The organism is Embleya sp. NPDC050493 (assembly GCF_044458105.1).
Classification (GTDB): Bacteria; Actinomycetota; Actinomycetes; order Streptomycetales; family Streptomycetaceae; genus Embleya.
On sequence record NZ_JBITHP010000008.1, the window covers coordinates 57,672 to 115,012 of the forward strand.

Consider the following 57,341-nt stretch of genomic DNA (forward strand, 5'->3'; position numbering starts at 1 on the left):
AGCCGACGGGCTCCGTCCAGAATCACCAGGACGTCCGGTTCGCGTTGCAGGGTCGGGCCCAGCGCCGACTGCGCGGCGTCGAGGCGGGTCTGGACATCGGCGATCAACTCGTTGACCCGGTGCGCGGTGCTCTCCGGATCCGTGCCCAGGGCCACCACCGCCGAGCCCGCCCGACCCGGCCGCAGGTGCGGCAACCAGCGGACCCACTGCCACGCGTCCGCGTGCTCGTCCTCGGTGAGCACGACGATACGAACATCACGCGGGCTGTGCAGCACGGCGGTCTGGATCACCGCCCAACTCGCGATCCGGCGCGGCGTGGCACCGGGCGCGCTGATGCCCACCACGCCGAAGTCGGCCAGTTCGACGCCGAACGGTACGTCGGCGAGCCGCCAGTTGACCTGCCGATAGTGCGTTTCCCGGGCCTGGTCGTCGATCTGCTTGAGCGACGCGCGGGTGAGCGTGCCCAGCCGGATGGTGAGATGGTCACCGTCCCGCCGGCGGCGCTGCCACAACCCCAGGCCCGGGCCGGTCGCGGTGAGCAGGATCGCGGCCGGGTCGGGGAACGTGGTGTTGCGCAGGCCGCGTTCGTCCACGGTCGCGCGCCGCATCTCCAGTTCCAACGCCGAGCGGCGGATGCGGTAGACCCGCTTGGCCTCTTCGTACTGCTTGCGGCCGGTGCGCCGGCTCGAAACCCAGTTGCCGACCGCCATGATCGGCGTGAAGACCAGGAAGACGACGAAGAAGAGGCTCCGGAACAGGAACATCATGGCGAGGCCCATCACCAGCGGGGCCATCATCATCAGGAAGGGGAACGGGCGCCTGGTGTTGTCGGCCGGCGGACCCGCCATGCGGATCGTCTCGGCGTCCAGGTGCGGCGCGATGCGCGGCGGCCGGTTGTACTCGACTCCCAAGCCGTCCGCCGATGCGCGCACCGCCGCCTCGGGCTCGTCCGGCGGGCCCAGGCGCAGGAGATGCTCGCCGAGCGACAGGTCGGCGTACGTCGGCCAGGGCTGCGATCCGTCGTCGGGCGGCGGAAGCCGGCCGACCGGCGGCAGCGGCGGCCGAACGGGCATCCCGTCCGGCCCCGGCGGCGCGGGTTCGGTGGAATGCCCCCCGGGGCCGCCCTCCTGCGTCCCGGCCGGCTCCTCGGCGGTGAGCGGCGTGCCCGTGACCGGATCCACGGGCGGCGGCGGCGTGAGGCTGCGCAGGCCGCACCGCTCCTCGTCCACGTCGTCCGGCAGGCCGACCGTGACGGATCCGTCCGTGCCGACGGTGATCCATGTTCCCTGCGGGGGTGCCTGGCCACCGTCCAGCCGCAGCGCACACGCGCGATCCGTGCCGACCTCGTGCCGACCCGGGCCGAGTCGCCATACCCGGCCCGCTCCGGGGCCGGACACATGCCGCACGGTCACGAGCACCGGATCGGATCCGGGGGGTTGCCATGCGCGCGTCGCCGTCTCGATCGACACGGGGCCGCCGAGCCCGATCAACGCCCCCGTGCGGATGCCGCTCGCGCCCACCCGCACATCGGGGTTGAGCCGTCGAGTCCCCAGGAACAGGTCGGCGGCGCCGAGCACCGAGCCGAGATCGGCGACGGTCGCCGAATCCGGGACGTCCAGCAGGTGATCCGCGCGGCGGCCCTGCGGATCGGTGGTGGTGACGGCGAGATTCACGGGCATCCAACTCTCTCGCGGGGAGGGGAGGCAGCGAGACGACGGGGGCGAGGGCGGGGGAACGGGGTCGAAGGTTCGAGGGGGCGGTCTGGACACGCGGGCCGAGGGCCGGGGGTTGCGAGCTACGACGGCGAACCGGGAGGCGACTGCTCGGGGTCGCGGGTCGGGCGGGGCCCGGGGCCGGGCTCGTGCGGGGGTTCGGCGTCGCGGGTGGGGTGGGGTTCCTGGGTGGGTTGCGCGTCGGGGGCCGGGTGAGGGTCGCGTGTGGGTTCGGCGTCGCGGGCGGGGTGGGCGTCGTGCGCGGGTTCCGGGTCGCGCGCCGAATCGGGTGCGGTGGTCGGATCGGCGACGGGAGCCGGTCCCGATCCGCCGACCGGCTCCCGGCCCGGAGTCGGCTCCCGGCGTGCCGACACGGCGGGTACGAAACTCCCTTCGTGCTCCGAGGGCACCGCCGCACTCGACGTCCGTGGGGGGAGCCCGAGCCCGGGTTCGCCGACGGGGGGAACGGGTTCGCGGTTCGTGTCGACGGGAGGGTCCGGCTCCCGGTTCGCATCCACGGGGGGAACGGGTTCGCGGGGCGTGTCCACGGAAGGGACCGGCTCCCGGTGCGCGTCCAGGGAAGGGACCGGCTCGCGCGTCGCCTCGACGGCAGGCGCCCCGGTCGGGGTCGTCCGTGCCGACGGTCGGGACGTGTTCGCAGCGGCCGACCCGCTCGACGAGCGCGCGGGAGGTTCGGCGACCGCGGTACGAGCCGAGACCGCCGGCGCCGTCGTCCCGGCCGGCTCCGCGTTCGCCACCGGCTCCGCGGCCTCCGTACCGGTGCGCGCCGCTCGCGGCTCCGAAGCAGTGGCCGCGCGCTCCTCCTCCGCGAACCACTCGGCACGACCCGTGCCCGGTCGGGAAACCGGCGCGGGAGCGGGCGGGAGCACCGGCGGAATCGTCGGCAGCACCCGGGCGAGCGCCGCACCGAGTGCGTTGCTCGCGACCACCAAGGGAGTGCCCGGCACCGCGACTCGACCGTGCACATCGGTCAGCAACGCCCGTACGTGACCCCGTCCCGGTCCGCCGAGCAGCACCCGCAACGAGGGCGCGGCACCCTGCGGCTCGGCGAGTTCGGGCGGGAGCGGGTCGGGCAGTTCCGGGGTCACCAGGAACGTGGGCAGGCCCAGCCGAGCCGGTTCGGCGCCGGCGGTCCGGTAGGCGTCCCGTACCGGCGGTCCGGGCACGTCGCGGTGCACGCCGTCGGCGACCACGACCCGACCGCCCGGCAACCGGGCGTCCAACTGCGCGGCGACGGCCTGGAACAGGGCCGGTCCCGAACGCGGATCGCCCTGCACGCACACCATCGGCGGACCGACCACGAGGTCGAGGAACACGCAGTCCAGGTCGCGCTCACCGAGGGCGACCACAACCGGTCTGGTTCCCTCGGCGTCCGGCGTGACCGAGGGCAACTCCGCCCTGGCGGCCGTCCAGGCCCACGGATCGTCCGGGACCGCCTGCCAAAGGCCCCTGGGCGGCGGCATGTCGGCGGCGGCGAACAACACCGTCACCGTGGTGTCGCCGACGACGGCGGCGTACGGCCGGCCGGGCGCGGCGGCGAACTTCGCCGCCACCAGCGCACGTTCCGCGTCCCGCCAGGTCGCGCTCGCGCCCAATCGCTCCGCGAGCACCCGCAACGAACGCCGGTACCGCAGCCAGGCCCGCGCCGGGGCGGTGAACGCGTATGCCGTCAGGGCGACTTCCCGCCACAAACGACGCCCGGCCGCTTTCCAGCCGCCGAATCGCATCGCAATGAAGCGGATGATCAGGAAGATCACCAGGGCGGCGGCCGCGATGCCGCCCCAGCGCAGGATCGCCTCGCGATGATCTCGGATGAAGTCGAGCGGATCGGTGTTCCTCATGTGCCCGGCAACCCTCTCCGTCGAACGCCCACCAAGGCCACCCGGTCGCAGTGCCGCGCTCGCGACGCGACCGACCGGAAACGAGATTTCGGGTGCTTATCCTGCACTGCGCTCCTCCAGGGCCTGGCGCAGGGCGCGGATCGCGTAGTGGGTACGGGACTTCGCCGTTCCGACCGGTATGCCCAGGAGTTCGGCGGCCTGCTTGAGGTCGCGATCGCGCAGCACCGTCTCGGCGAGGATTTCGCGATGTGCCGCGGTCAGCGAGGGCAGTGCGTCGGCCACTGCCATCTTCCAGAGCAGGGGCTCCCATGGATCGTCGGCCGGCAGGTACTCCAGCGGTTCGGGGCTGCACTCCTGCGGCCGGGCGCGACGCGCACGACGGTCGTCCATGACGATCCGGCGCGCCACCGTCGCCAGCCACGGCATCAGATCGGACGTGTTGTCCGCGATCGTGCCCGCATGACGCCACGCCCGCAGCATCGTCTCCTGCACGACGTCCTCGGCCCAGGGCCGGTCCCCGTCGGTGAGCTTGAGACAGAAGGACAGCAATGGCATGGAATAGCGCCGGTAAACCAGTTCGGCGAGTTCCGCGAGTTTGGCCTCATATGTCGAACGTGCCTGATTACCGGTGTCGTGATCATGGGTACAGAAGGACGTCACGGCCTTGGCCCCTCACTTCCCCCGATGTGTCGGCTCGGATCGCGAACACTAACTACGCCGAGCTACAAGTCCGTTGGATCTGTGCTGAATTTGAGGATCCGAGGTCCGCCGCATGCCGGAGACGCGAGTGATCACCCGGGAAAGGGCGTCCGTTTCCGGATTCCTGTCCCGGATATCAACGAATTGACGGGCCGTCGGCGAACCGGGACGAGATCATTTACATCTTCTCGGCGGAAATTTCGGCAAAGGGCGGGAAATTGGATGAAGGGCTCGAACCTCGACGGAACCCCGGACCCGATCGAAACGGCCGGCGTACCCGCGGTGCCGCGCGAGCACGCGCTCGCCCGGGCGACGCGAGGCCGTCGCCGCGTGCGGGGGACGACCGTCGCCGCGCGCGATCATGGACCCATGAACGAGCGTGAACCCTCCCGCCGTCCCGCCGCGGCGACGCTTTCCCGGGTTTTGGACCTGATCGACCCCGGGATCCTCGACGTCGTGGTCGCGCCGCGCGGGACCGAGGTGCCGGTGCGCGGGGTCACCCTGTACGACCTCGGCGACGAGGACGCGGACGGCACGACGCTCGCCGGGATGATCCTCCTCGCGGTCGGAGTGGACCCGCGCGGGCACGGCGCGGTCGAGGCCGTACGGGCGGCCCGCCGCGCGGGGGCGAGCGCGCTGGTGATCCGGCGCGGCGCGGACCCCGTGGACGCGGCCGTGGTCGAGGCGGCCGAGCACGGTGACACCGCCGTTCTCACCCGCCATCCCGGACGCGGGTGGACCGACGTGCTGGGCCTGCTGCGCAACGCCTGCGCCCAGAGCAGCCCCTCCGAACTCGCCACGGTCGACAGCCTGCGTCCGGGCGACCTGTCGGGCCTGGCCAACACGGTCGCCGACCTGGTGGGCGGCGCGATCACGATCGAGGATCCGCAGTCACGGGTGCTGGCCTACTCCCGGATGGACCACGAGCCGGACCCCATGCGCCGGGTGACCATCCTGAACCAGCAGGTGCCGCGCTGGCGCGTCGCCGAACTGCGCGAAAGCGGCTTCTTTCGCACCCTGTGGAGCACCGACGACGTGGTCCGGCTGCCCGCCGACGACCGCTACGCGGAACGGCTGGCGATCGCGGTGCGCGACGGCGGCGAGGTGCTCGGGTCGATCTGGGCCGCGGCCGACGGCCACCCACTCGCGCCGGACGCGACGGCGGCCCTGCGCACCGCCGCCCGGGCGGCCGTGCCGCACCTGGTCCACCACGAGACCCGCGGTCGGGAGGCGGCACGCCGTCGCGAGGCGGCGGTGCACACCTTGCTGACCGGCGGCGCGGGCGCGGAGCAGGCGGCCCGGACGGTGGGGGTGCGCCCGGATCGGCCGCACACCGTGACCGTGGTCGAGGCGTACGAGCACCCGGCCACGGAGTTCGCCTCCGATGCGCCCACCCCCGCGGAGCAGCGCGTGCTCGACGTGCTCGCGTTGCAGGCGGCGGCGCTTCGGCCGGGGTGTGTGACGGCACGGGCCGGTCGACGCCTGTACGTGCTGATGCCGGCGGGCGAGACGCACACCGACCCCGCGCGCGACCTGGTCGCCACCGCGCGCTCGGTTCCCGGCACGGTGGTCTTCGCCGGCGTCGGTCCCATCGCGCAGCGGCCGGCCGAGCTGCCCGGTGCGCGCGAGGACGCCGAGATCGTGGTGCGCGTGCTGCGCGAGCGGGCGGTGGCCACGGGCGTGCCCGCGTCGGCGTCGGCGCTGTCCTCCGACGTGGTCTCGGAGGCGGCCCTGGTGCGCCTGCTGGACCGCGTCGAGCCGCTGTGGCCGATGGCCGGGCCGGTGCACGCGATGATCGAGCACGACCGTGCGCACGGATCGGAGTACTCCGCCTCGGTCGGCGCCTACCTGAGCGCCTTCGGCGACACCGTGGCCGCCGCGCACGGGCTGAGCGTGCACCCGAACACCCTGCGCTACCGGCTGCGCCGGGCCAGGGAACTCTTCGGCGTGGACCTGGACGACCCGACGGGCCGGCTGCTCGCCGACATCGGGCTGCGCCTGGCGCATCGGGCGCAGGGGTGAGTCCCCGGAGAGCGGCCGTCATGACCCCCGGCGCGCCCTGGTGAGCCCTCGGATCCCCGGCGCGCCCGGGTGGGTTTCGAGGCCGGAGCCCGGGCCCGTGCACGGATGAGTCCGGGCCCGACGGCCGGATTCCAAGATCATTTTCCTGTCGAGGCAGACAATCAAAGCCTGCCCCTTTGGTCGCGCTCCACGCTGACTCCCGCTCACGCCCGGATCCAAGCTGTGCATGCGACTCGAACGAGCCGCGAATACCGGAGAGATTCGAGGTGTGGTGCGCGTGACTTCCGCAGCGGCCCTACGGCGTCGATCGGCCCGAGACGCGGCCCTGGCCCACGTCGTGGAGCAGGGGCTGCTCGGCCCCGAGCAGCCCCTGCTGGGCCTGCTGGACGTGGACGGCATCCGGGCCTCGGTCGACGCGCTGACCGCGGCCTTCGGCGAGACACCCGTACTGCACACGTTCGCCGCCAAGGCATGCGGCCTGGTCCCGGTCCTGCACCTGCTCGCCGACGCGGGAATGGGCTGCGAGGTCGCCTCGCCCGGTGAACTCGAACAGGCCCTGGCAGCCGGATTCAGCCCCGACCGGCTCGTCCTGGACAGCCCGGCCAAGACCGTCGAGGAACTTCGCCACGCCCTCGCCCACGGCATCGCCGTCAACGTCGACAACTTCCAGGAACTCGCCCGCATCGACGCGATCGTCGCCGAGCGCCCGGCCACGGGACCGATCGGTATCCGGGTCAACCCGCAGGTCGGCGCCGGCGCGATCGGCGCGATGAGCACCGCGACCAGCACGTCCAAGTTCGGCATCGCGCTGCGCGACCCGGGAGCCGTCGAGGCCGTGGTCGAGGCCTTCGCCCGCCGGCCGTGGCTCGACCGCCTGCACGCGCACGTCGGCTCCCAGGGCTGCCCGCTGCGGCTGATCGCCGCCGGCCTGCGCGCCACGTACGAACTCGCCGAGCACATCAACACCGTCCTGGGCCGCCGACAGATCACCGACCTGGACATCGGCGGCGGCCTGCCGGTGAACTTCGCCGGCGACGAGGACGACCCGACCTTCGCCGACTACGTCGCCGAACTGCGCGGCACCGTGCCCGAACTGCTGGACGGCCGCTACCGGCTGGTCACCGAGTTCGGCCGCTCGCTGCTCGCCAAGAACGGCACGATCGCCTCGCGCGTGGAGTACACCAAGACCTCCGGCGGCCGACGGATCGCGATCACCCACGCGGGTGCGCAGGTCGCCACCCGCACGGTGTTCATGCCCCAGGCGTGGCCGCTGCGCGTGGGTGCGTTCGACGCGCACGGCCGGCCCAAGAACGCAGCGGAGGAGATCCAGGACGTGGCCGGCCCATGCTGCTTCGCCGGCGACCTGACCGCCGTCGGGCGCGCCCTGCCCCTGCTCGAACCGGGCGACGTCGTCGCGCTGTACGACACCGGTGCCTACTACTTCTCGTCCCACTTCGCCTACAACTCGCTGCCACGCCCGGCCGTCTACGGCTACCGCGTCGTGCACGACACGGTGCACCTGGCCATCGTCCGTGAGGCGCAGACCATCCGCGAAGTGGTCCGGGAAAGCGGCGCGGCCCACGTGCACGCCCTGGTGGACCCGACGCCCGCGGACGCCTGGGGGAACCGGTCCCACGACGACCGTCCCGATCCCGAGGAGGTGGCGGTGTGACCCGCGTCCTGATCTCCGCCGACATGGAGGGCGCCACCGGTACCGTGCTGCCGGCCGACGTGACCGCGGGCAACCCGCGCTACGAACGCTTTCGACGCCTGCTCACCGGCGACGTGAACGCGGCCGTGGCCGGATTCCTGGACGCCGGCGCCGACGAGGTGATCGTCAACGACGCCCACTGCGGCATGGACAACGTGCTGTTGGAGGAACTCGACCCGCGGGCGCTGCTCATCGTCGGCCGCAACAAGCCCCTCGGCATGCTCCAGGGGCTCGAACTCGACGTGGACGCGCTGGCGTTCGTCGGCTACCACACCGGCGCGGGCGAGGCCGGCGTACTCGCCCACACCTACCTCTCGCACAGCATCCTCGCCGTGCGCATCGACGGACGCCCCGTCGACGAGGGAGGCTTCAACGCGCTCGTCGCCGCCGAGGCCGGCGTCCCGGTGGTCCTGGTCACCGGCGACGACGCGACCTGCGCCCAGGCGGGCCGGTACGCGCCGGGCTGCCGCACGGTCACGGTCAAGACGGCGATCTCGCGCCACGCGGCGATCTGCCGTACACCCGCCGCGACCTCGGCCGACATCCGCCGCGAGGCCGCCGCCGCGCTGGCGGGCCCGCCGGAGCGGCCCACCGTGACGCCCGCCCCGCACGTGGTCGAGGTCGACGTGGACAGCCCGTACCTCGCCGAACGCGCGAGCGCGACGGCCGGTGTCGACGTCGTCGGCGCACGCACCGTCCGCCTGGAGGCCCCCGACGCGCGCGAGGCGCTGCGCCGGTTCCGGGCCCTGACCTGGGTGATCGGCGCGGGCCGCGAGGGCGACTGGACCTGAGACGGTCCCCTCCCCGCCGCGACCTCCCGAACCGACCCGCCGGCCGGCGCCGTCCCCTCCGGCCACCCGCTGCTTCCCCCGTTCCCGCCTTGCAGGAGTCCCCATGCCGCAGCACACATCTCCGACCGAGCAACCCCGACTCAGTCGTTCGCTCCGCAACCGGCACATGGCCATGATCGCGATCGGCGGGGCGATCGGGGCCGGTCTCTTCGTCGGCAGCGGCAGCGTCATCAAGACGGCCGGCCCGGCGGCGATCGTGTCCTACTGTCTCGCCGGCGCGCTGGTGTTGTGCACGATGCGCATGCTCGGCGAAATGGTCGTCGCGAGACCGTCCTCGGGATCGTTCTCCGACTACGCGCGCAGCGCGATCGGGCCCTGGGCGGGCTTCACGATCGGCTGGCTGTACTGGTACTACTACGTGATCATCGTGGCCGTCGAGGCGGTCGCGGGCGCCGCGATCCTGCACGCCTGGCTGGATCTGCCCCTGTGGGTGTTGGCGATGGCCCTGATGGCGGTGATGACCGCGACGAACCTGCTGTCGGTGAAGTCCTTCGGCGAGTTCGAGTTCTGGTTCTCCTCCGTCAAGGTCGCCGCGATCATCGCCTTCCTGGTGGTCGGCTCTCTGCACGTGTTCGGCGCGTGGCCCGGCAGTTCGTTCGACTTCTCCAACCTCACCTCGCACGGCGGCTTCGCGCCGAACGGCTTCACCTCGATCTTTTCCGCGATCGTCGTGGTCATCTTCGCCTTCGGCGGCGCCGAGATCGTCACGATCGCCGCCGCGGAGAGCAGGGAACCCGAGCGCTCGGTGGCGCGCGCCACCACCGGCATCATCTGGCGGATCATCCTGTTCTACGTCGGCTCGATCTTCCTCGTGGTCACGATCGTCCCGTGGGACGGCGCCGAGGTGCTGGCGAGCCCGTACGTCGCCGCGTGGGACATCATCGGCCTGCCGGGTGCCGGCACCGTGATGGACGTGGTGATCCTCACCGCGGTGCTCAGCGTGCTCAACTCCTCGGTATACGTGTCCTCGCGCATGCTCTTCGCCTTGGCCGCGCACGGCGACGCGCCCAAGTGGTCGGTCAAGACCAGCAAGCGCAACGTCCCGGTCCGGGCGATCCTGGCCGGCACGGTCGTCGGCTGGGTCTCGGTCCTGCTCGCCTACCTGTCGCCGGACACCGTGTTCACCTACCTGGTCAACTCCTCCGGTGCGATCGCCATCTTCATGTACGTCATGATCGGCGCCTCGCAACTGCGCATGCGTCGCCGACTGGAGCGCGAGGCGCCGGAGCGACTGACCCTGAAGATGTGGCTGTTCCCCTACCTGACCTGGATCGTCATGGCGGGCTTCGGTGCCGTGCTCGTGGCCATGGCGGTCATCGACGACCAGCGCACCCAGCTGTTCACCAGCCTGGGCAGCCTCGCGGTCGTGCTCGTCGCGTACGGGGTACGCCGGACGTACGGCCCACGCCTCACCGGGTCGGGTGCGCATCGAGGCCCGAAGGTCGTCGCGGAACCCGTGGCCGCCTCGGGGGAGGCGCATCGGGCGTCGTCACTCGGCCAACCGCAGGACATCGACGGCGGGACGGAAACCCGGACGGAGGCCCGGGCGGATCGGGTTGCCTCGACCGAGTGACCGACGGGGGAGCGGCGCCCGGCGCCCGTGCCCGCCTGCGCGATCGCGCAGGCGGGCACGGGCGTGCGGTGGTGAAACCGGGGTTCGCCGCAGGCCGTCTCCGCGAGCCGGCTCGCGTGTTCGCCCCGCGGTGGTGGGCTCAGGAGTCCGTGAGCACCCACAACTGCCAAACGCCCGCGGGCCGGCACTCGTACCGATTGGCGCCGTTGTCCAGGTACCACTGACCACGCGCATGGCAGCCGCCCAGGTCGTCGGGCGCGAAGTCCTGCACGTGGTGCCAACCCGGGCCGACCACGGGCCGGGTGGTGGAGCCGGTCGTGGGCCCGGCCGCGACCGACGCCTGGGCAACGGCCGCCGCGGGCGCAGCCAGGAGCGCAACGGCGGTGGCCAGTACGGCGAACCTCTTCGTGACGTTCACGATGTTCCCTCCGGAACGATCGACGGGACATGTCGACCTCCCGTTTCCGCGAAGCACTGCCTTCATGCACGGGGTCACGGGTCGGCACACCGAGGGCCCCCGGACACGAGTCACGGCACCGAACGTGCGCACCGCCGATGCCGTGGGCCGACCGAGTCCGGCTCACGGCCGGGCCCGATGCCCGGGCTCAGGCGTGCTGCTTGAACTGGATGATCTGGAGGTAGTTCCCGTCAGGGTCCGCGAACGTCCCGAAGCGGCCGGAGGAGCGATCCTCGACGGGAACGAGCCAGTCCGCGCCGGCCGCTCGCAACTGGGCCTCGACGGCGTCGAAGTCGTCGACATGGAAGTTGAGGATCATTCGCCCCGGTTCACCGTTCCTCGGTTGGACGTCCTCGCGCTGCTCGATGACCAGTAGGAAGCCGCCGAGGTCGATGGGCCCTTCTCCCTGGTATCCGGGGGCGAGTGCCCTGCGGTACCAGTCGCGCAGCTCCGCGGGACGCGTGGTGCCGAGAAGGATGCTGCCGGGCTTCGGAGTTGTCATTCCGGATCTCCTGTGTCGTCGTATGGGAAGGGCTGTGGCGCCCGGCCGAGAAGTCGCTTCACCGCTTCTCGATGGAGGCGGCCCGCGCGACCGACACCGCGCGGCGGCAGGGGCAGGCAGCCCGGGGCGTGGCGTGGATGCCGAGGAGGTCGACGGCGGGATGGTGGTCGAGCCGTTCGAGCACAGCACGGTCGTCTCGGGCGCTATCCGGCTTCGGCGTCGGCCGGCTCTGCGGCCTGGGGTGAGCGCTCGGCGCGCAGCCCGATGGCGGCGTCCTGGTGGCTCGGCGCGTTCCCGCCCTCTTGCGGATTCGGTTGCCCTTCGCCCGTGATGATCAGGTTCCGCAGGCTGCCGCCGATGTAGCCGCCCCACGCGTTGGAGCACACGTCGTAGCACTCTTGGTGCGGGGCCAGGCCCACGTGGGTGAATCGAACCTCGGCGCCGCCGTCCCGCTCGTTGATCTCGAAGACGACCTCGGTGTCCTTCCATTCGGCCTGGTCTTCGATGAAGTCGAAGTAATTGTCCAGGACGCGCCAGGCGACCTTCCGGCCGGGCACGAGTTCCGTGACGCGGATCGTGCAGCGGTGAACGTCCTTGTAGCGGTAGTGGAACTCGCCGCCGACCCGGTCGGTGACGCCCTCGACCTCTTGCGACCACCAACCGCGGACGTTGGTGATGGCCTCGAACGCCGCCCAGGGAGTCCGATTCACCGAAAATGTGGTGACAAAGTCCCGTTCGGGATCAACTTGCATCATGCAAGTCACCCTAGTCCCAGGAACTTTCATGATGCAAGTGCCTTCGGTAGACTGGGGCGCATGCTGGGGAAGACGTATGACTCGCAGGTATGTTCGATTGCGCGTGCCCTGGAGGTGATCGGCGAACGCTGGAGCCCGCTCATCGTCCGTGACGCCCTGTTCGCGGGGGCGACCCGCTACAGCGACTTCCAGCGCAGTCTGGGCATTGCGACCAACATCCTCAAGGCTCGCCTCGACGGCTTCGTCGAGGCCGGGATCATGCGCCGCCACAGGTACTCCGAGCAGCCCGAACTGTACGAGTACCTGCTGACCGACAAGGGACGCGCGCTCGCGCCCGCACTGATCGCCCTCTCCGAGTGGGGCGATCGGTGGGTGGCCGAGGGGGAGCCGCCGATCCTGTACACCCACTCGGCGTGCGGCGGCGGGATCAGCGTGCAGACGGTGTGCGCGCACTGCGGTCGTGTGGACGATCCGGCCGAGATCCGAGCGACGATCGGGCCCGGTATGCCCCCCGAACGCATTCCGCGGAAGGCATGAGCTTCGGCCCGGCGGTGGACGCTACCCGGACAGCGGGGCGAAGGGGCGCATCTCGTCGCCTCCGGGTTGCACGACGCCGTAGCTGCTCTCGGGGACCTCGTTCCAGGCGCCGGGAAGGTCACCGAGGGGCTCCGAGACGATGAGGCGGGTCTCGTCGGAGACGTCGCGCAGGAATGTCACATCGGGGTGGAGCGCTCGCAGCGTGTCCACCCGGGTGCTGTAGAAGAGCGAGCGGGAGTCCTTCCGGCTGGAGTAGCGGAATGCCCACAACCGCGCTCCGTCGGTCAACGCGATCGTCATCTGCAGCGGGAACTCCACACCGTGCCGCCGACCGGTCTCCTCCACCAGGCCGGCCATCCGTGCGACGGCCCCCGGGGGGTCCTGCTCCAGGCCGAGGGTCAGCGCCAGGAAGAACATGAGTTCGGAGTCCGTCGCTCCCTCGATGTCGGGGAAGAGTCCCGGGTCGACGGCCAGGGTCAGATCTCGCTTGATGCGGTGGAAGTCGGCGATGGCGCCGTTGTGCATCCACATCCAATTCCCGTGACGGAACGGGTGACAGTTGCTCTGTTGCACCGCGGTGCCCGTCGAAGCCCGGATGTGCGCGAAGATCAGGCCGGAACGGACGTGGTCGGCGATCTCCCGGAGGTTGCGATTGCTCCAGGCCGGACCGATGTCCCGAACGAGTGCCGGGGCGTCGACGCCGGGCGTGTACCAGCCGACACCGAACCCGTCGCCGTTGGTCGTCTCGACGCCCAACCGCGAGTGCAGGCTCTGATCGATCAGGGAGTGCGCCGGTTTGTAGAGGATGGTGTCGAGCAGGACGGGTGTTCCCACGTAAGCAAGCCAACGGCACATCGGCTACCGCCTCCCGGTCTTCGGGTCCGCGCCGCGCGATATTCGGGTCTGCGCTCGGGTCCGCACCGCGCCGCGCCGCCCGAACGGGCCACGAGCACAGCGTGCGGTTCCCCGGCCTCGCGGGTCGTCCCTGCCGCGGCGATCGAGAACGCCCGGATCCTCGGGGATGCACGGACGGGGCGCTCCGCTCTCACCTCGGCCACGTACGCGCATCGGCGCCGTGTCCGTCCGTGCCGCTCACGGGCTCCACGTCCCTCCTATCGACCATAGGCATCCCTGCCGGTGGCCGCACCCGGGCGGAGGCCGATACGGAAGGGGGAGGGGCCTGGGGTCGGCGATCGTCGGCGCTGCGATCGGCGGGGCGAACGAGCCCGGCCTCGGCGCCCGTGTCCGCAGTGAGAGCTGCCGACGGGGTGTTCGACGTTCGGTGCAACCCTTCGTTTCCCCTCTCCGTATGTCTTTGAGATCACCGGGGTTGTCGAGATCGCCGGTGCACGGGAGACATGGAGGCATGCATGAGGATTCGGGACTTCCGGCGAGCATCGATCGGGAGTGGTTGGGCCCGAACGTGCCTGGCCGCAGCGGGCGTTGCCGCGCTGCTCGTGGTACCGGCGCCCGCCGATGCGGCGGAGGCGTCGGGTGGGGTGCCGGCCGGCTCGCACCGGGTCGCGTCGGTGCAGTACAACCTCGGCGACCGGGCGTTCGTACCGCCGCCGGTCGAGGCCGGCCAGTACGAGGGGGCGAACGAGCTGGCCGGGGTGGTGCATTACCCGACCGACCTGGCGCGCGGGCGCTTCCCGCTGGTGATGATCCAGCACGGCCTGTGGGACACCTGCGCCGATCGCCCGGCCTCCGTCGACCTCGTGGCGGCGCTCAAGGCCCGGGACGCCGCCATTGCCGCCGGCGACACCGTAGAGGCCGAACGGCAACAGAAGCTGGCCGACATCGCCGGCGGCAGGCTGCGCGGCTGGCCGTGTGCGCCCGGGGTCGAGCAGATCTCCAGCAAGAACGGATACGACTACCTCGCACGGGACTTGGCCGCGCAAGGCTTCGTGGTGGTGTCGATCGGTGCCAACGGCATCAACGCGACGTCGTTCGGACAGGCCCCGACGGTGTACCACGCCCGGGCCGCCCTGCTCAATCGGCATCTGGCCATGTGGCAGCAGCTGTCCGCGACCGGTGGTGGCGAACTCGCGCACCGCTTCACCGATCCGCGCGACGGTCGGCCCAGCCGGGTCGACTTCCGCGGCCGGGTGGACCTGACCAACGTCGGTACGGTGGGCCACTCGATGGGCGGCGGCGGAGCCATGCAGCAGGCCGCCGACCTCCGCCGGGGCGACTGGCCGGCGGGTGTGACCGTGAAGGGCGTGTTCGCCCTGGCGCCGACCGCCAACTGGGACGAGGAGCCGGTCACCCGCACCCCGTTCGCGGTGATGTGGGGCACGTGCGACGCGGTGAGGGGCGGCGGGTACTTCGAATGGAACAGCGGGCGCAACACCGTCCCGATCCACAAGTTCACCGTGAGCGGCGCCAACCACGCCTTCTTCAACACCCAGTGGTCGCCGAGCAGCGGCCAGGTCAGCGCGGAGGACGACGCGACACCCGGCAGCAAGCCCGGTACCTGCCTGTCCCAGGACGGCCGTAATGTCGACCAGGTCCGGCTGACCGAGCCCACCCAACGCAACCTCACGTCCGCGTACGCCTCGGCGTTCTTCCGTCGCTACCTCCGCGGTGAGACCACGTTCGACCCGATCCTGGCCGGCACGCGACGCCCGCCGGGAGTGCCGGCCGACGTGGTCGATGCCCAGGTGCGTCGGCCGGTCGCGGCCGGCTGAGCACACGGGACGGCGGCCCGACCGGGAACGGCTCGGCCGGCCCCGGCCGCTCCCGGTCCCGGCTGCGGGATGTCGGTGGTGGTCGGGGCAGTCGGGGCGGTCGGGCACCAGATAAGCGATTCCGCCGTGCGCCCGGCCCGGTCTACAGTCGATGGCGGTTGGCCACGGGATCCCGGGCGGCGCGCCGTCGGCCGTTCGGGCCGGCGGAACCGTGGTTGCCCCGGCGCGTCCGCGGGGAAACCCTGACCGGCCGCCGTGGACCCGAGAACGAAGGAAGGAGGGCGTCGCCGTGAAATGGCGAATCCGGCCGCCCGCCCGGAAGGTCCGGGAGCCCGGGCGGCGGTTCCGAAAGGAACGAGATGTCCCGCACGGACAGGACCAAGCCGCTGTGGGTGCGCCACGCGGAACACCACCCCCGGCCGGTCCACGACCACCGCTACGGCGCCTGTGACCTGCCGCCCCACCCCACGGGGGAGAACTCGGACACCCGCTGCCGATGGGAAGACCCCGGCATGCTGCTGTCCGGCCGCACGTGCTGTTCGGGGTGCACCGTACGCGCCTGCGTCAAGGAACGGCAGCAGATGGCCAGGGCGGCCAACCGCAAGGAACGCTACGCGGGCCGGCGCGAGGCCCGCCGAGGCGGGACCGACGCGGCCTTGAACCGGTAACCGCCGACGCCCGATGTCGTGGTCCGGCTTCGACCCCTCGTCCGGGGGATTCGTATGGGGTTCACTCCCCCCGGGCGGGGAACGGAAGTTGGCTCCGGCGTGGGACGACGCTCGGTGCGCGGACTCCTAGCGTTGCGGAGACGACGCGGGACGTCCGCGTCCGGACTTCGGGGGAAACGCCATGGCACGGATCTCACGTGTGCGTCGACGTCGGTTCGCGTTCCTGGCCGGGGCTTCGGCCGCGGCGCTGGTGCTGGCGGGCTGTTCGGGTGGCAAGGACGACGACGGGCCGCCCGCGGCATCCGCGAGTGCGAGCAGGCCGGCCGGAACGGCCGCGGCGGGGGCGGCCGCAACGCCGACGGGGCCGGCCACCGTCACGGCCGGCGCGCCGATGTCCGCGCGGGCGGCCGCCGTCGCCGCGTACCTGGACCAACACTGGCCGTCCGGCGCGGGAGGGGCGATCGCCACCGCGCGAGACGGCGAACTCGTCGGCTGCCGGGGCCGCGGCCGGGCGAACCGGGAATCGGGCGTCGACGCCGGCTGTGACACCGTCTTCGACATCGGTTCGATCACCAAGTCCTTCACCGCCGCGGCGATCCTGAAGTTGGAGACGACCGGTGTGCTGCGGGTGACGGATCCGATCGGCACCCACCTGGGACCGGTGCCCGACGACAAGCGCGGCATCACCGTGCACCACCTGCTCACCCACACCTCGGGCCTGCCCGAAGGACTCGGCGACGACTACGAACCGCTGAGCCGCGACGACATGCTCGCCCGGGCGCTCGCGGCGCCGTTGGAGTCGGCGCCGGGCGGCACCTTCGCGTACTCCAACGTCGGCTACTCGCTGTTGGCCGCCATCGTCGAGAAGGCATCCGGGACGACCTACTCCGAGTTCCTCACCCGGAACCTGTTCGCCCCGGCCGGGATGACCCGCACCGGCTACCGCTTGGCCGACCCGCGCCGCGACGACGTGGCCGTCGAGTACGACTCCGACGGTCGTGGGCACGGTACCCCGCCGGACCACCCCTGGGCACCGGACGGCCCGTACTGGAACCTGCGCGGCAACGGCGGCCTGCTCTCCACCGCGCGCGACATGTACCGCTGGTACCGCGCGCTGGACGGCGAATCGATCCTGCCCGCCGCCGCCAAGGCGAAGATGTTCACTCCGCATGTGCCCGAAAGCCCCGGCGGGGAACAGTTCTACGGCTACGGCTGGAGCATTCTGCCCGGCACGCCCGGCACGCCCGGCACGCCCGGCACGATCGTCACGCACGACGGCGGGAACGACTGGTCCTACGCCCGTTTCCTGATCCGCCCGGCCGACCGCGTCATGGTCTTCTGGGTCACCAACAGCGTTGCGCGGGAAGGCGATTGGAATCTCGAAGAACAAGACCGGGAACTCACCCTCGCGCTCGTCGCGGCGACCGCGACCTGACGGGGGTCGCGGGCGCCCGGGCGTCGCGGTCGTCAGCCCCGCGCCGGCGCGGCAGGCCGGCAGCGGCGCACGTAGTAGCCGCGAATCTGCACGAACATCAGCGGACCCCACAACACGAACAGGCCGCTGACCACCGTCGCGAGCCCCTCCCACCACCCGTTGGTGAAGTGGACGTTCGACGCGCCCGCGATACCGAACGTGGTGACCACCCAGTCGACCAGCAGCGCGGTGAAGACGAGCGCGCCGAGCGAAGCGGGCACGATCACCGCGAACGGCGGGATGCGCCTACCGCCCAGCACCGGAACCCGGTCGGGCACCACCTCGCCCCATCCGCGGACCAGAGCGAAGTACAGCAGCGCGACCCCCTCGGTGAGCACGCTGAGCCCGAAGACGTAGGGGATGGTGAGCCACAGCGACCACTGCGAGCCCGGCTCGTCCATCCCCATCCGGTAGCCGAAGGCGATCGGCAGACGCCACAGGCACACGGGCAGCGCAAGCAGCGGGATCAGGTGCGCGAGGTTCTCCGCCCAGCGCGGCACGGGTCGCGCGGTGCCCGGGGAAGTCGCCTGCAGGCCAGGGTTGTTGATCGTGTGGTTCATGCGGCCCAGACTCGCGGATCCGGACGGGTCGAGTCGTCGGTCCGTGGACGGTGACGACTACGCCGACAAGCCGACCCGTGATCAACCCGAAGGAGGACCCGGCGCCGCGCCCGCGAGCGCCGCGCCGGCCTCCCCACCGGAAGTGCCGCCGTTCAGGTGGCCGAGACGATCAGCTCGCGCGGTTGAGCGGGTGGAGCAGCGGCAGGATCGACCGGTGGAACTGCGCCGACGCCCGGTCGAGTTCCCGGAATCCCCGGGCGGTCGACGGTTCGTCGGCGAGTGGATCCGCTTCGCAGACGTGGCGGCGCAGATCGCGGGCGGGCCACACCCCGGCCACTTCGGACGCGATCCGGCCCGCGTGCGACTCGGCCGTGCCGTGTGGCCGATCGCTACCGTCGGCCGCGGGAACGACCCCGGGTTCGGTCTTCGGTCCGCGCTCGGCCGGCGGTGCCGGTGGTTCCGGTGCGGCCGCCGTCGGGTCGGCCGGCGAGGCGGTCGGCGTGCGCGGCGGCCTTCCGGGCGTGGCGGCGGGCGTCGGCCAGGCCGCGTTCGGCTTCCTCGGCCCGGTCGCGGGCGCGCTGTTCGTCCTCGGCGGCGGCGTGTTCGGCCTGTTCCGCCTTCGCGACCTCGCGGCGCAGCTCCGCGAGGTGTTCGTGAGCCTGCTGCTTGCGTGTCCGGGCGTCGTGGGAGTGGGCGCGGGTCTGTTCGAGATCCGCTTCCGCAGTGGCGACGGCCGCTGCGGCTTCGTCGGCGTCCCGACGGGCCGCAGCGGCCCGGTCACGGGCTTCACGACGAGCCCGCGCCTGCTCCGAGTCGGTCGATTCGGCTGGTTCGGTCGGTTGGGCCGGCGTCGGTTTCGGAGCCGATCCGGCCCGCCGTGTGCCGGAGCCGGATTCGGCGGCGGGGGCCGCCGCGCCGGTCGCGGCGGAAGGGAACGCGGGCGGGCTGAGGGGGTGGGCGAGCCGACCGGACGCCCATGTGGCCGCGGCCTCGGGGTCGGCGAGGGCGGCCTGGAGAGTGCTGCGGACCTCCTGCACGGCCTGGTCGCTCAGCGGCTGCCCGGTCTTCCCCGCCAGCGCGGCGGCCTGCCGGGCAAGGTCCGTCGTCAGCGTGCGATGCCGAGCGGACAGCGCCCGCAATCGTGTCCCGTCGAGGTCCCGGTGCGCCCGGCGCAGTTCCTCGCCGAGCCCGAGCAGGTCGCGTACGTCGTCCGGCCGAGCGCGTACCAGCGCGTTGCTCGCCCAGGCGGCGAGGGTGGGGCGGCGCAGGGCCTTGATCCGGGTGGCGAGGCTGCGGTTCCCGTCTCGGCGGGCCCGGGCGGCACGGGTGTCGCGTGCGGCGGTGAACTCGGACGGCGGCAGCGTATACAGCGCGTCGGCGATCTCGTCGAAGCCCTCCGCGTCGGCGCGGTCATCGGAGCCGGACCCGGCGCGGCGTGCCATCGTCGCCACCTCCTCCCCGCCGACCGGGCACCAGCCGGCCGCGCGCAGGACACCGCTGCCCGAAATCGTCCACCATCACGCGTCGACGCCGCGTCCCCGAGTCGATCGACCGGTACCTCACCGGGCGGCTCCACCCGGGTCCCGCGACGGAGTCGGACGAACTCACCGACAGCGAAGGCGAGCACGTCGCCCCGGCCGCACAGGGCCGGTCCGACGATCGCATCGCGGGCCGCACGACGATCGACCCGCCGACCGCAAGCGCCGACATCGACCACCCGACGATCCGGCCCCGCTTCCCGACCCCCGGAGGCAACGGACACAGTGTCGCTCCCTCGACCGATGTCCTGACTCATTGTCGGTTGTGGGAGGTCTCGATTCGGCGGGAAGCTGACGGCCCGTCGGATCCCTCCCCACCCCAGGCCCCGGGCACCGCGTACTCCTTCCGGCTCTGCGTACTTCCCGGGGCTTCGTCGTGTGCATATCCCCTTCCCCCTCTCCTCCCGGCACGGAATCGACCGCTTTCCAAGGAGCGCCACAATGAGCCGTACCCCTGCCATGGCCGCGCTGCAGCGCACGGCCGCCGACCACCGAGCCGCCGCGGTCCTGCGTATGCCGGTCGGGGAGTACCGGGGCATCCGTGACGAGGCCACCGCCGACCCCACCGGGCCGAGCCGGCGTACGTTGATCAAGCGCGCCGGAGTCGTGGGCATCGGCCTGGGCCTGGCCGGCGCCGGGTTGTCCCGGCCGGCGTTCGCCGCCGAGACCGCGCCGAGACCTCCGGTGAACCCGGGCCGGGTGGTCATCGTCGGCGCGGGCATCGCCGGGCTGACGGCGGCGCTGACCCTGGCCGACGCCGGGGTGAAGTCCACCGTGTACGAGGCGAATCCCACCCGGGTGGGCGGCCGGATGTACTCGCAGAAGACCTACTGGGGCGGCGGCCAGACCTCGGAGATCGGTGGTGAGCTGATCGACACCGGGCACAAGAAGATGCTCGAACTGTGCCGCCGATTCGGGCTGGCCACCGTGGACTTCGCCGGCTCCGGGCCGAACGGCGCCACCGAGACCCTGTGGTTCGACAACGCCTACTATCCGCGCGCGCAGGCCGACGAGGATTTCAAGGCGATGTACCAGGCGGTCCGCCGGGACTACCAGGAATGCGGCGACGTCACGTGGAATCGCACCACCGCCACCGGCACCGCGATCTCGAACATGAACCTGCGGGACTGGATCGATTCCCGGACCCCGGGCGGCTCCTCGTCCACGCTCGGCCAATTCCTCGACGTGGCCTACAACGTCGAGTACGGCGCGGAGACCGTCGAGCAGTCCGCCTACGCCGCCGTCTGCATGCTCGGCTGGCAGTCCAACCCGGGGCACTTCAACATCTGGGGCGGCTCCAACGAGCGCTACCACGTGGTCGGCGGCAACGACCAGGTCCCGCTCGCCATCGCGGCGGCGCTGCCGTCCGGCACGGTGCGGATGGGACACAGGCTGGTCGCCGTGCGGGCGAACAGCGACGGCACCCAGACCCTCACCTTCGACACCAATGGCACGACGACGACGGTGACGGCCGACCATACGATCCTGGCCGTGCCGCTGCCGATCCTGAAGGGCCTGGACCTGACCCGGGCCGGCTTCGACCCGATGATGACGAACCTGCTCCGCGACTCCCGCATGGGCCACGTCTCCAAACTCAACATGCAGTTCGCCAAGCGCACCTGGCTGGGGGTCGGCGGCAACGGCCTCGGACCCTGGCCGGGCGTGGCGGCCGGGGACTCCTTCACCGACCTGCCGTTCCAGCAGACCTGGGACACCACCAAGGGCCAGCCGGGCACCAAGGGCGTGCTGATCCAGTACGGCGGCGGTACCAAGGCCTCCGGTCTCACCCCGGCCGGCCCGTTCAATACCGCCGAGCAGGACGCCTATGTCGCGAACCTGGCGCGCACCTACCTGGGGCAGATCGACAACCTCTTCCCCGGCACGAAGGCCCAGTGGACCGGTAGGGCCCAGCTGTCGTCGTGGACCAACAACCCGTACTCGTGGGGCGCCTACTCGTACTGGCCGGTCGGCTACCTGCACCGCTACGCCGGCTACGAGGGGACCCGGCAGGGGAACGTGCACATCTCCGGCGAGCACACGTCCTACGACTTCCAGGGCTTCATGGAAGGCGGCGCGACCGAGGGCGAGCGCGCCGCGCGGGAGGTTCTGGGCTCGGCCTGACCCTGACGGCCGAAGCCGGGCGCGGCCGATCGGCCGCGCCCGGCTTCGAGCGAACACGTGTGCGACCGCCACGACCGCCGCGCCCCGTCTGGCAGGCCCGCGACCGTCAGGAGTGGGACGCCGCGATCCGGGCGGCGCTCGCGCCCGGGCGCCCGGTGTCGACGTCGGCCGGCGGCGCCGACGCCGCCTTCGCGCCGGCGGATCCGGATCTCGCCGTCCGCGTCTTGACCGGGGCCGGCTTCACCGCGGTGGATGTCGTCGACGTACACGAGCCCGTCTACTACGGCCCGGACGCCGACCACGCACACGCGTCGGTACTTCGGTTGCAGATGGCTCGGGAACTGCTCGCCGACCTGGACGCCGCGTCCGCGGCGCGCGCACGCGACCGGTTGCGCGCGACCCTCGACGCGCACGACACCGGCGACGGCGTCCGGTTCGCCTCCCGCGCCTGGCTGATCGCCGCGTGCCGGCCTTGACGTGATCAGGTGTTCGGGTCGACTTCGATAGGGTCGTCGGCGAAGGTCGACATCGCGGGGGCGCGGGTGGGCCGTCCGTCTCGACGAACGGTCGTCGTGCGGTCGTCCGATGGGGTGGGTTTTGAGCACGTCGTTTGCGGAGGTCGGTTCGATCGGCCTGCTGGTGACGGTGCTGGTCTGCGCGGTCGTCCGTCCGCGCGGATGGCCGGAGGCGGTCGTCGCGCTCCCGGCGGCCGGCCTGGTCCTCGTCGCGGGGGCGATCTCGCCGGATCACGCCCACGAGGAAGCGCTGCGGCTGGGCCCGGTGATCGGCTTCCTGGCGGGAGTACTGGTCCTGGCCCGACTGTGCGACGACGAGGGCCTGTTCCTCGCCTGCGGGGCATGGATGGCCCGGACCGCCGCGGGGCGGCCGCGACGGCTGCTGGTGCGCACCTTCGCCCTGGCGTCCGTGACCACCGCGGTGCTGAGCCTGGACGCCACCGTCGTGCTTCTCACTCCGGTCGTCTTCGCCACCACCACCCGCCTGGGTATACGGCCGAAACCACACGTGTACGCCTGCGCACACCTGTCGAACACGGCCTCGCTGCTCCTGCCCGTGTCCAATCTGACCAATCTCCTGGCGTTCACGGCCTGCGGCCTGAGTTTCACCCGCTTCGCCGCGGTGATGACCCTGCCCTGGCTCGTGGCCATCGGTATCGAGTACGCCGTCTTCCGCCGATTCTTCGCCGCCGACCTGGACGCCCGCGCCCAAGCCCGGCCCGTCCGCGCGCCCTCGAAGACGCCGGTGTTCGCCGTGGCCACCGTCGCCTCGACTCTGATCGGGTTCGTCGTCGCCTCCGCGGTCGGGATCGACCCCGCCTGGGCGGCCATGACCGGGGCACTCGTGCTCGCCGCCCACGCACTCGCCCGACGCCGCACCACCGTCCGCGCCATCGTCCGCGCCGCCTCGCTGCCCTTCCTCGCCTTCGTCCTGGCGCTGGCGATCGTGGTCCGCGCCGTGGTCGACAACGGCCTCGCCGCCGGTCTGCGCCACCTCGTACCCCACGGCACGAGCCTGCCCGCCCTGCTCGGCGTGGCCGCACTGGCGGCGGTTCTGGCGAACCTCATCAACAATTTGCCCGCCATCCTCGTTCTGCTGCCGCTCACCGCGCCCACGGGGCCGGGCGCCGTGCTCGCCGTCCTCCTCGGCGTGAACATCGGCCCCAACCTCACCTATGTCGGATCGCTGGCCACGCTGCTGTGGCGACGCGTGCTCCACACGCACGACACCGACGTGGACATCGGCGAATTCACCCGACTCGGCCTGCTCACCACGCCCGCCGCCCTGCTCCTGGCGGTGTCGGCGCTGTGGATCTCGCTACAGGCCGTCGGCGGCTGACCACACCCACGCCCATCGCCGATCGGCCCGGGCCGCACAACCCGTGTCGCAACGCGGCAACGGCTTGCCGACACCCGGGCGGACCGATGATCTCCGGCGGGCGTCGCACCCGCGGTCGCACCCAAGTTCCGCCGGACACGGCCTGGTCGGCTGTCTCGTGAACCTGCCTCGCCGTCAGGCTCGGCGGGCGTAGGACGCGAGGCGATCGGCGAGCGCGATGACGAGGTCGCGCAGTTCATCGGGGCGCTCGATGACGAACGGCCGGTCGAGTGCGGCGAGTGCCGGGGGCAACCAGTCGAGCCGCTCCGCCCGTAGTTCGACGCGCAGCCAGCGCTCGGTCGCCCGGTCCTCGCCCGCCGTGGGCGCGTGCTCCTCCAGGCTCGCGACGCCCGCGGGAAGGTGGGCGCGGATCTGCTCAACGGTCCCGTGGATCCGCAAGGTCACCTCATGCCGGTACTCGGCCGTGGCGAACCCTGACAACACGCGCTGTGCCGGATCGGGACCCACGGGCACCTCGAATGAGCCGGGCAGGGTCCGCGCGTCCGCGATGCGATCGAGCCGGAAGGTTCGGGCCTCGCCGATCTCGGGGTCCGTGCCCGTGGCGTACCACCGGCCCGAATGGGCGACGATCCCGTACGCGTGCAGCGTGCGTTCGCTGCGCCGGCCGTCGCGGTCGGTGTAAACGATCGAGACCGGTCGGCGGTGGCGTACCGCATCGGCGATGGTGAGCAGGACTCCGGCGTCCGGGGTGGCGAACTCACCGGGTTGATCCGTGAAGGCGAGAGATTCCAGGAGTGTGTCGAGTCGGCGGGCGAGGTGCTTGGGCAGCACCCGCCGGATCTTGGCCGATACCGTCTCGCTCGCCGTGCGCTCCGCCGTCATCAATCCTGCCCGGCGACCGGCGACCAAGCCGAGCAGCACGGCCAGCGCCTCGTCATCGCTGAGCATGAGCGGAGGCAAACGGTAGCCGGGGGCGAGCCGGTACCCGCCGTAGCGGCCGCGCACCGACTGCACCGGCACGTCGAGGTCGATCAGATGATCCACATACCGCCGCACGGTGCGCCCATCGACGCCGAGCCGGTCGGCGAGTTCGGCCGCCGTCCGGGTGCCGCCCGACTGCAGCAACTCCAGGAGTGTCAGCACGCGGCCGGTGGGTCGAGGCATGTGCACAGCCTACTGCGAATACAGGACCGATTCTGTCCACTATTTCTCCTAGCCTGTGACGTGCAGCGACCCCATCAGCCAAGGAGATCACCCATGGACTTCGTCTCGATCCGCATCATCACCGGCGACGTCGCGCGCCTCGTCGCGTTCTACGAGCGAGTCACAGGAGTGCGGGCGGTGTGGGCCACCGAGGACTTCGCCGAACTCGAGACCCCCAACGCCACCCTCGCGATCGCCGGCACCCGCACCGTCCCGCTGTTCGCCCCCGGCTCTGCCCGCCCGGCGGACAACCACAGCGTGATCACCGAGTTCCGCGTCGACGACGTGGACCGCGTGCACCGGAACCTGACCGGCTTCGTCACCGACTTCGTCAACGAGCCCACCACGATGCCCTGGGGCAACCGGTCGCTGCTGTTCCGCGACCCGGACGGCAACCTCGTCAACTTCTTCACCCCCGTCACCCCGGCGGCCATCGCGAAGTTCACCCGTTGACGCCGGGCACAGTCCGACGCCGTCCCCTTCTCGTCCTTGCCAACTCCGTTGGCGGTACGCCCAATGCGGCCGGTGCGACAGGAGTTGCAGCGCATGCCGCAGGAGCGTCTCCTGGATGTATAGCCAGACGCTCCGGATCGAGCGACCCACGGTCACGAGAAGCCGCGGGATTTCGGCTCTGCGGGAATTCGGCCCGGAGCCGTGGGACTGTGCGTTGTCGGCTCTGCCGGGAGATCCCGATGCGGGGCGGTTGTTGCGGTTGATGTCCCCAGGTTCCGCCGGGCCGGCGAGCCATGAGGTTGCTCCGCCGGAGGCAACTCCGCGCTTTGGGAGAGAATCTCATGGACGACCAGGACATGGCCGCGGCCGCCGAGCCGGCCGCTCTCGCACGATATATCGCGGATCTGCCAATGCCCGAGCTGATGCACGGCTCCATGGACAGCGTTCGCGAGGAGGAATTCGACGGTCACCGGATAGTCGTGAAGACCACGTACGAGATCACCGTGGACGATCGGTCGGTTGCCGCCCATCTGATGGTGTCGAACAACGGGGAGGTGCACTGTCATGCCCTGCCCGCGTATCAGTTCCTCTCCGCCGTGGACACCGTGAAGGCACTCATCCAGTACTTCCCGGACGAATTCCCGCCCGCCGGCGGAGGTCATGGCGGCCCGGTCACCGGACCCGGCGGGCACGCGGGACACGGGGGCCACGACGGCCATGCGCACGGGTCGAATCACCCGGGAGGTGGCTGAAATGGCGATCGTACGCAAAAACGTCATCACCAGCCTCGCCGACCGGGACGCGTACATCCGCGGCATCAACCTCCTCAAGCAGGAGCCGACGACACTGGGGACGAGCGCCTTCGGGATTCCCGGCCCCGACACACCGATCCACACGTACGACCTGTTCGTGATCTGGCATCACCGGGCCATGACCACTCCGGTACCGCCGACCGGGAACTGGATGGTCCGCAACGGGGCCCACCGCGGACCGGTGTTCCTGCCGTGGCACCGCGTCATGTTGGCCTATCTGGAGGCCAACATCCAGCGGGTCGTCAACGACTCCGGCTTCGCCCTCCCGTACTGGGACTGGTCCCTGGACGGGTCGCTGCCCGATCCGGCGGGCCGGCTGATCTGGACGAAGGAATGGATGGGCGGCGGGGGCGATCCGATCTCCACGGGGCCGTTCGTCTTCGATCCCGCCGACCCGAACAGTTTCCGGGTCCGCATCGAAACCGACAGCTCGCTACAACTCGTTCAGGCCAACCGGGGCCTGCGCCGGGGCCTGGGGGCGCTTCCTCCGCTGGGATCGGCGTCGTCGTCCACGCTTCCGAACGTCGGTGACGTGGGTGCCGCCTTCAACACGGTGCCGCTCTTCGGCGGCGATCCCAGCCTGGCCACATACGACTTCGCCCCCTGGGACGCGTCGTCGAACGGATTCCGCAACCGGCTGGAAGGCTTCATCGGGACCGGGCTGCACAACCAGGTGCACCGCTGGGTGGGCGGCGACATGGGCCCGGCGTCGTCCCCGAACGATCCGATCTTCTACCTCCACCACTGCAACGTGGACCGGATCTGGGAAGGTTGGATGCAGCACAACGGCCGGAACTACCTTCCGCCCATGACGGCCTCGGCCGACCTGCTGGGCCACCGGATCGACGACCCGATCGTGACCCCGCTCGGCCCGGGCGCACCGGGCGGAACACCGAGGCTGAGCCTCGACTTCACCTCCAAGTACGTCTACGACCTCATTCCGTGAGCACGGCTACGACCTCATCCCGTGCGGCGGTGAGTGTCGTCGCTCGGGGGTGCGGCGGTCAGGGGCATCGAGGGAGCCGGGCCGGGCCGTCCGCCGGCCGGAAACATTCGGTCGATGTGGTGGGTTCGGCACGATCGGGCTGCGCGAAAAAGCCGAAGTAGGGCATATGGACTCGAAATTGGGCCGGAGCGCGCATCGCGGCGTCGGGCGGGAGCGAAAAAATACCGCGTTGTAGGAAATCGTTATATGCCGGCAAGGCGGATGAATGGGATATGTACTGTGATTCGGACAATTTTGTCTTGACGCGGAACTCTCCGTGATGGGAATCTCGGCTGCCCTCATCCAGGGTCTTTTCGGTCCCGGGGGGACGAAGCGGTCTTTCGGGCGGGCGCGTCGAGGGGTCTCGGCTGTGATTCTCGTGCCGGGCGATACGAAGGATCCCTGGGCTGCAACTCACTTCTGCCCAAGAGGTATCACCATGTCTTCGCCTTCCAAGGCCGTACGGTGGGCCGCCGCGCTCGCCGTGCCGCTCGTTCTGGCCGCCGGCGCGGCGCCGGCCTTCGCCACCGGCGATACGTACACCGTAAACGTGCACCAGAAACTTCCCCTGACCGCCACCGGCAACGGGGTGGAGCGGGGCGAGTGCCCGACGATCCCCGCCGACAAGGACGGCTGGCACTTCGTTCTCCCCACGAACGGAACGGTCTTCGTCAAGCTGACCGTGACGTTCGAGCCGGGTGGTCAGCAGGTGATCACCAACTTCGGTCCCCCCACCGACAAGCACGCGTACGTGGCATCGCCGGTCGGAGCCACGTTGACTTCCGCGGTCGCCGAGGTCAAGGGCGGCAAGGTGAACTGGTTCAACCTGTCGCACGCCTGCCCGGCCAAGCCGCCGACCACTCAGCCGCCGACGACCCAGCCCCCGACCACCAAGCCCCCGACGACCACCGCGCCGCCGACCACCGCGGCTCCCTCGACCAGCAAGCCGCCGACCGACGGCACGAAGACCCCCGCGCCCGCCACCTCGTCGGCCGGTACCGGGACGCCTTCGTCGTCCGCGTCGCCGAGCGCCTCGGACACGGTCGTCCCGACCCCCTCGAAGCCCGCGTCGACCGGCGGCGGCAAGTCGCTCGCGCAGACCGGCTCGGTCGCGGTGGGCGGGCTCCTCGCCGTCGCCGCGGTCCTGGTCGGCGGCGGCATCCTGCTGCGCCGGCGTCGGGGCAACCACGCCGCCTGACGGTCCGAATCGGGCCCTACCGGGTACGGCGGGTCCTGCTGATCGACGGGCGTTGATGATGGATTGGTCCCGCCGAGCCGACATCGGCCGGCGGGACCACGACCGGGTCACCGCCCGGACGCGTGCTCTCCCGCGGCGGCCGACTCCCCGGTGGCGTCCGGGGCATCCGCGGCGTCGAGGATCCGGTGTCGAAGGTGGTCGTGGGCCCATGCGGTGAGGGTGGTCGGCGTGGTGGTGTGGATGGTGCGGCGTTGTTCGGGGACGAAGTCCTCCCGCAGACCGGTGGACATTCCGAGTACGGCCTCGACCAATCCGTCCGTCATCCCGGCCTGTCGGAGGCGGGCGCGCATGGCGTCGTCGTCGATGCGTCGCACGTCGATCCGCCGACCGGTGGCTGCGGTCAGGATTTCGGCGACCTGTCGCCAGGTGAGGTCGGCGGGTCCGTGCACCGCTTGCACGCGGCGTCCGGACCAGGCGGGTGAGAGCAGGCGGGTCGCGGCCACCTCGGCGATGTCGCGAGGTGCGACCCAGGCCATGGGCTGGTCGAGCGGAAGGATCACCTCCAGGACACCGGCTCGCAGGGCGTCGAGCTGGAGTTCCAGGTTGGTGAAGAAGTAGCCGCAGCGAAGGTGCACGACGTCGACGCCGGTGTCGTCCAACGCGGTTTCGGTGTGCGCCAGTCCGTCGATCTCGCCGGCGCCGTGCCGCTTCTCGGCGCCGACGCTGCTCTGGAAGACGACCCGGCCGATCCCGTTCTCGGTGACGGCGCGGACCACGCTCTCGGTGGCGCGGGCATAGTCGGCGAGCGGATCCTCGCCGCCGGTGGTCGGATCCACCCAGAACAGCGCATCGATACCGGCCGTGGCGGCCACCACCGCGTCGGCGTCGTATTGGTCGACCCGCACCGCGTCCACCTCCTCCCGGACGTCGCAAGCCAGCCGGTCGGGCTCGCGCAGCAGAAGGCGCGGCCGGATCCCGGCACGGATCAGCGTGGCGACGACATGGCGGCCGACGTTGCCGGTCGGGGTGGTGACGGCGATCCGCATGGTTTCCGCACCTTGCGACACGAGGCCTCCGGTCGAGACGGTCCGACCCCCGGCCGTGGTCGGCAAGGCCGGGATCGGGATGGGACTGCCCGACGTTCGGGTGGCGAAACACCCGGTCGCGGTCCGGCTCCCGAGCCGCCGGCGGAGTGCGGCGACCCGCTCGGGCGGTGCGAGGCCGCCCGAGCGACCGTACCCGAGCGCCGGGCCGCACGGTCCTGTCGCCGATCGAGGCACTCTGTCCTCAGGGCGTCGTCAGCCCCGCCTCGTCGATCGGACCGGCGACGCACAGCGCGTAACCCTGGGCAGGGAAGGGCGTGTTCTGCGCGAACACCCTGATCGTGTACGTGCCGGGCGGCGGGTTACCGATGCGGACGGACTCGACCGTGTTGGCGCGGTCGAGCGGGAGGCCGGTGAGTCGCAGCACCGCGCTGCGGTCGAAGCCGGGGACCTTGTTGTAGGTGTGCTCCTGATTGCCCACGAGCATGGTGCCGTCGGGTGTGGTCACCGCGAGGTCGAGGTTGTTCTGCACGGCGCTGCCCGGCTGGTCGGTCCAGGCCAGGACCACGCGCAGGTCGTCGGGGTGCGGGCCGGCCGGCACGGTGAGGCGGTAGGCGCGACTGCCGCGCCGGGTGCCCTCCGGGTCGGCGAACGCTTCGAGCGCGTCGGGATCGGCGTCGGACAGGTCGGCCCACACGAGCCGGCGATCCGCCGGCGCGTCGGGGGTGGGCAGGACGATGCCCAGGTCCAACCGCCCGAAGCCCTGGTCGAAGTCCGGGTAGCCGAGATCCTGCGCGCTGTTCGGTGTGCGCAGCGAAGGCAGGCGGCGGGTCGCGGCGATCAGGACGGCTTTCATGAGCGCGGCGGAGGGCGATGCGAGCAGGTGCACCTCGCGCAGGTACTGCCGGACCACGGCGGCGGCGCCGGCGACGACGGGAGCGGCCATGCTGGTGCCGCCGATGTACACGTAGCGCCCGTCGTGGTCGGGGTTTTCGCGCCAGGGCAGCCGCGGGTCCATCCGTGCGCTGCTGCTGCGGGCCGAGAGCACGAAGGTGCCCGGGGCCAGCAGATGCGGCACCACGCTGCCGTAGTCGCTGGGGCCTCGACTGCTGATCGCGGCAGGCAGGTCGGGGTCGCCGCACACGTGTTCGCCACCGGCCGGTGGCAACGGGAACTGGGGCTGACGGAAACGATCCCAGGTCAGCTCCGCGAGGCCGTCGTTGTCGCGGTCGGTGTCGCACGCGCCGACGGTGAGCACGTTCTTGGCGGTGGCGGGGGTGCCGCAGGTGTTGAACTCGTGGGTTCCCCTGGGGGCGACGCCGCTGTTGCCGGCCGCGACGATCACGAGCACGTCGGGATGCTCGGCGACGAACTTGTCCACGGCGAGCGAGTATTGGTCGTAGCTGCCGGACAGCGGGTTGCCCCAGCTGAGGTTGATGATGTGCGCTCCCGCGTCGACGGCACGGGCGAGCAGCGGGCCCAGGCTGGGGCCCACGTGGAGGCGGTTGTCCTCGTCGAAGACGCGGAAGACGGCCAGCCGGGCACCGGGGGCGACACCGGTGATTCGGCCACCGCTCGCCGCGCCGGAGCCGGCGATGATGCCGGCCACGTGGGTGCCGTGGCCGCAGAGGTCGAACGTGTCGCCGCCGACCAGGGATTCGCCCGCGGCGATGCGGTCGACCAGGTCGGGGTGGGTGCCGTCGACGCCGCTGTCGAACACGCCGACGATCTCGCCCGCCCCGGTCCAGGGCACCGGGGCCGTCGGCGCGTCGCCGTCGGCTCGGGGTCCGATGCGGTCCACGCCGACGAGCCGGCGGGCATGGTCGGCATAGAGCAGAGGCGGCCGATAGGGGGCGACCCGGCGGGTTTCCTCCCGGGCGGCAACGACGGCGAGCAGGTCGCGCCGTCGGTCCCCGGTCAGGTCGGTGCGAAAGCGCAGCATGACATCGACGGCGGCGAGCACCTCGACGCCGGGCGTGGCGTCGAGGGCGGGGCGGAGCGTGGCGAGGTCGAGGGGGTCGTGCACGAGCACGTCGAAGGTGTCGAGGTACGGGTCCGGTACGGCGGCGCCCTCGTCGCCGGCCAGTTGTGGACCGGCGGCCCGCCGGGCGTCCAGGGCGAGCGCGTCGCCGAGCGCGTACGTGACCGTGTCGGCGAGGTCCCAGGGGCGCACCGCGATCACCCACGACAGGTCGGCGACCCGGTCGCGTTGCTCGCGGGTGAGACGGAGCCGGTAGGTGCCGGCCGGTTGGAACTCGACGATGCGGGCCCCGATCTCGGCGAAGGCGGCACGGCGGTCCCGGTCCAGCGGTCCGGGTATGCGCACCAGGTAGGTGTTGTACCGCGGCTCGCCCGACGGCGCGGGAAGAGGCGCCGCGGTCTCCGGGTCGGCGGCGTGCTGTTCGCCCGCGCCCACCGCACGTTCGGTGAGGTCGGCCACGAACTCCGGGTCGGGCGCGACTCGGTCGGTGGTGCCGGCCGCGCCGGCGCCGCGCGGGGGCAACATGCTCTGCGGGCCGGCGCTGCCGGGTAGCGCGTCGGTTGCGGTGCCTTCGCTCCGGGCCGCGTGTTCGGCGGTGAGATCGGCGCGGACGTCGACGATGCAGCCGGCCGCGCGAAGTCGGCCGATCCGCTCCGCGGAGGTCTCGGCGAGGACGACCCCCCGATAGCGGTGCGTGCGCTCCTCGAGGATCGCCTCGATGCGCTCGGCCTCACGGTCGCCGTCGAAGTAGACGGCGATGCGGTACCGCGGGTCGACTGCCCCCTCGGGGTCGGTTGTCCCGGCCATCGTGGTCTCGCTTTCGGAGGGTGCCGGCGCCGGTGGCACTGCTACGGCGTCAGTCCTCCCGGTCGTCGGTGTGGGCCCAGACCTCGGCGACGGGCGCGGCCCGTTCGGTGATGCCGTCGAGCAGGCGCAGTTGGGTGCGTTTCTCCGCCGCCACCGGCGCCGATCCGTCGGCGAGCAGAGCGGGGCCGCCCCCGGGGAGCGGCGTGAGTACGTCGGTGTAGGGGCACGGGCCGATGCCCAGCAGCGGGCAGAAGGAGCACGAGCCGCGGGGACGCGTCAGATGCCCGATGCGTTCGTCGTGACCCAGCCGGCCGGAGCGGGCCTCGTGCAGGAGTTGTTCGACGAGCAGCGGCCGGGCCCGCGCGTAGTCGTCGGGATGCCCGGTGGGATGCGGGGCGAACAACACCCGGGCGTCGAGTTCCTCGCCGTCGTCGAGAGTGCCGTAGGCGAGCCGGATCTCGCTCGCCATCAGCTGCGCCATGGGGGTCTCCGGGGCGGGTAGCGGTTGCAGGCGGTCGCCGAGTTCGCCGGTGAAGGCGTTGGCGGTGCTCTGCCCGAGCACGAGGATCACGGCCGGCAGCGACTGGAACATCTGCCGCAGCAGATGGCGGCGGGTACGGAAACACTCGCCGACGATCCCGACCCGCTGCTCGTCGGTCATCGGCGGCAGGGCGGGGTTCCGCGGGTCGGGTCGGGTGGTCCACTTGGCCGACGCGCAGGCGACCATGTTGCCGTACGACAGGTCCTCGCCGACGGCGAGCGTGCCCCGGTCCAGGCCCAGTTCCGCGCCGAGGGCGTCCAGCAGCTCCTGGTAGACGAGATACATGCGCTGCGGCTGCTCGCGGACCGCGATCTCCCGGCGGCCCCGGGCGTTCTCGGGAACGGTGAGCGGGATCCCGGCCAGGGGATCGTCGTGCGGTCCGCCGCCGAAGGCGCGATACGCGTCGTCGGGCAACTCGGGCTTGAACACCCCTCGGTGGCGGAAGTAGTGCGCGTATTGGCGCACGGAGTCGAAGTCGGGAGTGAGCGAGCCGTGGCTGTCCGGCCACCAGCCCGGGAGGTTGGGATTGATGCCGACGGCGAGGATCGGGGCCTTGCGGCAACCGGACAACGGCTCCGGCAGCGGGGTCATGCGGCCGGTGTAGTGCGAGGGCCGCACGATCGAGGCGTCCGGCGGCGGCTCGTCGGCATCGTAGTCGTAGGCGTGGTAGGTACCCCACGAGCGGAAGTAGGCGCACGGATGGGCTCCGGGGCCGGCGAACTGCGAGGTGCGCAACGCATTGCACGGCATCAGCTCGAACAGCAGCTCGACCTCGATCGGGAGCCGGGTGACGGCCGGCGGGTCAGGCATCGTCGATGCCCGCCTCGGAGAGCCCCGCGAGCAGGCCCCATGTGGTGAGCGCACCGCAGACGCTGGTCCAGTAGCCGTACGCCTCGTAGTAGGACACCGCCCACATGGTCTGCGGGTTGAGGCGGAATTCGCGCGTGGGGAGTTCGCCGTTGATCTGCGGATCGGACATGTTGCGGACGACCACCCAGTCGGGCACGTGATCCGAGCCCGCGTCGGTGAGACCTGCGCAGGCCAGGCCGAGCGCGGCGTCGCCCATCTCGACCGCCGCACCCTCGTTTTCCAGGCCGTTGGTGGACGTGCCGTACTCGAAGTAGTCGGTGGTCAGGATCGGGTGGAACTCGGGCATGTCCCGCGCGTCCTGCTCGATGCGGACCGTCGGGGTGTTGTCGGGGGGCCGCACCAGCGGCCCGGCGAAGGGGAAACGGGTGGACGGCGGGCCCAGTGGCGGTTCGGTGAGCCGGGCGGCGAAGCCGCGCATGAGCCGTTGCGCGTCCTCGATCCGGCCGAGCGGGAAGGTGCGGTCGCACCGGAACGTGCGGCCGTTGAACGCCTCGTTGCGAAACTCCTTTTGACAGCGGAACTTCGCCGCGCGCGTGACCACCACGTCGCCCAGGGGGAAGTCGCCGAAGACGCTGCCCGAGGTGCCGATGGTGGCGATCACGCGCGGCCGGACCTCCTCGATGATCTGCTCGAAGAAGTCCCGGACGGGCAGGGTGGCGGTGCCTTCGCCGGTCTTGCGACCGTCCTGGTTGAGGTGGAGTTCGGACTTCACGCACAGCACGTTCAGATTGCCGAGCCTGACCGGGAAGTACGAGCCCAGGCGTGGCGGGCGGGCGGCGAGCGAGGGGGCTCCGCCCCTGATCAGCGGCCGGTAGTGCTCCTCGAAGCGGCGGGTGTACCGGTACCAGCGCAGCCGACCGAAGCCCTGGGTGAACACGTCGGCGAGGGCGTCCTGTTCGGCGACGGTCCAGGTGATCACGACGACGTCGGCGCGAGGCAGCGCGGCGTCGGGGGACGGATCGACGTCGAAGGGCTGGGGCACGGGGGCGAGTCCGTCGGGGAAGACGATCCCGAGGTCGGCGGCCAGGACGGGGCCTTCCGGCGCGGCGGCCAGGTCGGGCGAGAGTTCGAGGTCGGCCGGAGTGATCCCGGCGGACAGCAGGGCGCGGGCGATTTCGACTCGCTCGTCGAGGGTGTCCATGGTGCTGCCTTTCGCATCGTCCCGGCCGGGTTCGGCGTGGTGTGTCGATTCCTCGTCGTCGGCGGCGGGCGCCTCGGTCGGGGCCGGGAGTTGCTCGCCCACCCGGTAGGCGTTCGCGAGTCGGGTCGGGGTGGGTTTCGAGGCGCCGGCGATGGGCGTGAACGCGCGCTCGACGGCATGGGGCGCGATGTCCGTCCACGGCACGCCGACGGCCGCACGTCCATGAATCCAGTGCAGCACGAATTGACCGCTTTGCATCTCTTGCTCACGATGCGGCGGTCTTATCGGCGGAATTGGTGACGGTGTGTGGACGAGTGACCACGAATGTGTGCATGTCGGGGTCGCTCGTCGTCATGGGGCCGGACATGCCGCGACCCCCGCGGGATGCAGCGCGGGGGTCGCGGTGTGCCGGACGTGGAGGAACGTCCGAGATGGGTGTCGGCGGGGGATCAGCCGTGGTGGCCGCCGGAGTCCCCACCCTTGTGGCCCTCGTGGCCCTCGTGGTGCTCGTCGTGGTCGTCGTCGCCGTCGATGTTCAGGCAGGTGTTGCCGAACGTCGGGTTGAGGGCGGCGATGATGTCGACGGTGTTGCCGCACAGGTTGATCGGGATGTGCACCGGGATCTGGATGTTGTTGCCGGAGAGCACGCCGGGGGAGTCGACGGCGGCACCGTCGGCGTCGGCCTGGGCGCTGGCGGCTCCGGCGCCGGCCATCACCAGAGCGGCGGTGCCGGCCGCCATGATCGTGGCCTTCTTGTACGTGTTCACTGCACTCTCCGTTTTTCGCCCGTCCGCGCCGCGAGTGCGACGCACAAGACCTCCAACGACGCCACCCCCGCGAGGCAACTGGCCGGTGCACTCATTCACCCGAACGCGCGCCGACTCCGGCCGGCGCGGTCGCCTCCGCTGTCGGACGGGGGCGGGCAGGGTCGTTCGGCCCGGGCGGGGGGACCGGTCGGCCCTGCCCCGGGTCGGGGATCGGCGCGAGGGTGAGGGGGAGCGGCGCGTACGCGCCTCGGCCGAAGGGACGGGTCCATGAACGAGTTCGGCACACCGCACGAGGTCTGGGCGTTGGCCGCGGACGGCGAGACGGTTCTGCTGCGGCCGCCGGGACCCGAGGACCGGGATGGGGTACTGGCGATGCACCACACGATGTCGCCGGAGAGTCTGTACCTGCGGTTCTTCGGTGCTTCGCAGACGTCGGCGCGGGAAACCGCCGATCGGGTGACCGCACCCGACCGGGCCGGGTGCGGCGCGCTGATCGCGCTCACCCACGACGGGGGCGAGGTGGTCGGGGTCGTCGAGTACAACGGCGACCCCGACTCGGGCGAGGCCGAACTCGCTCTGGCGGTGGCCGACGCCTGGCACGGCAGGGGGATCGGCACGCTGCTGATCGAGCACGTGGTCACGATGGCCCGCGCGGACAAGGTGCACACGCTGGTCGCGGACACGTTGCCGTGGAATCGGCCGATGTTGCGGGTCCTGGAGGACATGGGGTTGCCGGTGCGCAACCGCCTCGTGGCGGGGGTGATGAACTGCGTGATCCCGCTGGACGGCGACATTCCCTCGACCGAGCGATACCTGACCGCCCTGGCGCGGCGGGAGGCCCTCGCGGACGTGGCCAGTCTGGTGCCGCTGTTCGCACCGCGATCGGTCGCGGTGGCGGGCGCGGGCCGTCGGGCGGACTCCGTCGGCCGGGCCCTGCTGCGGAACCTGAAGGCGGCGCACTTCACCGGGACCCTGGCGGTATTGCACCCCACCGCGACCGAGGTGGACGGGGTGCCCGCCTTCCCGACGCCGGACCTGCTTCCCGAGGTGCCGGACCTGGTGGTGGTGGCCGTGCCGGCGGACCGGGTTCCCGATCTGGTCGAGGACTGCGGACGCGCCGGCGTGCGCGCCCTGGTCGTGATCACCTCGGGCGGAACGCCGGAGCAGGCCGCGCGGGTGCACGACTCGGTCCGCCGGCACGGCATGCGGATGGTCGGCCCGAATTGTCTGGGCATCGCGCAGACCGATCCCGCCACGGCGCTGAACGCGACCTTCGGCTGGGTCGTGCCCGCTGCCGGCAGCGCCGGGGTGGCGGTGCAGTCCGGCGGAGTGGGGATCGCGTTGACGGAGCAGCTGAACCGACTGGGGATCGGGGTGTCGACCTTCGCGTCGCTCGGTGACAAGTACGACGTCAGCGGCAACGACATGCTCCAGTGGTGGCAGGCCGACACCCGGACCACGATGGCGATCCTGCACCTGGAGTCCTTCGGCAATCCGCGCAAGTTCTCCCGGATCGCGCGCGCCGTGGGCCGCACCAAGCCGGTGCTGACCGTGGACGCGGGGCGTTCCGCGGCCGGCCGTCGCGCCGCCGGGTCGCACACGGCCGCCGCGGTGACCCCGACCGTGGCGCGTGGGGCGTTGTTCCGCCAGGCGGGAGTGACCGCCGTGCAGACCCTCGGGGACCTGGTGGCGGTGGCCGCGTTGCTGCACTCCCAGCCATTGCCCGACGGCGCCTCGGTGGCGGTGATCGGCAACGCGGGCGGCGCCGGGGTACTGGCCGCGGACGCCTGCGTGGACGCGGGCCTGGCCGTGCCGCGCTTCGGCCCCGATGTCGAGGCCGAGCTCCGCGCGCTGCTGCCCGCCGGCGCCGCGTGCGCCAACCCGGTGGACACCACCGCCACCGTGGACGGCGAGACGCTGCGCCGGTGCGTGGACCTGGTGTTGGCGGCGGGCCACGTGGACGCCGTCGTCCTGGCCCTGGCCCCGACCGCGCTCGGCGATCCGCTCGGCGACATCCTGGAGGGTCCCGCCGTCCGTGCGCGGCCCGTGCTGGTGATCGCCCCCGAACGCGTCGCCGCCGTGGACCTGTTGCCCGCCGTGGGCGGCACGGTGCCGGTGTACGGGGACGCGCGCACGGCCGCCGTGGCGCTCGCGCACGCCTATGAACGGGCGATGTGGTCGACCCGGCCCCGCGGCACGGTGCCGGCGCTGAACGACGTCGATCGCGGCGCGGCCCGCTCGCTCGCCGCCGAGTTCCTGCTGCGCGAGCCCGACGGTGGCTGGCTGCCGCCTCGCGAGTGCGCGCGCATGCTGGGCACGTACGGCATCCGGGTGAGTCCGTGGCGGCAGGCCTTCGATGCCGAGGAGGCGGTGGCGATGGCGCGTGAACTGGCTCCGTCGGGCGTCGACGGCGCGGTCGTGCTCAAGGCGTACGGACCGCACATCGTGCACAAGAGCGACGTGGGCGGGGTCCGGTTGCGGCTGGTCGGCGACGACGCGGTGCGCGCCGCGTTCACCGATCTCGCCCACCGGATCGGGGCCCTGATGGAGAGCGTGGTCGTGCAGCCCATGGCCGCGCCGGGCGTCGAACTGATCGCCGGGGTGACCCAGGACGAGGTGCTGGGCCCGCTGGTGGTATTCGGACTCGGCGGAGTGACCACCGACGTGCTCGCCGACCACGGTACGCGGCTGACCCCGCTGACCGACCTGGATGCCCACTCGTTGTTGGCCGATTCACGCGGGGCACCGCTGCTGTACGGCCACCGGGGCGCGGCGGCCACCGACACCGCCGGGGTCGAGGACATCCTGCACCGACTGTCCAGGCTCGCGGACGACGTGCCCCAGCTCGCGGAAGCCGACCTGAATCCGCTGGTCGCCCGTCCCGACGGCGTCACCGTCGTCGACGCCCGTATCCGCTTGGCCCCGCGCCACGGACAGGACCCGTACCTGCGGCGACTGCGCTGAACCCGGAAGCCGGCGCCGTTCGGGACACCGGTGCGCCGGTCCCGGACACCATGCAGGACGCCGAGCGGGGCGTGGATCGCCACGGTCCGCCCGTCGGGTGGTTCGTCGTCCCCTGTCCGGTGTCGGGAGTTGGCGGGCCGAGGGCTCTCGCGTGGTCAGTCCAGGGGGACGTGCCATTCCAGGACGGCGCCGCCGTCCGGGGACGGTCCGAACGAGCAGGCTCCGCCGAGGGTTTCGGCCCGCTCCCGCATGTTGCCGAGTCCGCTGTCGCGGGTCGGGGCCGACGGCGGACCCACGCCGTCGTCGCGTACTCGTACCCGCACGTGCTTGTCGTCCGCCTCGACGTGTACCTCCACGCGGCTTGCGTGGGCATGACGGGCGGCGTTCGCGAGTGCTTCGCGCAACACCGCGATCACCTGGGCCGCAATCGACTCCGGCACCCGCGTGTCCAGCAGGCCGTCGACGCGCAACGTCGGGGCGAAGCCCAGCATTTCGGTGACCGCGTCCACCTCGCGCAGACAGCGCGAGCGCAGTCCCGGGCCGGCGTCGCGCCCTCGGGACTTGAGGGAGAAGATCGTCGACCGGATGACCTTGATCGTGTCGTCCAGCGCGTCCACCGCCGATTCGACCCGCTCCAGGGCCTCGGGGTGCTCGATGAAGCGCGTCGCGCTCTGGAGTGTCATGCCGGTGGCGAACAGGCGTTGGATGGCCAGGTCGTGCAGGTCCCGGGCGATCCGGTCGCGGTCCTGGAGTACGGTCAACAGCTCCGCGTCGCGGCGCCGTTCCGCGATCTCCAGGGCCAGCGCGGCGTGGTCGGCGAAGCCGGTGACCATGCGCAGCACCGCCTCCGTCAGCTGCGGACGCTCCGTCCGGTTCGCGACCTGGAGCACGCCGTGGATGCGCTCGGGGGTGCCGAGCGGCAGCAGAAACGCGGAGCCGAGTTCGGACCCCACCGCGGTCGCCACCACCGCCCCCGGGTCGTGGCTGAGATCGCTGCTGGTGATCGTCTCACCCGAGCCGAACACCTTGCCCATCAGCGTGCTTTCGCCGGACAGGACCAGTCCGCGGACGCGGTCGGCGAGGGGGCCCGCGGCGGCCTCGACGACCAGGTCGTCGGTGCCGGGCACGGGCACCGCGAGGGTGACCAGGTCGGCGTCGGTCATGTCCCGGACGGTCTCGGTGAACGTGCGCAGCACGTCGGCGGGGCTGTCGCCGGAAAGCAGGCTGCGGGTCAGGTCGGAGGTCGCGGCGAGCCAGCGTTCGCGGCGGCGGACATCGTCGTACAGGCGCGCGTTGTCGATGGCGACGCCGGCCGCCGCCGCGAGGGTGCGCAGGACCGCCTCGTCGTCCTCGTCGAAGTCCGCGCCGCCGCGCTTCTCGGTGAGGTAGAGGTTGCCGAAGACCGTGTCGCGGATCCGGATCGGCACGCCCACGAAGGTGTTCATCGGCGGGTGGCCGGGCGGGAATCCGAACGAGTCCGGGTGTTCGGAGAGGTCGTGCAGGCGCAGCGGATGCGGATCCCGGATGATCAGCCCCAGGATGCCGCGCCCGGTGGGGAAGGGCCCGATCCGCAGGATGGTTTCCGGGTCCATGCCCACCGGGAGGAAGCGGGCGAGCCGCTCGTCGCCGATCACCCCGAGGGCGCCGTACTCGGCGTCGACCAGGGTCACCGCCGATTCCACGATCCGCCGGAGCACGGTCTCCAGGTCCAGGTCGCTGCCCACCGAGAGCACGGCCTCCAGCAGCCCGCTCACCCGATCCCGAGTCGCGCGCACCACCTCCACATGGGCCTGGAGCTCGTCCAGCAACTCGTCCAAGCGCATACGCGGCAATGCCGGTCGCTCGTCCGACGCCACAGCCCCTCCCACGGTTGGTACATCCGGCGAAACTCTTCGTGAGCCCATCGTGTCAAACCACACCCGGCCCGTCCTCTCCCCCTCGAACGCACACCGTCGTCGATCGACCGTGATCCCGCCGACCGTGCCCCCAGGCCGCGCCGCCCGCTACGGTGACGGATACGGGAGCCTTCGGCGTCCGACGATGACAACAGCGACCATAGAGCCACGACTGACCTCCGGAGGAGGGCCGTGTCGACACCGCCCATTCGCGTGTTCCTGCTGGACGACCACGAAGTGGTCCGCAGGGGCCTGGCCGACCTGCTCGGCGGTGAACCCGACATCGAGATCATCGGCGAGTCGGGTTCGGCCGCCGAGGCCACCCGGCGCATCCCCGCACTGCGCCCCGACGTGGCCATCCTGGACGGGCGCCTGCCGGACGGCAGCGGCATCGACGTGTGCCGCGAGGTGCGCTCGCGCTTCCCGGAGATCAACGCGCTGATCCTGACCTCGTACGACGACGAAGACGCGCTGTTCGCGGCGATCATGGCGGGGGCGGCGGGGTACGTGCTCAAGCAGGTTCGCGGGCAGGACCTGATCGCGGCGGTACGCGCGGTCGCCGCCGGGCAGTCCCTGCTGGATCCGGCGGTGACCACGCGCGTTCTGGAACGAGTACGCAAGGGGCCCGCCGCCGAACCGGGCCCCACCGGGCTCAGCGAGCGGGAGAAACAGGTCCTGGAGCACATCGCCCAGGGTCAGACGAACCGGGAGATCGCCGAGAGCCTGGGCCTGGCGGAGAAGACCGTCAAGAACTACGTCTCCGCGGTGCTCAACAAGCTCGGCCTGGAACGCCGTGTCCAGGCGGCGGTGTACGCGACCGAGTTGCACCAGGGCAAGGAGGGGCGCCGGACCTGAGGCCGGCGGGCGGTCCGCGCGGATCCCGACGCGCACCGACACCCACCGATGCACCCCGACCGACAGCCGGTCCGGGGTGCGTCGATGTCCGGCTGTGTGTGCCCTTCGGCCGACCGACAGGGCCGTTCGGCCCGGGTGCGCACGCGTGAAGTGCGCTGTCCTGGGAAGCGTCATCGACGCATGCACCACCAGGAGGCGGTCGTCGTGTCCCTCATCGCCCACCATCGGACGGCTCCCGCGTCCGCACACCGGCGCTTCGCCGGTCGCCGCGCGAAGACGTGCCCGTCGTATCCGTGTTCGACGTACATCGCAGCGGCACCGGGATTGGTCACCACCCGCCCGGCGCCGATGCCGCGGATTCCGTGTCGGGGCGTTCGTTCGTGCCGGCCCGGTCCGGCCGATCCCGAATGGCGCGTACGCGAGAGCGACCGGCCTGCCCTACGGCCACCGTCGTGGCGAGCCGACGGGCGCCGGCGCAGGCAGGCGATCGACGCCCGAGTCGCCGCCGCCGGCGGGCCGCTGCGTGCTTCGGCCGAGACGGGGGTGCGCGATGTCCGTTGAGGCCACCCGCAGTACGAATGCCGGCGCCGGCGGACGTGTCCTGGTCGTCAACGCGGGCTCCTCCAGCCTGAAGTTGTCCGTGGTCGACCCGGACGACACGATCGTCCGCACCTCGAACGTGAGCTGCGCCGACACGATCCCGTCCGCGGCGATCGCCGAGTTCGTGCGCTCGGCGGGATCCGTCGAGGCCGTCGGGCACCGCATCGTGCACGGCGGCGCCGACTTCACCGGGCCGGCCCGACTCGATCCGCAGGTGTACGCGCGCATCGCCGCGCTGCGCCCGCTCGCGCCGCTGCACCAGGACCGGGCGATCGCCGGCATCGACGCGCTTCACGAACTGTGTCCCGAACTGCCCGCGGTCGCCTGCTTCGACACCGCCTTCCACCACACCCTCCCCGCCGAGGCGAGCACCTACGCGCTCCCCGAGGCGTGGCGCGCGGAGTGGGGCCTGCGCCGCTACGGCTTCCACGGCCTGTCGCACGCCTACGCGTCGGCGCGGGCATGTGAACTGACCGGTACGGACCCGGCATCGGCGCGCGTGGTGACCTGCCACCTCGGTGCCGGGGCCTCGTTGGCCGCGATCCGGGGCGGGAGTTGTGTCGACACCACGATGGGCTTCACCCCGACGGAGGGCCTGGTGATGGCCACCCGCGCCGGTGACCTGGACCCCGGCATGCTCGTGTGGCTGCTCCGCAACGGGGTCGAACTCGACGACCTGGAGCAGGTGTTGGAGCATGGCGCGGGGCTGAGCGCGTTGGCCGGGCACGGTGGCGACATGCGCGCGATCCGGGCCGACGCCGACGCGGGGGATCCGCGCGCGCGACTGGCGCGCGGGATCTACGCGTACCGGGTGCGTACCAGGATCGCCGCGATGGCCGCCGCGATGGGTGGCCTGGACGTCCTGGTCTTCACCGGTGGGGTGGGCGAACACGACGACACGCTGCGCACCGAGGCGGTCGCCGAACTGGGATTCCTGGGAGTGCGGTTGCATGCCGAGGCCAACGCCGCGACGCGCGCCGACGGCGAGATCGGCGAGGCGGGTGCGCGGGTGCGAACCGTGGTCGTCACCGCCGGGGAGGATGTGTGCATCGCGCGCGAAACCCGCGCGACGGTGGGGTGAACCCGCTTCGCCGCGGTGCGGGTCGCCGGAGTGGGCCGGGCCCGGGGCACCCGTCGGGTGGCAACCATCGGCGCGTGCCACCTGTCGGCGCGTGACACCGAGAACCGGGGTGCGGCCCGGTACGGCGTGGACCGCCGGAGCGAGGCCGAGTACACCGAGTACACCGAGCAGCACGCAGGCTCCGGACGCCGAGGGCGGTCCGGAGCCTGCGTGGTCACCGGCGTCGCAGCGACGGGTCGAGCAGCGCGGGCGGGGTGTCGTTCTTCTCGTGCGCGGCCAGGTCGGTGCCGGGGGCGACGATCTCGTCGATCGCGTCGAGTACGTCGGCAGGCAACACGGTGTCGGCGGCGGCGAGTTGCGAGTGCAGGTGCTCCGGCGTGCGGGGGCCGATGAGCGCGCCGGTCACGGCGGGGTGCGCGGTCACGAACCCGAGTGCGAGCTGGATCATGGTGAGGCCGGCCTCGTCGGCGACCTTGGCCAGTCGCTCGACGGCGTCGAGCCTGGCGCGGTTGGCGGGGATGGTGGTGTCGAAGCGCTGCGGCATGAACGCGGCGCGGTTGCCCGCGAGTTCCCGGCCCTCGCGGATCGCTCCGGACAGCCAGCCCGAGGCGAGCGGGCTCCACACCAGCACACCGAGTCCGTACTGTTCGGCTACCGGCAGGACGTGGGCCTCGATGCCGCGCTGCAGGATCGAGTAGCTGGGCTGCTCGGTGACGTAGCGGCTCAGGTGGTGCTCGCGGGCCGCCCACTGGGCCTGCACGATGCGGTAGGCGGGGAAGGTCGAGGAGCCGAAGTAGCGGATCTTGCCCGCGCGCTGTAGGTCGGTCAGGGCCGACAGGGTCTCCTCGTCGCCGGTACGGGGGTCCCATCGGTGGATCTGGTAGAGATCGATGTGGTCGACACCGAGCCGGCGCAGGCTGTCGTCCAGTGCGGTGACCAGCCGGCGGCGCGAGGCGCCCCGGTGGTTGCGCTCGTCGCCCATGGGCAGGCCCGCCTTCGTGGCGAGCACGAGGTCGTCGCGGCGGCCTGCGATGGCCTTGCCGACCATCTCCTCCGACTCGCCGCCGCTGTACACGTCGGCGGTGTCGATCAGATTGATCCCGGCCTCGAGGGCGGTGTCGACGATGGTGGTGACCTCGTCCTGGGTGGTGCGCCCGATCCTGCCGAAGTTCATCGCGCCGAGCGCGAGGGCGCTGACCTGCACACCGGTACGGCCCAAGGTGCGGTACTGCATGACGTGTCTCCTCGTCGCGGGTGGAACGTGCCGACGATGCGCGGCCCGGGTGTCGGGCCCGCGCTCGGCATCACGAGCAAAACGGAACCCCGTTCCGATAACGATACGGAACGCGGTTCCGCTTTGGCAAGTGCGCAAACGGCGGAGGAAGCGCGTGAACGACGGCCGGGCGGCGAGGGCCTACGGCCCGGCCCGAGCGCAACTCGGGCGCGGAGCCGAAACCTCCGCGTCGACGCGGGGAGCGGTCCTCGGCCGCGACGCACGACGACCGGCCGAAATCGTCATGCAGGTCCGCGCGTGCCGCACCGCCGGCCGTGACCCGCGTGTCCGTGATCAGTTGCCGTGCGGGTCGGGCGACCAGATCCAGTCGCGTACTTCGGGCATGTCCTCGCCGTGTTCGAGGATCCAGGCGCGGTGTCGGGTTCGGGCGTCGAGCATGCTCTGGCGCACCGTCGCGGCGCGCGTACCCAGACCGGGGACGCGGTCGATGACGTCGATCACGCGCTGGTAGCGGTCCATGTCGTTGAGCACGACCATGTCGAATGGGGTCGTCGTGGTGCCGTACTCCTTGTATCCGCGCACGTGCAGGTGGTCGTGGTTGTGCCGGCGGTAGGCGAGGCGGTGGATCAGCCACGGGTAGCCGTGGTAGGCGAAGATCACCGGGACGTCGGTGCCGAACAGCGCGTCGTACTCGGTGTCGGGCATGCCGTGCGGGTGCTCGCTCTCGGGGAGCAGCCGCATCAGGTCGACCACGTTGACCACGCGCACCCGCAACTCGGGCAGGTGTCGGCGGATCAGGTCGACCGCGGCGAGCGTCTCCAGGGTGGGGACGTCGCCGGCGCAGGCCAGCACCACCTGGGGGCGGCCGTCGTCGTTGGAGGCCCACTCCCACACGCCGGCGCCGCGGGTGCAGTGCAGGACCGCCTCGTCCATGGTGAGCCAGTCGGGGTTGGGGGTCTTGCCGGCGACGATGACGTTCACCAGGCCGCGACTGCGCAGTGCGTGATCGCCCACCGACAACAGGGTGTTGGTGTCCGGCGGCAGGTAGACGCGGACGACCTCGGGGCGTTTGTTGATGACGTGGTCGACGAAGCCGGGGTCCTGGTGCGAGAAGCCGTTCTGGTCCTGGCGCCACACGTGGGAGGTGAGCAGGTAGTTCAGCGACGCGATCGGGGGCCGCCAGTCGATCTCGCGCGAGGCGTGCAGCCACTTGGCGTGCTGGTTGAACATCGAGGACACGATGTGCGTGAACGCCTCGTAGCACGAGAAGACGCCGTGGCGCCCGGTCAGCAGGTAGCCCTCCAGCATGCCCTGGCAGGTGTGTTCGGAGAGGATTTCCACGACCCGGCCGTCCGGGGCCAGATGGGTGTCCAGATCGGTGATCGGCTCCTGCCATGCCTTGGCGGTCGCGCCGTAGACCGCGCCGAGCCGGTTCGACTCGGTCTCGTCGGGGCCGAACAGCCGGAAGTCGCGGCGGGACGCGGTGCGGGCGAAGACCTCGCGCAGGTATTCGCCGAGCGCGCGGGTGGGTTCGGAGGAGGACGCGCCGGGCTCGGTGACCTTGACCGCGAAGGAATGCGGGTCGGGCAGCGGCAGATCCCGCAGTACGGTGCCCCCGTTGGCCTCGGGAACGGCCCCCAGGCGGGTGTCGCCGGTGGGCACGTTGGCGAGCACGATCGGGGTGGGCCGGCCGCCCTGGTCGAAGAGTTCGTCCGGGCGGTAGGAGCGCATCCACGTTTCCAGCAGGGCCAGGTGTTCCGGGTTCTCGCGCACGCCGGCGAGCGGGACCTGATGCGAGCGCCAGGTGCCCTCGACCGGCACGTCGTCCACGGTGTGTGGTCCGGTCCAGCCCTTGGGGGTGCGCAGCACGATCATCGGCCACCTCGGGCGCCCCTGCGCGGTCGCCTTGAACTCGGCGATCTCCTCCAGCGATTCCTCCAGCGCGGCGGCGAACGCCGCGTGGACGCGGGCGGGTTCGTCGCCTTCGACGTGGATGGGGCGCCAGCCGTACCCGGTGAGCAGCGCGTCGAGTTCCTCGCGCGGCATGCGGGCGAGGAGAGTGGGGTTGGCGATCTTCCAGCCGTTCAGGTGCAGGATCGGCAACACCGCGCCGTCGGTGCGCGGGCTGAGGAACTTGTTGCCGTGCCAGGACGCGGCGAGCGGCCCGGTCTCGGCCTCGCCGTCGCCGATCACGCAGGCGACGACCAGGTCGGGGTTGTCGAACGCGGCGCCGAACGCGTGCGAGAGGCTGTAGCCGAGTTCGCCGCCCTCGTGGATCGAGCCGGGCACGCCGGGTGCGATGTGGCTGGGCACGCCGCCCGGATAGGAGAACTGGCGGAACAGCGCGACCATGCCCGCGGCGTCACGGGAGACGTTCGGGTAGCGCTCGCCGTAGGTGCCGTCCAGCCACGACGCGGCGAGGGCGGAGGGGCCGCCGTGACCGGGGCCGGTGACGTGCAGGGCGTGCGTACCGCGTTCGCGGATCACCCGGTTCAGGTGCGCGTAGATCAGGTTCAGGCCGGGGGAGGTGCCCCAGTGTCCGAGCAGGCGCGGTTTGATGTGCTCGGGGCGCAGCGGTTCGGTCAGGAGCGGATTGCCGCTCAGGTAGATCTGTCCCACCGCGAGATAGTTCGCCGCCCGCCACCAGGCATCCACCGTCGTCAGGTCGGGACCTTCGGGAATCGCCATCGTCATCGGTCTTCCTCTCGTGGGTCGCCGGAACTCCGCTCGTTCCCACACTCACGTCCTTCACGCGCACGGTGAAGGGCCGAACGGCCCTATGGGACCGGGCCATCGGGGGACGCCGTCGGCGGTGCGGGAACCCGACCCGCCACGGGCCGCACCCGCGCTTCGTCCGCCTCACCGGCGAAGCCATGGGCGGTTTCGTGAGTTCCGCGCGGCAGGCCTTCCGATGCGACCGGGAAGCCCTGGACTTGGCGATCGGCAGCCATCGACGCACGCTCGTGCCGCGACACGGCAAGCCCGTACCGCCACCGGAACACGTGGACGCCACCGGAACAGGCCGGCGGTGTCGGGGTCGCCGCGGCGGTACCTGCGGACCCGGGGCGGGCCGCAGCGACCGGTGGCAGGGTCGGAGGCTCGGGATCGTGGTCGCCGGATCGACGGACCGGCGAAGCCCGTCCACGCCGCTCCGGTAACATCATCCGACTCACGACGGTCACACCGAGCGCCTCCCCTCACCGGAAATCCATGCAAACCGGCGCAAAAGGTGATCATTTACTAAAATCCAACAAAGCGGCCAAGCAATTGATATCCATAACAGTGCGAACCCTTTCGCGAATAAGTCGCAGCACCACGACCGCCGTGCGGCGTCGGTCGCGGGCGATTCTGTGGGCCGCAGGAGGTGTGGCAGCCCTCGCATTTCTGGTCACCCTGGAGATCGTCGCGCGTCACCACGGCCAACCCGGGCCGATCACCAATCAGGCGCGAGAGGTGATACTCGCTCCCAGTTCGGGACCGCTGCTCTATGCCGGCCTGGCGTTGACGATGGTGGTGCTCACCTGGCGACAACGGTTCATCGCGGCCGGTGTCGCGATCGGCATCGACGTCGTTTTCTGGCCGGTGCGGTGGGTGCTCGACGCCAGGATGAACTTCGGCAACGGCGCATTGTGGGTGATCCTGGGCTGTGCGGTCATCGCCGTCACGCGCCGCACCGGCCGGGAACGCGTCCTGCTGCTGAAGGGCGCCGGGCTGGGACTGCTGCTGGTGGCAGGCCACAAGACGGGCGACACCTGGCTGCACATCACGTCGATGACCCGCCCGGACGTGCTCGACCAGTACGTGGCGACCGCCGATCACGCACTGGGTGACCCGTCGTGGCTGGCCGGCCGAGCGGTCGAGGCCACCGGCCCGATCGGCGCCCACGTCCTCGGCGGCATCTACGGCCAACTCCCGCTGGCGGCGGCCATCATCGCGCTGTACCAACTACGCCACGTGGCGGTCCAGCGCCGCTTCCCGGGCCATCACCTGGTGCGCACCTTTCTGGTCATCGGCCTGCTCGGACCGAGCATCTACATGATCTTCCCGGTGGTCGGACCGGTCTTCGCCTATGGCGCGGACGGCGGGCACTGGGCGGTGGCCAACCTGTGGCCGAACACCGCGGTGCCGATCGGCACCCCACGCCCGATCCGGTTCGACGAGATCACCCCCCGCAACTGCATGCCCAGCCTGCACACGGCGTGGGCCACCACGATCTTCGTCCACTCCCGCAGCGGCTCGTGGTTCTTCCGCTTCGCCGGAACGTTCTGGCTGATCGGCACGCTCGCGGCCACGCTGGGATTCGGCTACCACTACGGCGTGGATCTCGTGGCCGGCGTGGTGTTCGCGCTCACGATCGAGGCGGCCATGCGCGCGTTCGACCGCGGCTGGGACCGGCGCGGAGTCCTGCTGGTCACCTACGGCGCGGCGGTCTTCGCCGTGCTCCTGGTGTCGTACCGCTATCTGCCGGTGGAGATGGCCGAACATCCGTGGGTATTCGGGCCACTGCTCATTCTGGCCATGACCTCGGTCATCCACTGTTACATACGAACCACCAGACTGTGGAACCCGAACACCGCACCGGCAAAGCGCCCCGAACCCCAACTGCTCCTCCCGGCGTGACAGCCGAACGCCGGGCACCGTGCGCCCAGGACGACGAAGCCGGTGCCGCTCTCTCGAAGCGGCACCGGCTTTCGTGTCCAGGTGACGGGGACATCGGTGTGCGTTTTGCCGAGTACGCGCGGCTGCCCGTCGCGAAGGGTTCGGCCGCGGTCGACGCGCCCGAGCAACACCCTGCTCTCCTGGTGTCCTGGTGTCCTGGTGGGCGCAGTCGCCACAAACCGTCAACTGCGGTCACATCACGTAGCCGAACCGGAAGGTGAAATCGGATGCTGAACTACGGTCTCGACGTGTCCGGCCTGGAACGCGACGTTGTTCTGCCCGACTTGGTGGCCGAAGGGGATGAACTCGACGCCCTGGTGTCGGCGCGGACCGACTGGACCAGGCCCACCCCGGCGGCGGGATGGACGATCGCGCACCAGATCGCCCATCTTGCTTCCGCCGATGCGAACGTTCTCGTTGCCATACGGACCCCGGAGGCGTTCGACGACGTACTGAAGCAGGCGGAGGCCGCGGGCAGCCGACACGCCGATCTCGATGCCGCGGCGGGAGCAGCCAAACCGCGATCGGTACTGCTGGAACAATGGCGGGCCGGTCGGACCGAGGTGGCGGCGGCGCTGCGTGACGCACGTCCGGACGACGGGTTTCCCTGGTACGGCTCGCAGGTGAGCGCAACGCTCGTGGCGCCGCTTCGACTCATGGAGGTGTGGGCCCACGGGCAGGACGTTTTCGATGCACTGGGTGTCGCACGTCGTCCGACGGCTCGACTCCGGCATGTGGCCTCCTTGGGAGTGATCGGACGAGAGTTGTCGTTCCATGCCGCCCAACTGCCTCTTCCCGCAGAGCCGTTCCGCGTCGAGTTGACCGCTCCCGACGGCGGGATCTGGGCCTGGGGCCCAGAGCATGCGACGCAACGCGTACAGGGCAGCGCCCTCGACTTCTGCCTTCGCGTCACCCAACGCAGGTCCCGAGCCGAGACCGATCTCACGGCGGTCGGTGCGGACGCGGGGGCGTGGCTGGACAACGCACGCGTTTTCCTCTGAAAAGGTCGGTGGCGAACCGGCCCGAGTGCCGGGGGCCGGCGCGGGCCCGGCGCCGTGGCGGCGGGCCCCGTACGGCGGTCCGCGAACGCCTCACCCCCCGTCACTCGGCCTGATCGAGGTCGACTGCCTCAATCTGTTCAGCGAGGACGGCCGACAGCGCCTGCTCTGGTTCACCGCCGCAGTCGGCACCGACAGCGCCGACCTCCTCGACCCGCTCGCCGTCCTCGGCACCCAAGACGTCGCCCGCCCGATCCGCCGACCTTCCCCCGGCGCAGCCGCGGGCCGTGGGCCCGGACCGATCCCGGCGGGCCCGTCCACGAACTCGGCGCCTCGGACGCCCGCGTCGACCGGCAGGCGGCCGGCCGGTCCTCAGTCACCGCCCGGGTTCGCCGGCCCGTCGCGGAGTACGCCGCGCACCGTGTCGAGCGGTACGCCCGGATCGAACTCCGGCATCCACCAGGTCGCGCCGGCCGCGGCGTACGGCAGTGGGTCGGCGTCGAAGGGCAGGCCGACGGCGATCTCGTACGGTCCGCTCGCGCCCGGTCGGAGCTCGGCGAGGGTGGCGACGACCTCGGCGAGTCGGTCCGGGTGCTCTAGACCGACCGGGAAGAAGCCGTCGAGCCGGGCGGCCCGGCGGATCGGCTTGAGGTTGCCCGGGAACCCGGCGGCCCACACCGGCACACCGGGCCGCTGAATCGGCCGCGGAAGGAACGTGATGTCGTCGACCGTGTAGTGCTCACCGCGATGGCGCACCGGCTCGCCGGACCAGGCGGCGGCCAGGATCGCCAAAGACTCGTCGAGCATCCGCCCGCGCCGCCGGTCGTCGATCTGCTCGCCGGTCTTGGACAGCTCACCGCCGAACCGGTCGCTGCCGAGGCCGACGCCGAGGGTGAGGCGGCCGTTGCTGAGCCGATCCAGAGTCGCCGTCTCCCGCGCGACCTTGGCCGGCCGTCGACGGGCAAGCGGCGACACCATCGGGCCGAGCCGCAGCCGCTCGGTCGCGGTCGCGATCGCCGTCAGCGTGATCCACGGGTCGGCGACCTGTCGGACCGGCGCCTGCCAGCACAGGTGATCCCACACGAAGCAGCCGTCCCAGCCGGCTTCCTCCGCTTCGGCGGCGAGGCGCGCGACCACGCGCGGATCGGCGAGGTCGTCGAAGAGCGGCAGCCAGAGTGCGGACCGTAGCCGGTTCACCGGCGGTCTCCTTCCGTGAGCGGCGTCCGGACGGATGTGAAGTCGTGGCACACCGGGACCGGGACCGGGACCGACGCGAAGTCGTCCCACATCGGCACCGGGACCGATGCGAAGTCGTCCCACATCGGCACCGGGGTCGCCGTGAAGTCGCCCCTCACCGGCACTCGCGACGACGTGCGGTCGTCGTACCTCCGGCTCGGCAGGTCGATTCCGGTGAGTTCCTCCCGCGGCGTCACGTCGTCGGCCGGGCTTCGGAGATCGAGAGGATTGCCGGAATCGCGATGTCCCAGAGCTCCGGCGGCGGCATCTGGTGCCCCATGCCACTGAGCGGGACGAGCCGTGCTCCCGGGATTTCCCGAGCCAGTGCCTCGCCGTGCCCGTACGGGAACAGTGGGTCCGCGGTGCCGTGCAACACCAGCGTGGGCGCCGTGATCTCGCCGAGGCGGTCGCGGACGGGCTCGCCGCCGTCGAGCCGCCAGTGGTTCTGTGCCGACGCCAGGGCCGGGCTGCGGTCCCAGGCGCGGCCGACGACGCGGCGTACCCGCTCCTCGTCGACGGGGATGGTGCCCGCGAAGGTGCGCTCGCCGGCGGTGTAGTAGGCGATGACCGCCTCGCGGTCGGACCAGTCGGGCGCCTCGTCGCCACCCTCGGCGAACTGCTCCGCCAACTCCTTGCTCATCGGCGGCAGGTCGGGGTGGGCGGGCCCACCGGGCCCGCCCGGGCTGGTGGCGACGAGCGTCAGGGACGCGACCCGCTCGGGGTGGTGCACGGCCAGATGCTGGGCGATGTCGCCGCCCATGGAGACACCGACGATGTGGGCGGACGCGATGCCGAGTGCGTCGAGCAGGCCGACGGCGTCGTCGAGCAGGGCGTCGCTTCCGTAGGGCGGCTCGCCGGGCGGGAAGGTCGTGGAGCGGCCGGTGTCCCGGGTGTCGTACCGGATGACGTGCCGCCCGCCGGCGGCGAGGCCCGCGCAGAACTCGTCGTCCCACCAGTCCATCGACGCCTCGGCGCCGCCGATGAGCAGCAGCGCGGGGGCGGCCGGGTCGCCGAAGGTCTGGGCGCAGAGCTCGACGCCGTCGACCCGGAGAAGTTGCTCGTCGTGTGCTTGCGAAGAAGTCATGTCCGGAACGCTAGAGCCCGTGACTACATCGTGAAAAGCGATGAATTCCGATCGATTCGATTGCCTGTGCCAATGGTCGTCGTTACGCTGGCATGCGTGATCGATGTCGAGTTGCGCCACCTGGCGGCGATGGTCGCCATTGCCGAGGAGGGCTCGTTCGGTCGGGCGGCCGTCCGTCTCGGGTACACCCAGTCGACGGTGAGCCAACGGATCGCCGCGTTGGAGAGGTCCGTCGGCGGTCCGGTGTTCGAACGGCCGGGCGGTCCCAAGCCGGTACGGCTGACCCCGCTCGGCTCCGTGGTCCTGGGCCAGGGCCGCGAACTGCTGGCGAAGGCGGAGGCGTTGGCCCACGCCGTGGATCGGTTCAAGGCCGGAGACGGCCGGATCGACATCGGCACGTTCCAGAGCGTGTCCACCGTGATCCTGCCGTCGGTCGTGAGCCGCCTGCGAGCCGAGCACCCCGGCTGCGACATCAGGTTGTTCGAGGAGGAGCCGGAGCAGCCGCGGATCGGTGACCTCGACCTGCTGTTCTACGACGGCCGCATCGACGGCGACGTCGAGCACCTCAAGCTGCTCGACGATCCGTACCTGCTGGTGGCAGGCGCCGGCGCCTTCCCCGACGGTCCGGTGCCGCTGGAACGACTCGACGGTGCACCGATGGTGGCCTGGCCGCTGACCTGCGACCAGCCCTCGATGGAACAGGCGATCGCCCGCAGCGGCGCCCGCCCGCAGGTGGTGTTCCGCACCGCGGTCAACGATGCCCTGTTGTCGATGGTGCGAGCGGGCATGGGATCGGCGGTGCTGCCCTGGCTGGCCATCACCGGTCCCGGCGTCCCCACCGACGACAGGTTCCGCGTGCACGAGCTACGCCCATCCCTGCCCGCACGGGAGATCCACCTGCACTGGCGGGCCGGGCGTACCCACTCGCCACTCGCCGCCCGGGCGATCGAGATCGCCGTCGAGGTCGTGGCCGAACTCGCACCGCCGCCGGTCGGTGCCTGACGCGCGGAAGGTCGCTCGCGCCGAGAGGTCACTTGCGCGGAAGCTCACTCGCGCTCACTTGCGCGAAGGTCGCTCGCGCTCACTTGCGCGGAAGGTCGCTCGCGCCGGAGGTCTTGTGCCGGGCGCCCGAGCGTCGGTGGGCGTGGATAACATCCCGGGCCATGACCATCAGATTGACCGATGCCGAGATCGATTACCTGGCTTTCCGGTTCGACGTGATGTCCCTGGGAGCGTGGGATCGGAGTGCGGTGGAGGGCGCGATCGACGGTCTGGGGTGGACGTCGCACTCCGAGGAGCGCCACGGGTCGACCTTCGCCGGACCGTTGCCGGGCGGGTGGAGTCACGCCTACCGGGGCCATGTCCTCGGATCGCCGCAGGAGGGCTGCTTCACCTCGTTGGAGTGCGACCTGGCGTGCACCGAGGATGTCGCCGTCCTGGAAGCGGTGTTCACGGCGGCGAGGAAGGCGGTCGAGGCGCGCAGGGGGCCGGCGCCGATTCGACGCGGACCCGGTCCGGTGTTGCGCTGGCGCCGGGAGGACACCCTCATGGAGGTCGAATGGAGCGGCCGGCGGGTGCTGTTGCGGCTGCTCGCGGCGAGGGTGGTCGAAAAGCACGAGTACGAGCTTGCCGGGAGAAATGAACGCGACCAGTGCGTCGCCGAACTCGGGGTGTGGCAGGCGTACATCCTCCGCCACCCGGACATGAAGGGCGCGTTCGCACCCCGCGGGCGTCGGCCCGAGACCTGGGAGGAGCTCGGCCGGTGGCTGAGCGAGACGTTGGCGGCGCTGCTGACCGACCTGGGCCGGCTGGACGAGCAACTGGACCTGGTGATCAGGCCGGCCGACGACGACCAGCGGTTCGTGCAACTCTCCTGCGACGCCGGGGAGTTGCACTTGGACGCGGGCAGCGGGAGGTTCGAGCCGGCGGGGGAGACGCCACCGGGCCGGCTGCCCGGTGCCGGGGTCGGGAGGCGCTACGAAATCCGCATCCCGAACCCCCGACCCGATGACGCCGAGCCCGCCGCCCGGGCGTTGCTGCACGCCCTGCGTGCGCAGAACGTGAACCTGGAGGATCTGGGCCACGAGGCGTGGCTGCGGAGGAGCGACTACGCGACGAACCTGCACGGACTGGGCCTCGTGGAATTCTGACCGGGGGAACGCCCCGTGCCCGGTCGATGCGGGAGCGGGACGCGGGCGGAACGGGCCGAGCCGGTGCGGTGGTCGGGCCTCAGCGGCCGGGAAGTTCGCTGACCAGGGCGGTCATTGCGGCGACCGCCTCCACGTCCGTGAGCCCCTGTCCCTCGCACAACGACCGCCACGTCGGGAAGGCCGCCGCGTGGGCCGCCAGTGCCCGGCGCAGCCGCCGCTCCCGGCGGCCCCGGTCGGCGAAGGCCGACGCCAGTACCTCGACCTGCTGCCGCTCGCCGGCCTGCCGTGCCTCGCGGATCGGCGCCGGTATCGCGTCGAGATCGCGGTGGACCAGTGCGAGCATCCGCGCGCCGGAGCGGTAGAACCGGTACAGGTCCGTCAGGCCCGTCCGCAGTCGCTCGGTGGGGGCGGGGATCAGCGCCCATTGGTCGGGGCGCGGCAGGGGCCGGCGCGCGAGCCAGTCCTGTGAGCAGGCGGCGAACAGTGCCGTGTCGTCGGGGAAGTGCCGGTAGACGGTGAGCCGGGTGACGCCCGCCCGTTCGGCGATCGCGGCGATGCTGGTCGCGGCGGGCCCGACGGTGCCGTGCAGGTGGACGGCGGCGTCGACGATCCGCTGCCGGGTCTCGCCGATCTGTTCGGCGCGGCGGGTCATGGTGTACGACCGCAATTTCGGAGAACGGTCCTGTTCACTCAACTGTTGACACCCCTCGCCCACCGGCGCAGACTCGAATTCGAGAGAACACCAGTGTATCGGTAAATCTCTGAAGGAGGCCGCACCATGAGCGGCATCACGCAGGCACCGCACCTGACCGTCGTCCGACCCGGCGAAGGCGCCGAGGCAGACCTGGGCAGCATCGGCGTGGCCTTCAAACTGTGGGGCCGGGACACCAACGGCAGCGTCTCGATCGTCGAGCACCCGTTCCCGGTCGGCGCGCTCGTCCCGCCGCACCTGCACACCCGCGAGGACGAGTACTCCATCGTGACCGAGGGCGAGATCGGCTTCCGTTCCGGCGACCGCGAGGCCGTCCTGGGCGCGGGCGGCTACATCACCAAGCCGCGCGGCGAACTGCACACCATGTGGAACGCCGGCCGGACCCCCGCCCGAATGATCGAGGTCATCAGCCCGGCCGGGTTCGAGCACTTCTTCCGCGAACTCGCCGATCTGGTCGCCGACGGCCCGCCCGCCCCCGACGCCGTCTTCGCGCTCGGCGCCGGGTACGGCCTCGAGTTCGGCCGCCCCGACTGGCTGCCGGACGTCATCGCCCGCTACGACCTCACTCCGCCACCCGGCGCGTGACCGCCGGCAGGTCGCACGACGGTGCCGAGGAACCGTGCGGCTCGCCGATCACGGGCGCGGGGCGGGGCGGCGCACGCCCGACTCGGAGGTGGCGATGCCCGCGCCCGTGGCAGCGCGTGACATGCTTCGAGACGAGGATTGCCTCCCTCGACAGGGGTCGGGATGGCATCCGTTGGCCGGGAACGAGCGGTCGTCCCCATAGGGTCGGCGGATGGCGAAGTATTTCGATGTGCACCCCGAGAACCCCCAGCAGCGCACCATCGGCAGCGTGGTCGACCTGATCCGCTCCGGATCGCTCGTCGCGTACCCGACGGATTCCTGTTTCGCATTGGGATGCGGATTGGGCAACCGTGACGGCATCGGCCGGATCCGGACGATCCGCAACCTCGACGACCGGCATCATTTCACCCTGGTGTGCGAGAGCTTCGCTCAACTGGGCCGGTTCGTGTACCTGGACAACGACGTGTTCCGTGCCATCAAGGCATCGACGCCGGGTCCCTACACCTTCATCCTCCGCGCGACGTCCGAGGTGCCGAAGCAACTGTTGCACCAGAAGAAGAAGACGGTCGGCGTCCGGATCCCCGATCACGTCGTCACCCGGGCCCTGCTCGCCGAACTCGGTGAGCCGATCCTGTCCAGCACACTGCTCCTGCCCGGCGAGGAGGAGCCGATGACCCAGGGCTGGGAGATCAAGGAACGGCTCGACCACGTGGTGGACGCCGTGGTGGACTCGGGCGACTGCGGCACCCGGCCGACCACGGTCATCGACTTCTCCGGCGACGAGGTCGAGATCGTACGCCGAGGAGCGGGCGACACCGCGCGGTTCGAGTAGCGACCGGATCTCGGGCGAAGACGCCGGCGCCCGGGTCGAGCCGACGACCCGGGCCCGAGCGTCGGCGGCGGGCCCGAACCGGCCCCACCGAACCGGCCGCACCGACCAGTCCGGTCAGCCGGCGCGGCACAACGCCGTCGAAGAGCCCGACCCGGTAGTGCGCGACCCGGGTGTCGTCCGGTTCGAGTCCTCCGGCAGGTCCACGACGAAGTGCCACTGTCCGTCCTGCAGTTCCGTGTACCGCAGGTCCGGCAACGCCGCGTACAGGGCCTTGCGCGCGGCCTGGTTCCCGACCTGGATCTGGGCGTGCAACACGCGCACGCCGGCCGTGCGGGCCGGCGACGCGACTGCCCGGACCAAACGCGTGCCGAGGCCGATTCCCTGGTACCGATCGCAGACCAGGGCGGCGATGTCGGCGTGGCGGGGATCGTTGTTCAGTCCGTACTCGGCCCAGCCCACGATGCGGCCTCCGGTCTCGGCCACGTACGCGTTCCACGTGCGCTGCGCCAGGCCTTCGATGATCCGGGCCCGGTACCAGTCGGGGATCGTGGTGCACGGCACGCCGAACCGCAGGGCGAGCGCGTGTCGTGAGATACCGGCGGCGGCCCGGTCGAGCCTGTCGATGTCGTCCGCTTGCCACGAGCGCAGGTGCACGGTGTCGGACGCGGTCACGGTGGTCACGATGATCAGCTCCGGGTGCGGCCGGTGATGCCGAGGGCGGTGGTGGCGGACCCGGCGGCGGTGGCGGCGATGAACCACCAGGCGTGTCGAAAGGCGTGCGCCGGATCGGGGGCGGTGTCGGCCGTGCCGAGGACGGCGACCAGGATGGCGACGCCGAGGACATACCCCAGTTGGCGGCTGGTGTTGACCACGGCGCTGCCGGTGGCGGCCTGGGCGCCGGGCAACCGCGCGGTGGCCTGGGAGAGCATGACGGGCAGGGCCAGGCCGATGCCCACACCGATGACGAGCCATCCCGGCAGGATCCGCGTCGCGTACCGGGTATCGGAGGACGCACCTGCGGCCAGCAGCAAGGCACCGCCGGCGAACAGCAGATTCCCCGCCGCGACCA

47 protein-coding genes and 1 pseudogene (2 of these 48 cut by a window edge) are annotated in these 57,341 nt (G+C 71.5%); 25 read left to right on the forward strand and 23 right to left on the reverse strand.

Going from position 1 to position 57,341, the window contains the following annotated elements:
- The 3 genes from ACIBM5_RS17805 to ACIBM5_RS17815 form a co-directional block, all read right to left on the reverse strand.
- Positions 1 to 1,679 carry the 5' end (the start) of an FtsK/SpoIIIE domain-containing protein gene (locus ACIBM5_RS17805; protein WP_396007722.1) on the reverse strand. The gene continues 2,989 nt to the left of window position 1, outside the view, so the window shows 1,679 of its 4,668 coding nt (coding positions 1-1,679); the start codon lies at positions 1,677 to 1,679; its stop codon lies off the left edge, out of view.
- Positions 1,680 to 1,795: 116 nt separating this feature from the next.
- Positions 1,796 to 3,574, reverse strand: a complete 1,779-nt coding sequence (locus ACIBM5_RS17810) for a hypothetical protein (RefSeq protein ID WP_396007723.1) — start codon at positions 3,572 to 3,574, stop codon at positions 1,796 to 1,798.
- Between the two features lie 96 nt (positions 3,575 to 3,670).
- The gene (locus tag ACIBM5_RS17815) at positions 3,671 to 4,234 is read right to left on the reverse strand and encodes a sigma-70 family RNA polymerase sigma factor (protein ID WP_391583269.1); all 564 of its coding nucleotides are present in this window, start codon (positions 4,232 to 4,234) and stop codon (positions 3,671 to 3,673) included.
- A 408-nt stretch (positions 4,235 to 4,642) separates the two neighbouring features.
- On the opposite strand from ACIBM5_RS17815, the gene ACIBM5_RS17820 reads away from it, so the two are divergent.
- From ACIBM5_RS17820 to ACIBM5_RS17835, 4 genes are all read left to right on the forward strand, one after another.
- Positions 4,643 to 6,295, forward strand: a complete 1,653-nt coding sequence (locus ACIBM5_RS17820) for a PucR family transcriptional regulator (protein ID WP_396007724.1) — start codon at positions 4,643 to 4,645, stop codon at positions 6,293 to 6,295.
- Positions 6,296 to 6,521: 226 nt separating this feature from the next.
- Positions 6,522 to 7,967, forward strand: a complete 1,446-nt coding sequence (locus ACIBM5_RS17825; RefSeq protein WP_396007725.1) for a diaminopimelate decarboxylase — start codon at positions 6,522 to 6,524, stop codon at positions 7,965 to 7,967.
- Complete coding sequence (locus ACIBM5_RS17830) at positions 7,964 to 8,797, forward strand: M55 family metallopeptidase (RefSeq protein ID WP_396007726.1); 834 nt, start codon at positions 7,964 to 7,966, stop codon at positions 8,795 to 8,797. The genes ACIBM5_RS17825 and ACIBM5_RS17830 overlap by 4 nt, the downstream gene beginning before the upstream one ends.
- Before the next feature lie 103 nt (positions 8,798 to 8,900).
- Entirely contained in the window at positions 8,901 to 10,430 is a 1,530-nt protein-coding gene (locus ACIBM5_RS17835; RefSeq protein WP_396007727.1) for an amino acid permease, read from the forward strand.
- A 139-nt stretch (positions 10,431 to 10,569) separates the two neighbouring features.
- Here the strand turns inward: ACIBM5_RS17835 and ACIBM5_RS17840 are convergent, their stop codons facing one another.
- From ACIBM5_RS17840 to ACIBM5_RS17850, 3 genes are all read right to left on the reverse strand, one after another.
- On the reverse strand, positions 10,570 to 10,848 hold the full coding sequence (locus ACIBM5_RS17840; RefSeq protein ID WP_396007728.1) for a hypothetical protein: 279 nt from the start codon (positions 10,846 to 10,848) through the stop codon (positions 10,570 to 10,572).
- Between the two features lie 187 nt (positions 10,849 to 11,035).
- Entirely contained in the window at positions 11,036 to 11,389 is a 354-nt protein-coding gene (locus ACIBM5_RS17845; protein WP_396007729.1) for a VOC family protein, read from the reverse strand.
- 203 nt (positions 11,390 to 11,592) lie between these two features.
- Entirely contained in the window at positions 11,593 to 12,099 is a 507-nt protein-coding gene (locus ACIBM5_RS17850) for an SRPBCC domain-containing protein (protein ID WP_396007730.1), read from the reverse strand.
- Between the two features lie 105 nt (positions 12,100 to 12,204).
- Between ACIBM5_RS17850 and ACIBM5_RS17855 the strand changes: the two genes are divergently transcribed.
- Positions 12,205 to 12,681 (forward strand): winged helix-turn-helix transcriptional regulator, encoded by a 477-nt coding sequence (locus ACIBM5_RS17855; RefSeq protein WP_396007731.1) that lies wholly within the window; start codon positions 12,205 to 12,207, stop codon positions 12,679 to 12,681.
- A gap of 21 nt (positions 12,682 to 12,702) precedes the next feature.
- On the opposite strand, the gene ACIBM5_RS17860 is transcribed toward ACIBM5_RS17855, so the two are convergent.
- Positions 12,703 to 13,536 (reverse strand): class II glutamine amidotransferase, encoded by an 834-nt coding sequence (locus tag ACIBM5_RS17860; RefSeq protein ID WP_396007732.1) that lies wholly within the window; start codon positions 13,534 to 13,536, stop codon positions 12,703 to 12,705.
- Positions 13,537 to 14,051: 515 nt separating this feature from the next.
- Between ACIBM5_RS17860 and ACIBM5_RS17865 the strand changes: the two genes are divergently transcribed.
- The 3 genes from ACIBM5_RS17865 to ACIBM5_RS17875 all read left to right on the forward strand — a co-directional run bounded on the left by ACIBM5_RS17865 (position 14,052) and on the right by ACIBM5_RS17875 (position 17,474).
- Positions 14,052 to 15,371 carry an alpha/beta hydrolase gene (locus ACIBM5_RS17865; RefSeq protein ID WP_396007733.1) on the forward strand — a complete coding sequence of 440 codons (1,320 nt, stop codon included), beginning with the start codon at positions 14,052 to 14,054 and terminating at the stop codon, positions 15,369 to 15,371.
- A gap of 359 nt (positions 15,372 to 15,730) precedes the next feature.
- Positions 15,731 to 16,039: a hypothetical protein gene (locus ACIBM5_RS17870; RefSeq protein ID WP_391583259.1), complete on the forward strand. Its 309-nt coding sequence runs from the start codon at positions 15,731 to 15,733 to the stop codon at positions 16,037 to 16,039.
- Between the two features lie 181 nt (positions 16,040 to 16,220).
- Positions 16,221 to 17,474, forward strand: a complete 1,254-nt coding sequence (locus tag ACIBM5_RS17875; RefSeq protein WP_396007734.1) for a serine hydrolase domain-containing protein — start codon at positions 16,221 to 16,223, stop codon at positions 17,472 to 17,474.
- A gap of 32 nt (positions 17,475 to 17,506) precedes the next feature.
- On the opposite strand, the gene ACIBM5_RS17880 is transcribed toward ACIBM5_RS17875, so the two are convergent.
- Together ACIBM5_RS17880 and ACIBM5_RS17885 are read right to left on the reverse strand one after the other, a co-directional pair.
- A complete protein-coding gene (locus tag ACIBM5_RS17880) occupies positions 17,507 to 18,073 on the reverse strand; it encodes a hypothetical protein (RefSeq protein ID WP_396007735.1) in 567 nt (188 codons plus the stop codon).
- Between the two features lie 389 nt (positions 18,074 to 18,462).
- Complete coding sequence (locus ACIBM5_RS17885; protein WP_396007736.1) at positions 18,463 to 19,515, reverse strand: hypothetical protein; 1,053 nt, start codon at positions 19,513 to 19,515, stop codon at positions 18,463 to 18,465.
- 537 nt (positions 19,516 to 20,052) lie between these two features.
- On the opposite strand from ACIBM5_RS17885, the gene ACIBM5_RS17890 reads away from it, so the two are divergent.
- The 3 genes from ACIBM5_RS17890 (at position 20,053) to ACIBM5_RS17900 (ending at position 23,586) form a co-directional block, all read left to right on the forward strand.
- A complete protein-coding gene (locus ACIBM5_RS17890) occupies positions 20,053 to 21,732 on the forward strand; it encodes a flavin monoamine oxidase family protein (protein WP_396007737.1) in 1,680 nt (559 codons plus the stop codon).
- 59 nt (positions 21,733 to 21,791) lie between these two features.
- Entirely contained in the window at positions 21,792 to 22,208 is a 417-nt protein-coding gene (locus ACIBM5_RS17895; protein WP_396007738.1) for a hypothetical protein, read from the forward strand.
- Between the two features lie 109 nt (positions 22,209 to 22,317).
- Positions 22,318 to 23,586: an SLC13 family permease gene (locus ACIBM5_RS17900; protein ID WP_396007739.1), complete on the forward strand. Its 1,269-nt coding sequence runs from the start codon at positions 22,318 to 22,320 to the stop codon at positions 23,584 to 23,586.
- Between the two features lie 174 nt (positions 23,587 to 23,760).
- Here the strand turns inward: ACIBM5_RS17900 and ACIBM5_RS17905 are convergent, their stop codons facing one another.
- Entirely contained in the window at positions 23,761 to 24,750 is a 990-nt protein-coding gene (locus tag ACIBM5_RS17905) for a helix-turn-helix transcriptional regulator (RefSeq protein ID WP_396007740.1), read from the reverse strand.
- Between the two features lie 93 nt (positions 24,751 to 24,843).
- Between ACIBM5_RS17905 and ACIBM5_RS17910 the strand changes: the two genes are divergently transcribed.
- From ACIBM5_RS17910 to ACIBM5_RS17925, 4 genes are all read left to right on the forward strand, one after another.
- Positions 24,844 to 25,242, forward strand: a complete 399-nt coding sequence (locus ACIBM5_RS17910; protein ID WP_396007741.1) for a VOC family protein — start codon at positions 24,844 to 24,846, stop codon at positions 25,240 to 25,242.
- A 341-nt stretch (positions 25,243 to 25,583) separates the two neighbouring features.
- Positions 25,584 to 25,994, forward strand: a complete 411-nt coding sequence (locus tag ACIBM5_RS17915) for a hypothetical protein (RefSeq protein WP_396007742.1) — start codon at positions 25,584 to 25,586, stop codon at positions 25,992 to 25,994.
- A 1-nt stretch (position 25,995) separates the two neighbouring features.
- The gene (locus tag ACIBM5_RS17920) at positions 25,996 to 27,000 is read left to right on the forward strand and encodes a tyrosinase family protein (RefSeq protein ID WP_396007743.1); all 1,005 of its coding nucleotides are present in this window, start codon (positions 25,996 to 25,998) and stop codon (positions 26,998 to 27,000) included.
- A gap of 478 nt (positions 27,001 to 27,478) precedes the next feature.
- Entirely contained in the window at positions 27,479 to 28,237 is a 759-nt protein-coding gene (locus tag ACIBM5_RS17925) for an LPXTG cell wall anchor domain-containing protein (RefSeq protein ID WP_396007744.1), read from the forward strand.
- A 107-nt stretch (positions 28,238 to 28,344) separates the two neighbouring features.
- Here the strand turns inward: ACIBM5_RS17925 and ACIBM5_RS17930 are convergent, their stop codons facing one another.
- The 5 genes from ACIBM5_RS17930 to ACIBM5_RS17950 all read right to left on the reverse strand — a co-directional run bounded on the left by ACIBM5_RS17930 (position 28,345) and on the right by ACIBM5_RS17950 (position 35,387).
- Complete coding sequence (locus tag ACIBM5_RS17930; RefSeq protein WP_396007745.1) at positions 28,345 to 29,283, reverse strand: NAD(P)H-binding protein; 939 nt, start codon at positions 29,281 to 29,283, stop codon at positions 28,345 to 28,347.
- A gap of 241 nt (positions 29,284 to 29,524) precedes the next feature.
- Positions 29,525 to 32,068 carry a S8 family serine peptidase gene (locus tag ACIBM5_RS17935; RefSeq protein WP_396007746.1) on the reverse strand — a complete coding sequence of 848 codons (2,544 nt, stop codon included), beginning with the start codon at positions 32,066 to 32,068 and terminating at the stop codon, positions 29,525 to 29,527.
- Positions 32,069 to 32,117: 49 nt separating this feature from the next.
- The gene (locus tag ACIBM5_RS17940) at positions 32,118 to 33,419 is read right to left on the reverse strand and encodes a hypothetical protein (protein ID WP_396007747.1); all 1,302 of its coding nucleotides are present in this window, start codon (positions 33,417 to 33,419) and stop codon (positions 32,118 to 32,120) included.
- Positions 33,412 to 34,878, reverse strand: a complete 1,467-nt coding sequence (locus ACIBM5_RS17945) for a hypothetical protein (protein WP_396007748.1) — start codon at positions 34,876 to 34,878, stop codon at positions 33,412 to 33,414. The genes ACIBM5_RS17940 and ACIBM5_RS17945 overlap by 8 nt, the downstream gene beginning before the upstream one ends.
- 191 nt (positions 34,879 to 35,069) lie before the next feature.
- Positions 35,070 to 35,387 carry a chaplin gene (locus ACIBM5_RS17950; protein ID WP_391583243.1) on the reverse strand — a complete coding sequence of 106 codons (318 nt, stop codon included), beginning with the start codon at positions 35,385 to 35,387 and terminating at the stop codon, positions 35,070 to 35,072.
- A 267-nt stretch (positions 35,388 to 35,654) separates the two neighbouring features.
- Between ACIBM5_RS17950 and ACIBM5_RS17955 the strand changes: the two genes are divergently transcribed.
- Positions 35,655 to 38,351, forward strand: a complete 2,697-nt coding sequence (locus ACIBM5_RS17955) for a GNAT family N-acetyltransferase (RefSeq protein ID WP_396007749.1) — start codon at positions 35,655 to 35,657, stop codon at positions 38,349 to 38,351.
- Between the two features lie 155 nt (positions 38,352 to 38,506).
- Here the strand turns inward: ACIBM5_RS17955 and ACIBM5_RS17960 are convergent, their stop codons facing one another.
- Complete coding sequence (locus tag ACIBM5_RS17960) at positions 38,507 to 40,174, reverse strand: GAF domain-containing protein (protein WP_396007942.1); 1,668 nt, start codon at positions 40,172 to 40,174, stop codon at positions 38,507 to 38,509.
- Between the two features lie 264 nt (positions 40,175 to 40,438).
- Here ACIBM5_RS17960 and ACIBM5_RS17965 point away from each other — a divergent pair, with 264 nt between their 5' ends.
- Complete coding sequence (locus ACIBM5_RS17965; RefSeq protein ID WP_396007750.1) at positions 40,439 to 41,101, forward strand: response regulator; 663 nt, start codon at positions 40,439 to 40,441, stop codon at positions 41,099 to 41,101.
- A 550-nt stretch (positions 41,102 to 41,651) separates the two neighbouring features.
- Positions 41,652 to 42,782, forward strand: coding sequence for an acetate/propionate family kinase (locus ACIBM5_RS17970; RefSeq protein ID WP_396007751.1), 1,131 nt, complete (start codon positions 41,652 to 41,654; stop codon positions 42,780 to 42,782).
- A 214-nt stretch (positions 42,783 to 42,996) separates the two neighbouring features.
- Here the strand turns inward: ACIBM5_RS17970 and ACIBM5_RS17975 are convergent, their stop codons facing one another.
- A complete protein-coding gene (locus ACIBM5_RS17975; RefSeq protein ID WP_396007752.1) occupies positions 42,997 to 44,016 on the reverse strand; it encodes an aldo/keto reductase in 1,020 nt (339 codons plus the stop codon).
- A 333-nt stretch (positions 44,017 to 44,349) separates the two neighbouring features.
- Positions 44,350 to 46,710 (reverse strand): phosphoketolase, encoded by a 2,361-nt coding sequence (locus ACIBM5_RS17980; protein WP_396007753.1) that lies wholly within the window; start codon positions 46,708 to 46,710, stop codon positions 44,350 to 44,352.
- A gap of 651 nt (positions 46,711 to 47,361) precedes the next feature.
- Here ACIBM5_RS17980 and ACIBM5_RS17985 point away from each other — a divergent pair.
- The 3 genes and pseudogenes from ACIBM5_RS17985 to ACIBM5_RS17995 form a co-directional block, all read left to right on the forward strand.
- Positions 47,362 to 48,636 (forward strand): phosphatase PAP2 family protein, encoded by a 1,275-nt coding sequence (locus ACIBM5_RS17985; RefSeq protein ID WP_396007943.1) that lies wholly within the window; start codon positions 47,362 to 47,364, stop codon positions 48,634 to 48,636.
- A gap of 266 nt (positions 48,637 to 48,902) precedes the next feature.
- Complete coding sequence (locus ACIBM5_RS17990; protein ID WP_396007754.1) at positions 48,903 to 49,676, forward strand: TIGR03084 family metal-binding protein; 774 nt, start codon at positions 48,903 to 48,905, stop codon at positions 49,674 to 49,676.
- Positions 49,677 to 49,773: 97 nt separating this feature from the next.
- Positions 49,774 to 49,920 (forward strand): annotated as a pseudogene (locus tag ACIBM5_RS17995) (transcriptional regulator); the annotation flags it as partial.
- A gap of 125 nt (positions 49,921 to 50,045) precedes the next feature.
- Here ACIBM5_RS17995 and ACIBM5_RS18000 read toward each other — a convergent pair.
- Both ACIBM5_RS18000 and ACIBM5_RS18005 read right to left on the reverse strand, forming a co-directional pair.
- Positions 50,046 to 50,870 (reverse strand): LLM class flavin-dependent oxidoreductase, encoded by an 825-nt coding sequence (locus ACIBM5_RS18000; RefSeq protein WP_396007755.1) that lies wholly within the window; start codon positions 50,868 to 50,870, stop codon positions 50,046 to 50,048.
- Between the two features lie 232 nt (positions 50,871 to 51,102).
- Complete coding sequence (locus ACIBM5_RS18005; protein WP_396007756.1) at positions 51,103 to 51,993, reverse strand: alpha/beta fold hydrolase; 891 nt, start codon at positions 51,991 to 51,993, stop codon at positions 51,103 to 51,105.
- Positions 51,994 to 52,065: 72 nt separating this feature from the next.
- Between ACIBM5_RS18005 and ACIBM5_RS18010 the strand changes: the two genes are divergently transcribed.
- On the forward strand, positions 52,066 to 52,995 hold the full coding sequence (locus tag ACIBM5_RS18010) for a LysR family transcriptional regulator (protein WP_396007757.1): 930 nt from the start codon (positions 52,066 to 52,068) through the stop codon (positions 52,993 to 52,995).
- Between the two features lie 161 nt (positions 52,996 to 53,156).
- On the forward strand, positions 53,157 to 54,143 hold the full coding sequence (locus ACIBM5_RS18015) for a hypothetical protein (protein WP_396007758.1): 987 nt from the start codon (positions 53,157 to 53,159) through the stop codon (positions 54,141 to 54,143).
- Between the two features lie 79 nt (positions 54,144 to 54,222).
- On the opposite strand, the gene ACIBM5_RS18020 is transcribed toward ACIBM5_RS18015, so the two are convergent.
- Positions 54,223 to 54,795, reverse strand: coding sequence for a TetR/AcrR family transcriptional regulator (locus ACIBM5_RS18020; RefSeq protein ID WP_396007759.1), 573 nt, complete (start codon positions 54,793 to 54,795; stop codon positions 54,223 to 54,225).
- Between the two features lie 126 nt (positions 54,796 to 54,921).
- Here ACIBM5_RS18020 and ACIBM5_RS18025 point away from each other — a divergent pair, with 126 nt between their 5' ends.
- Complete coding sequence (locus ACIBM5_RS18025; protein WP_391583230.1) at positions 54,922 to 55,440, forward strand: cupin domain-containing protein; 519 nt, start codon at positions 54,922 to 54,924, stop codon at positions 55,438 to 55,440.
- Positions 55,441 to 55,651: 211 nt separating this feature from the next.
- Positions 55,652 to 56,272: an L-threonylcarbamoyladenylate synthase gene (locus ACIBM5_RS18030; RefSeq protein WP_391583229.1), complete on the forward strand. Its 621-nt coding sequence runs from the start codon at positions 55,652 to 55,654 to the stop codon at positions 56,270 to 56,272.
- 114 nt (positions 56,273 to 56,386) lie between these two features.
- Here ACIBM5_RS18030 and ACIBM5_RS18035 read toward each other — a convergent pair whose 3' ends face one another.
- Together ACIBM5_RS18035 and ACIBM5_RS18040 are read right to left on the reverse strand one after the other, a co-directional pair.
- Positions 56,387 to 56,944 (reverse strand): GNAT family N-acetyltransferase, encoded by a 558-nt coding sequence (locus ACIBM5_RS18035; protein ID WP_396007760.1) that lies wholly within the window; start codon positions 56,942 to 56,944, stop codon positions 56,387 to 56,389.
- Positions 56,945 to 56,958: 14 nt separating this feature from the next.
- A protein-coding gene (locus ACIBM5_RS18040) for an MFS transporter (RefSeq protein ID WP_396007761.1) crosses the window boundary here: on the reverse strand, positions 56,959 to 57,341 show its final stretch. It continues 1,021 nt past the right edge of the window; only the last 383 of its 1,404 coding nucleotides appear in the window; the start codon falls outside the window, past its right edge — the gene reads right to left on this strand; its stop codon occupies positions 56,959 to 56,961.

Coding starts and splice junctions, on each gene's coding strand:
- ACIBM5_RS17810 (WP_396007723.1), bottom strand. CDS start 3,574: ATGAGGAACACCGATCCGCTCGACTTCATCCGAGATCATCGCGAGGCG.
- ACIBM5_RS17820 (WP_396007724.1), top strand. CDS start 4,643: ATGAACGAGCGTGAACCCTCCCGCCGTCCCGCCGCGGCGACGCTTTCC.
- ACIBM5_RS17825 (WP_396007725.1), top strand. CDS start 6,522: ATGCGACTCGAACGAGCCGCGAATACCGGAGAGATTCGAGGTGTGGTG.
- ACIBM5_RS17835 (WP_396007727.1), top strand. CDS start 8,901: ATGCCGCAGCACACATCTCCGACCGAGCAACCCCGACTCAGTCGTTCG.
- ACIBM5_RS17845 (WP_396007729.1), bottom strand. CDS start 11,389: ATGACAACTCCGAAGCCCGGCAGCATCCTTCTCGGCACCACGCGTCCC.
- ACIBM5_RS17855 (WP_396007731.1), top strand. CDS start 12,205: ATGCTGGGGAAGACGTATGACTCGCAGGTATGTTCGATTGCGCGTGCC.
- ACIBM5_RS17860 (WP_396007732.1), bottom strand. CDS start 13,536: ATGTGCCGTTGGCTTGCTTACGTGGGAACACCCGTCCTGCTCGACACC.
- ACIBM5_RS17865 (WP_396007733.1), top strand. CDS start 14,052: ATGAGGATTCGGGACTTCCGGCGAGCATCGATCGGGAGTGGTTGGGCC.
- ACIBM5_RS17870 (WP_391583259.1), top strand. CDS start 15,731: ATGTCCCGCACGGACAGGACCAAGCCGCTGTGGGTGCGCCACGCGGAA.
- ACIBM5_RS17875 (WP_396007734.1), top strand. CDS start 16,221: ATGGCACGGATCTCACGTGTGCGTCGACGTCGGTTCGCGTTCCTGGCC.
- ACIBM5_RS17880 (WP_396007735.1), bottom strand. CDS start 18,073: ATGAACCACACGATCAACAACCCTGGCCTGCAGGCGACTTCCCCGGGC.
- ACIBM5_RS17885 (WP_396007736.1), bottom strand. CDS start 19,515: ATGGCACGCCGCGCCGGGTCCGGCTCCGATGACCGCGCCGACGCGGAG.
- ACIBM5_RS17890 (WP_396007737.1), top strand. CDS start 20,053: ATGAGCCGTACCCCTGCCATGGCCGCGCTGCAGCGCACGGCCGCCGAC.
- ACIBM5_RS17900 (WP_396007739.1), top strand. CDS start 22,318: ATGGGGTGGGTTTTGAGCACGTCGTTTGCGGAGGTCGGTTCGATCGGC.
- ACIBM5_RS17905 (WP_396007740.1), bottom strand. CDS start 24,750: ATGCCTCGACCCACCGGCCGCGTGCTGACACTCCTGGAGTTGCTGCAG.
- ACIBM5_RS17910 (WP_396007741.1), top strand. CDS start 24,844: ATGGACTTCGTCTCGATCCGCATCATCACCGGCGACGTCGCGCGCCTC.
- ACIBM5_RS17915 (WP_396007742.1), top strand. CDS start 25,584: ATGGACGACCAGGACATGGCCGCGGCCGCCGAGCCGGCCGCTCTCGCA.
- ACIBM5_RS17920 (WP_396007743.1), top strand. CDS start 25,996: ATGGCGATCGTACGCAAAAACGTCATCACCAGCCTCGCCGACCGGGAC.
- ACIBM5_RS17925 (WP_396007744.1), top strand. CDS start 27,479: ATGTCTTCGCCTTCCAAGGCCGTACGGTGGGCCGCCGCGCTCGCCGTG.
- ACIBM5_RS17930 (WP_396007745.1), bottom strand. CDS start 29,283: ATGCGGATCGCCGTCACCACCCCGACCGGCAACGTCGGCCGCCATGTC.
- ACIBM5_RS17935 (WP_396007746.1), bottom strand. CDS start 32,068: ATGGCCGGGACAACCGACCCCGAGGGGGCAGTCGACCCGCGGTACCGC.
- ACIBM5_RS17940 (WP_396007747.1), bottom strand. CDS start 33,419: ATGCCTGACCCGCCGGCCGTCACCCGGCTCCCGATCGAGGTCGAGCTG.
- ACIBM5_RS17945 (WP_396007748.1), bottom strand. CDS start 34,878: ATGCAAAGCGGTCAATTCGTGCTGCACTGGATTCATGGACGTGCGGCC.
- ACIBM5_RS17955 (WP_396007749.1), top strand. CDS start 35,655: ATGAACGAGTTCGGCACACCGCACGAGGTCTGGGCGTTGGCCGCGGAC.
- ACIBM5_RS17960 (WP_396007942.1), bottom strand. CDS start 40,174: ATGCGCTTGGACGAGTTGCTGGACGAGCTCCAGGCCCATGTGGAGGTG.
- ACIBM5_RS17970 (WP_396007751.1), top strand. CDS start 41,652: ATGTCCGTTGAGGCCACCCGCAGTACGAATGCCGGCGCCGGCGGACGT.
- ACIBM5_RS17975 (WP_396007752.1), bottom strand. CDS start 44,016: ATGCAGTACCGCACCTTGGGCCGTACCGGTGTGCAGGTCAGCGCCCTC.
- ACIBM5_RS17980 (WP_396007753.1), bottom strand. CDS start 46,710: ATGACGATGGCGATTCCCGAAGGTCCCGACCTGACGACGGTGGATGCC.
- ACIBM5_RS17990 (WP_396007754.1), top strand. CDS start 48,903: ATGCTGAACTACGGTCTCGACGTGTCCGGCCTGGAACGCGACGTTGTT.
- ACIBM5_RS18005 (WP_396007756.1), bottom strand. CDS start 51,993: ATGACTTCTTCGCAAGCACACGACGAGCAACTTCTCCGGGTCGACGGC.
- ACIBM5_RS18010 (WP_396007757.1), top strand. CDS start 52,066: ATGGTCGTCGTTACGCTGGCATGCGTGATCGATGTCGAGTTGCGCCAC.
- ACIBM5_RS18015 (WP_396007758.1), top strand. CDS start 53,157: ATGACCATCAGATTGACCGATGCCGAGATCGATTACCTGGCTTTCCGG.
- ACIBM5_RS18020 (WP_396007759.1), bottom strand. CDS start 54,795: ATGACCCGCCGCGCCGAACAGATCGGCGAGACCCGGCAGCGGATCGTC.
- ACIBM5_RS18025 (WP_391583230.1), top strand. CDS start 54,922: ATGAGCGGCATCACGCAGGCACCGCACCTGACCGTCGTCCGACCCGGC.
- ACIBM5_RS18030 (WP_391583229.1), top strand. CDS start 55,652: ATGGCGAAGTATTTCGATGTGCACCCCGAGAACCCCCAGCAGCGCACC.